The sequence below is a fragment of the Mycobacterium sp. NGS68 genome (assembly GCF_059812195.1).
In genome coordinates this window covers 1-54072 of the sequence record NZ_JCALCE010000021.1, presented here as the reverse complement: position 1 = coordinate 54072, position 54072 = coordinate 1, and the positions used below count along the sequence as shown (strand labels likewise).

64 protein-coding genes and 2 pseudogenes (1 of these 66 only partly in view) are annotated in these 54072 nt (G+C 66.2%); 41 read left to right on the top strand and 25 right to left on the bottom strand.

Features of this window, described 5'->3' with window-relative positions:
* Positions 1 to 662, top strand: the 3' portion of a protein-coding gene (locus AC5Y5V_RS21365) for a polysaccharide deacetylase family protein (protein WP_499939571.1). It extends 214 nt beyond the left edge of the window; 662 of the gene's 876 nt are visible here — the last part of the coding sequence; the start codon falls outside the window, past its left edge; its stop codon occupies positions 660 to 662.
* Between the two features lie 106 nt (positions 663 to 768).
* Entirely contained in the window at positions 769 to 2163 is a 1395-nt protein-coding gene (locus tag AC5Y5V_RS21360) for an adenylate/guanylate cyclase domain-containing protein (protein ID WP_499939704.1), read from the top strand.
* Here the strand turns inward: AC5Y5V_RS21360 and AC5Y5V_RS21355 are convergent.
* The 3 genes from AC5Y5V_RS21355 to glpX all read right to left on the bottom strand — a co-directional run bounded on the left by AC5Y5V_RS21355 (position 2160) and on the right by glpX (position 5822).
* Positions 2160 to 3170 (bottom strand): hypothetical protein, encoded by a 1011-nt coding sequence (locus AC5Y5V_RS21355; protein ID WP_499939569.1) that lies wholly within the window; start codon positions 3168 to 3170, stop codon positions 2160 to 2162. The two genes, AC5Y5V_RS21360 and AC5Y5V_RS21355, sit on opposite strands and share 4 nt — an antisense overlap.
* 134 nt (positions 3171 to 3304) lie before the next feature.
* A complete protein-coding gene (locus tag AC5Y5V_RS21350; protein ID WP_499939567.1) occupies positions 3305 to 4714 on the bottom strand; it encodes a class II fumarate hydratase in 1410 nt (469 codons plus the stop codon).
* Positions 4715 to 4745: 31 nt separating this feature from the next.
* Positions 4746 to 5822: a class II fructose-bisphosphatase gene (glpX, locus tag AC5Y5V_RS21345; RefSeq protein WP_499939565.1), complete on the bottom strand. Its 1077-nt coding sequence runs from the start codon at positions 5820 to 5822 to the stop codon at positions 4746 to 4748.
* A 176-nt stretch (positions 5823 to 5998) separates the two neighbouring features.
* Here glpX and AC5Y5V_RS21340 point away from each other — a divergent pair, with 176 nt between their 5' ends.
* Both AC5Y5V_RS21340 and AC5Y5V_RS21335 read left to right on the top strand, forming a co-directional pair.
* Positions 5999 to 6637: a DUF4245 domain-containing protein gene (locus AC5Y5V_RS21340; RefSeq protein ID WP_499939702.1), complete on the top strand. Its 639-nt coding sequence runs from the start codon at positions 5999 to 6001 to the stop codon at positions 6635 to 6637.
* Positions 6638 to 6647: 10 nt separating this feature from the next.
* Positions 6648 to 7445, top strand: a complete 798-nt coding sequence (locus AC5Y5V_RS21335; RefSeq protein WP_499939563.1) for a dienelactone hydrolase family protein — start codon at positions 6648 to 6650, stop codon at positions 7443 to 7445.
* Here the strand turns inward: AC5Y5V_RS21335 and AC5Y5V_RS21330 are convergent.
* Positions 7426 to 7887 carry a hypothetical protein gene (locus AC5Y5V_RS21330; protein WP_499939561.1) on the bottom strand — a complete coding sequence of 154 codons (462 nt, stop codon included), beginning with the start codon at positions 7885 to 7887 and terminating at the stop codon, positions 7426 to 7428. The two genes, AC5Y5V_RS21335 and AC5Y5V_RS21330, sit on opposite strands and share 20 nt — an antisense overlap.
* Positions 7884 to 8357: pseudogene (locus AC5Y5V_RS21325) on the bottom strand (SRPBCC family protein); the annotation flags it as partial. The pseudogene AC5Y5V_RS21325 and the gene AC5Y5V_RS21330, both read right to left, overlap by 4 nt.
* Here AC5Y5V_RS21325 and AC5Y5V_RS21320 point away from each other — a divergent pair.
* A complete protein-coding gene (locus AC5Y5V_RS21320) occupies positions 8269 to 8649 on the top strand; it encodes a hypothetical protein (RefSeq protein WP_499939559.1) in 381 nt (126 codons plus the stop codon). The pseudogene AC5Y5V_RS21325 and the gene AC5Y5V_RS21320 sit on opposite strands and share 89 nt — an antisense overlap.
* Before the next feature lie 34 nt (positions 8650 to 8683).
* Positions 8684 to 10237 carry a carboxylesterase/lipase family protein gene (locus AC5Y5V_RS21315; protein ID WP_499939557.1) on the top strand — a complete coding sequence of 518 codons (1554 nt, stop codon included), beginning with the start codon at positions 8684 to 8686 and terminating at the stop codon, positions 10235 to 10237.
* A gap of 89 nt (positions 10238 to 10326) precedes the next feature.
* Here the strand turns inward: AC5Y5V_RS21315 and AC5Y5V_RS21310 are convergent, their stop codons facing one another.
* The 7 genes from AC5Y5V_RS21310 to AC5Y5V_RS21280 all read right to left on the bottom strand — a co-directional run bounded on the left by AC5Y5V_RS21310 (position 10327) and on the right by AC5Y5V_RS21280 (position 15434).
* The gene (locus AC5Y5V_RS21310) at positions 10327 to 11448 is read right to left on the bottom strand and encodes an AI-2E family transporter (protein ID WP_499939555.1); all 1122 of its coding nucleotides are present in this window, start codon (positions 11446 to 11448) and stop codon (positions 10327 to 10329) included.
* Positions 11449 to 11467: 19 nt separating this feature from the next.
* On the bottom strand, positions 11468 to 12577 hold the full coding sequence (locus tag AC5Y5V_RS21305) for a 3-beta-hydroxysteroid dehydrogenase (RefSeq protein ID WP_499939553.1): 1110 nt from the start codon (positions 12575 to 12577) through the stop codon (positions 11468 to 11470).
* 88 nt (positions 12578 to 12665) lie between these two features.
* Positions 12666 to 12896 carry an exodeoxyribonuclease VII small subunit gene (locus tag AC5Y5V_RS21300; RefSeq protein WP_499939551.1) on the bottom strand — a complete coding sequence of 77 codons (231 nt, stop codon included), beginning with the start codon at positions 12894 to 12896 and terminating at the stop codon, positions 12666 to 12668.
* Complete coding sequence (gene xseA, locus AC5Y5V_RS21295; protein WP_499939549.1) at positions 12889 to 14121, bottom strand: exodeoxyribonuclease VII large subunit; 1233 nt, start codon at positions 14119 to 14121, stop codon at positions 12889 to 12891. Before xseA ends, AC5Y5V_RS21300 begins: the two co-directional genes overlap by 8 nt.
* Positions 14118 to 14711 carry a lipid droplet-associated protein gene (locus tag AC5Y5V_RS21290; protein WP_499939547.1) on the bottom strand — a complete coding sequence of 198 codons (594 nt, stop codon included), beginning with the start codon at positions 14709 to 14711 and terminating at the stop codon, positions 14118 to 14120. Before AC5Y5V_RS21290 ends, xseA begins: the two co-directional genes overlap by 4 nt.
* Before the next feature lie 76 nt (positions 14712 to 14787).
* Positions 14788 to 15192, bottom strand: a complete 405-nt coding sequence (locus AC5Y5V_RS21285) for a type II toxin-antitoxin system VapC family toxin (RefSeq protein WP_499939545.1) — start codon at positions 15190 to 15192, stop codon at positions 14788 to 14790.
* Positions 15189 to 15434 (bottom strand): AbrB/MazE/SpoVT family DNA-binding domain-containing protein, encoded by a 246-nt coding sequence (locus AC5Y5V_RS21280; RefSeq protein ID WP_499939700.1) that lies wholly within the window; start codon positions 15432 to 15434, stop codon positions 15189 to 15191. The genes AC5Y5V_RS21285 and AC5Y5V_RS21280 overlap by 4 nt, the downstream gene beginning before the upstream one ends.
* Before the next feature lie 71 nt (positions 15435 to 15505).
* On the opposite strand from AC5Y5V_RS21280, the gene AC5Y5V_RS21275 reads away from it, so the two are divergent.
* On the top strand, positions 15506 to 16507 hold the full coding sequence (locus AC5Y5V_RS21275) for a 4-hydroxy-3-methylbut-2-enyl diphosphate reductase (RefSeq protein WP_499939542.1): 1002 nt from the start codon (positions 15506 to 15508) through the stop codon (positions 16505 to 16507).
* Here AC5Y5V_RS21275 and AC5Y5V_RS21270 read toward each other — a convergent pair.
* Entirely contained in the window at positions 16504 to 17676 is a 1173-nt protein-coding gene (locus AC5Y5V_RS21270) for a DUF6542 domain-containing protein (RefSeq protein ID WP_499939539.1), read from the bottom strand. The two genes, AC5Y5V_RS21275 and AC5Y5V_RS21270, sit on opposite strands and share 4 nt — an antisense overlap.
* A gap of 127 nt (positions 17677 to 17803) precedes the next feature.
* Here AC5Y5V_RS21270 and ychF point away from each other — a divergent pair, with 127 nt between their 5' ends.
* Positions 17804 to 18877 carry a redox-regulated ATPase YchF gene (ychF, locus tag AC5Y5V_RS21265; RefSeq protein WP_499939536.1) on the top strand — a complete coding sequence of 358 codons (1074 nt, stop codon included), beginning with the start codon at positions 17804 to 17806 and terminating at the stop codon, positions 18875 to 18877.
* A 20-nt stretch (positions 18878 to 18897) separates the two neighbouring features.
* On the opposite strand, the gene AC5Y5V_RS21260 is transcribed toward ychF, so the two are convergent.
* Together AC5Y5V_RS21260 and AC5Y5V_RS21255 are read right to left on the bottom strand one after the other, a co-directional pair.
* A complete protein-coding gene (locus tag AC5Y5V_RS21260; protein WP_499939534.1) occupies positions 18898 to 20067 on the bottom strand; it encodes a tyrosine-type recombinase/integrase in 1170 nt (389 codons plus the stop codon).
* Positions 20068 to 20160: 93 nt separating this feature from the next.
* Positions 20161 to 20337: a helix-turn-helix transcriptional regulator gene (locus tag AC5Y5V_RS21255; protein WP_499939696.1), complete on the bottom strand. Its 177-nt coding sequence runs from the start codon at positions 20335 to 20337 to the stop codon at positions 20161 to 20163.
* 253 nt (positions 20338 to 20590) lie between these two features.
* Here AC5Y5V_RS21255 and AC5Y5V_RS21250 point away from each other — a divergent pair, with 253 nt between their 5' ends.
* The 12 genes from AC5Y5V_RS21250 (at position 20591) to AC5Y5V_RS21195 (ending at position 28821) form a co-directional block, all read left to right on the top strand.
* Positions 20591 to 20938, top strand: coding sequence for a hypothetical protein (locus tag AC5Y5V_RS21250; protein ID WP_499939532.1), 348 nt, complete (start codon positions 20591 to 20593; stop codon positions 20936 to 20938).
* 461 nt (positions 20939 to 21399) lie between these two features.
* Positions 21400 to 21603: a hypothetical protein gene (locus AC5Y5V_RS21245; protein ID WP_499939693.1), complete on the top strand. Its 204-nt coding sequence runs from the start codon at positions 21400 to 21402 to the stop codon at positions 21601 to 21603.
* Positions 21600 to 21965 carry a hypothetical protein gene (locus AC5Y5V_RS21240; RefSeq protein ID WP_499939530.1) on the top strand — a complete coding sequence of 122 codons (366 nt, stop codon included), beginning with the start codon at positions 21600 to 21602 and terminating at the stop codon, positions 21963 to 21965. The genes AC5Y5V_RS21245 and AC5Y5V_RS21240 overlap by 4 nt, the downstream gene beginning before the upstream one ends.
* Positions 21966 to 22074: 109 nt before the next feature.
* A complete protein-coding gene (locus tag AC5Y5V_RS21235; RefSeq protein ID WP_499939527.1) occupies positions 22075 to 22320 on the top strand; it encodes a hypothetical protein in 246 nt (81 codons plus the stop codon).
* Positions 22317 to 22559 (top strand): hypothetical protein, encoded by a 243-nt coding sequence (locus AC5Y5V_RS21230; RefSeq protein ID WP_499939524.1) that lies wholly within the window; start codon positions 22317 to 22319, stop codon positions 22557 to 22559. Before AC5Y5V_RS21235 ends, AC5Y5V_RS21230 begins: the two co-directional genes overlap by 4 nt.
* A 111-nt stretch (positions 22560 to 22670) precedes the next feature.
* Entirely contained in the window at positions 22671 to 23138 is a 468-nt protein-coding gene (locus AC5Y5V_RS21225) for a hypothetical protein (protein WP_499939521.1), read from the top strand.
* Positions 23135 to 23476, top strand: a complete 342-nt coding sequence (locus tag AC5Y5V_RS21220; protein ID WP_499939519.1) for a hypothetical protein — start codon at positions 23135 to 23137, stop codon at positions 23474 to 23476. Before AC5Y5V_RS21225 ends, AC5Y5V_RS21220 begins: the two co-directional genes overlap by 4 nt.
* Before the next feature lie 879 nt (positions 23477 to 24355).
* Complete coding sequence (locus AC5Y5V_RS21215) at positions 24356 to 25651, top strand: terminase large subunit domain-containing protein (protein ID WP_499939517.1); 1296 nt, start codon at positions 24356 to 24358, stop codon at positions 25649 to 25651.
* A 9-nt stretch (positions 25652 to 25660) separates the two neighbouring features.
* Positions 25661 to 27049 (top strand): phage portal protein, encoded by a 1389-nt coding sequence (locus tag AC5Y5V_RS21210; protein WP_499939514.1) that lies wholly within the window; start codon positions 25661 to 25663, stop codon positions 27047 to 27049.
* 9 nt (positions 27050 to 27058) lie between these two features.
* Positions 27059 to 27517, top strand: coding sequence for a hypothetical protein (locus tag AC5Y5V_RS21205; protein ID WP_499939512.1), 459 nt, complete (start codon positions 27059 to 27061; stop codon positions 27515 to 27517).
* 113 nt (positions 27518 to 27630) lie between these two features.
* On the top strand, positions 27631 to 28506 hold the full coding sequence (locus AC5Y5V_RS21200) for a phage major capsid protein (protein ID WP_499939510.1): 876 nt from the start codon (positions 27631 to 27633) through the stop codon (positions 28504 to 28506).
* Positions 28507 to 28821: a hypothetical protein gene (locus tag AC5Y5V_RS21195; RefSeq protein WP_499939505.1), complete on the top strand. Its 315-nt coding sequence runs from the start codon at positions 28507 to 28509 to the stop codon at positions 28819 to 28821.
* A 191-nt stretch (positions 28822 to 29012) separates the two neighbouring features.
* Here AC5Y5V_RS21195 and AC5Y5V_RS21190 read toward each other — a convergent pair whose 3' ends face one another.
* From AC5Y5V_RS21190 to AC5Y5V_RS21180, 3 genes are all read right to left on the bottom strand, one after another.
* Positions 29013 to 29174, bottom strand: coding sequence for a hypothetical protein (locus tag AC5Y5V_RS21190; protein ID WP_499939500.1), 162 nt, complete (start codon positions 29172 to 29174; stop codon positions 29013 to 29015).
* Positions 29175 to 29249: 75 nt separating this feature from the next.
* A complete protein-coding gene (locus AC5Y5V_RS21185) occupies positions 29250 to 29897 on the bottom strand; it encodes a hypothetical protein (RefSeq protein WP_499939497.1) in 648 nt (215 codons plus the stop codon).
* 509 nt (positions 29898 to 30406) lie between these two features.
* Complete coding sequence (locus tag AC5Y5V_RS21180; RefSeq protein WP_499939495.1) at positions 30407 to 31306, bottom strand: SDR family NAD(P)-dependent oxidoreductase; 900 nt, start codon at positions 31304 to 31306, stop codon at positions 30407 to 30409.
* A gap of 268 nt (positions 31307 to 31574) precedes the next feature.
* On the opposite strand from AC5Y5V_RS21180, the gene AC5Y5V_RS21175 reads away from it, so the two are divergent.
* Complete coding sequence (locus AC5Y5V_RS21175) at positions 31575 to 32807, top strand: PucR family transcriptional regulator (RefSeq protein ID WP_499939493.1); 1233 nt, start codon at positions 31575 to 31577, stop codon at positions 32805 to 32807.
* 119 nt (positions 32808 to 32926) lie between these two features.
* On the opposite strand, the gene AC5Y5V_RS21170 is transcribed toward AC5Y5V_RS21175, so the two are convergent.
* The gene (locus AC5Y5V_RS21170; protein ID WP_499939491.1) at positions 32927 to 33325 is read right to left on the bottom strand and encodes a DUF732 domain-containing protein; all 399 of its coding nucleotides are present in this window, start codon (positions 33323 to 33325) and stop codon (positions 32927 to 32929) included.
* A gap of 135 nt (positions 33326 to 33460) precedes the next feature.
* Here AC5Y5V_RS21170 and AC5Y5V_RS21165 point away from each other — a divergent pair, with 135 nt between their 5' ends.
* From AC5Y5V_RS21165 to AC5Y5V_RS21115, 11 genes are all read left to right on the top strand, one after another.
* Positions 33461 to 33880, top strand: a complete 420-nt coding sequence (locus AC5Y5V_RS21165) for a hypothetical protein (RefSeq protein WP_499939489.1) — start codon at positions 33461 to 33463, stop codon at positions 33878 to 33880.
* 136 nt (positions 33881 to 34016) lie between these two features.
* Positions 34017 to 34400: an Mtp family mycobacterial-type pilin gene (locus tag AC5Y5V_RS21160; protein ID WP_499939487.1), complete on the top strand. Its 384-nt coding sequence runs from the start codon at positions 34017 to 34019 to the stop codon at positions 34398 to 34400.
* A 60-nt stretch (positions 34401 to 34460) separates the two neighbouring features.
* Positions 34461 to 34709, top strand: a complete 249-nt coding sequence (locus AC5Y5V_RS21155) for a hypothetical protein (protein WP_499939485.1) — start codon at positions 34461 to 34463, stop codon at positions 34707 to 34709.
* A gap of 29 nt (positions 34710 to 34738) precedes the next feature.
* Positions 34739 to 35290 carry a VOC family protein gene (locus tag AC5Y5V_RS21150; protein WP_499939483.1) on the top strand — a complete coding sequence of 184 codons (552 nt, stop codon included), beginning with the start codon at positions 34739 to 34741 and terminating at the stop codon, positions 35288 to 35290.
* Positions 35291 to 35416: 126 nt separating this feature from the next.
* Positions 35417 to 35617, top strand: a complete 201-nt coding sequence (locus AC5Y5V_RS21145; protein WP_499939481.1) for a hypothetical protein — start codon at positions 35417 to 35419, stop codon at positions 35615 to 35617.
* Positions 35618 to 35748: 131 nt separating this feature from the next.
* Positions 35749 to 36027 (top strand): hypothetical protein, encoded by a 279-nt coding sequence (locus tag AC5Y5V_RS21140; protein ID WP_499939478.1) that lies wholly within the window; start codon positions 35749 to 35751, stop codon positions 36025 to 36027.
* A 295-nt stretch (positions 36028 to 36322) separates the two neighbouring features.
* Positions 36323 to 36874 carry a peptidoglycan endopeptidase gene (locus AC5Y5V_RS21135; RefSeq protein WP_499939475.1) on the top strand — a complete coding sequence of 184 codons (552 nt, stop codon included), beginning with the start codon at positions 36323 to 36325 and terminating at the stop codon, positions 36872 to 36874.
* Positions 36875 to 37243: 369 nt separating this feature from the next.
* Positions 37244 to 37735, top strand: a complete 492-nt coding sequence (locus AC5Y5V_RS21130) for an OsmC family protein (RefSeq protein ID WP_499939690.1) — start codon at positions 37244 to 37246, stop codon at positions 37733 to 37735.
* 73 nt (positions 37736 to 37808) lie between these two features.
* Complete coding sequence (locus tag AC5Y5V_RS21125) at positions 37809 to 41987, top strand: SpoIIE family protein phosphatase (RefSeq protein WP_499939472.1); 4179 nt, start codon at positions 37809 to 37811, stop codon at positions 41985 to 41987.
* The gene (locus AC5Y5V_RS21120) at positions 41984 to 42304 is read left to right on the top strand and encodes an STAS domain-containing protein (protein ID WP_499939469.1); all 321 of its coding nucleotides are present in this window, start codon (positions 41984 to 41986) and stop codon (positions 42302 to 42304) included. The genes AC5Y5V_RS21125 and AC5Y5V_RS21120 overlap by 4 nt, the downstream gene beginning before the upstream one ends.
* A gap of 20 nt (positions 42305 to 42324) precedes the next feature.
* Positions 42325 to 42648 (top strand): putative quinol monooxygenase, encoded by a 324-nt coding sequence (locus AC5Y5V_RS21115; protein ID WP_499939467.1) that lies wholly within the window; start codon positions 42325 to 42327, stop codon positions 42646 to 42648.
* 50 nt (positions 42649 to 42698) lie between these two features.
* Here the strand turns inward: AC5Y5V_RS21115 and AC5Y5V_RS21110 are convergent, their stop codons facing one another.
* The gene (locus AC5Y5V_RS21110; RefSeq protein ID WP_499939465.1) at positions 42699 to 43382 is read right to left on the bottom strand and encodes a guanylate cyclase; all 684 of its coding nucleotides are present in this window, start codon (positions 43380 to 43382) and stop codon (positions 42699 to 42701) included.
* 274 nt (positions 43383 to 43656) lie between these two features.
* On the opposite strand from AC5Y5V_RS21110, the gene AC5Y5V_RS21105 reads away from it, so the two are divergent.
* Positions 43657 to 43863, top strand: coding sequence for a hypothetical protein (locus AC5Y5V_RS21105; RefSeq protein WP_499939462.1), 207 nt, complete (start codon positions 43657 to 43659; stop codon positions 43861 to 43863).
* Here the strand turns inward: AC5Y5V_RS21105 and AC5Y5V_RS21100 are convergent.
* Complete coding sequence (locus tag AC5Y5V_RS21100; protein WP_499939460.1) at positions 43818 to 44642, bottom strand: adenylate/guanylate cyclase domain-containing protein; 825 nt, start codon at positions 44640 to 44642, stop codon at positions 43818 to 43820. The two genes, AC5Y5V_RS21105 and AC5Y5V_RS21100, sit on opposite strands and share 46 nt — an antisense overlap.
* A 77-nt stretch (positions 44643 to 44719) precedes the next feature.
* On the opposite strand from AC5Y5V_RS21100, the gene gnd reads away from it, so the two are divergent.
* From gnd to AC5Y5V_RS21085, 3 genes are read left to right on the top strand one after another with little or no spacing between them, the layout of a single operon-like run.
* On the top strand, positions 44720 to 45742 hold the full coding sequence (gnd, locus tag AC5Y5V_RS21095; protein ID WP_499939457.1) for a phosphogluconate dehydrogenase (NAD(+)-dependent, decarboxylating): 1023 nt from the start codon (positions 44720 to 44722) through the stop codon (positions 45740 to 45742).
* Positions 45743 to 45800: 58 nt separating this feature from the next.
* The gene (locus AC5Y5V_RS21090; protein WP_499939455.1) at positions 45801 to 46367 is read left to right on the top strand and encodes a TetR/AcrR family transcriptional regulator; all 567 of its coding nucleotides are present in this window, start codon (positions 45801 to 45803) and stop codon (positions 46365 to 46367) included.
* A 48-nt stretch (positions 46368 to 46415) separates the two neighbouring features.
* Positions 46416 to 47387: a quinone oxidoreductase family protein gene (locus AC5Y5V_RS21085; protein ID WP_499939453.1), complete on the top strand. Its 972-nt coding sequence runs from the start codon at positions 46416 to 46418 to the stop codon at positions 47385 to 47387.
* Between the two features lie 45 nt (positions 47388 to 47432).
* Here AC5Y5V_RS21085 and AC5Y5V_RS21080 read toward each other — a convergent pair whose 3' ends face one another.
* Complete coding sequence (locus AC5Y5V_RS21080; protein WP_499939451.1) at positions 47433 to 48305, bottom strand: alpha/beta fold hydrolase; 873 nt, start codon at positions 48303 to 48305, stop codon at positions 47433 to 47435.
* Between the two features lie 152 nt (positions 48306 to 48457).
* Positions 48458 to 48589 (bottom strand): annotated as a pseudogene (locus AC5Y5V_RS21075) (amidohydrolase family protein); the annotation flags it as partial.
* A gap of 105 nt (positions 48590 to 48694) precedes the next feature.
* Here AC5Y5V_RS21075 and AC5Y5V_RS21070 point away from each other — a divergent pair.
* Positions 48695 to 49168: a VOC family protein gene (locus AC5Y5V_RS21070; RefSeq protein WP_499939449.1), complete on the top strand. Its 474-nt coding sequence runs from the start codon at positions 48695 to 48697 to the stop codon at positions 49166 to 49168.
* 31 nt (positions 49169 to 49199) lie between these two features.
* A complete protein-coding gene (locus tag AC5Y5V_RS21065) occupies positions 49200 to 50255 on the top strand; it encodes an alpha/beta hydrolase fold domain-containing protein (protein ID WP_499939447.1) in 1056 nt (351 codons plus the stop codon).
* Here the strand turns inward: AC5Y5V_RS21065 and AC5Y5V_RS21060 are convergent, their stop codons facing one another.
* Both AC5Y5V_RS21060 and AC5Y5V_RS21055 read right to left on the bottom strand, forming a co-directional pair.
* Positions 50256 to 50666: a GNAT family N-acetyltransferase gene (locus AC5Y5V_RS21060; RefSeq protein WP_499939445.1), complete on the bottom strand. Its 411-nt coding sequence runs from the start codon at positions 50664 to 50666 to the stop codon at positions 50256 to 50258. It abuts the gene before it with no gap.
* On the bottom strand, positions 50663 to 51256 hold the full coding sequence (locus AC5Y5V_RS21055) for a TetR/AcrR family transcriptional regulator (protein ID WP_499939442.1): 594 nt from the start codon (positions 51254 to 51256) through the stop codon (positions 50663 to 50665). The genes AC5Y5V_RS21060 and AC5Y5V_RS21055 overlap by 4 nt, the downstream gene beginning before the upstream one ends.
* A gap of 59 nt (positions 51257 to 51315) precedes the next feature.
* Between AC5Y5V_RS21055 and AC5Y5V_RS21050 the strand changes: the two genes are divergently transcribed.
* The 3 genes from AC5Y5V_RS21050 to AC5Y5V_RS21040 are packed head-to-tail and all read left to right on the top strand — an operon-like array spanning position 51316 to position 53985.
* Positions 51316 to 52224 carry an alpha/beta fold hydrolase gene (locus AC5Y5V_RS21050; protein ID WP_499939439.1) on the top strand — a complete coding sequence of 303 codons (909 nt, stop codon included), beginning with the start codon at positions 51316 to 51318 and terminating at the stop codon, positions 52222 to 52224.
* Positions 52225 to 52241: 17 nt separating this feature from the next.
* Positions 52242 to 53465, top strand: coding sequence for a WS/DGAT domain-containing protein (locus tag AC5Y5V_RS21045; protein WP_499939435.1), 1224 nt, complete (start codon positions 52242 to 52244; stop codon positions 53463 to 53465).
* A 10-nt stretch (positions 53466 to 53475) separates the two neighbouring features.
* A complete protein-coding gene (locus AC5Y5V_RS21040) occupies positions 53476 to 53985 on the top strand; it encodes a DoxX family protein (protein ID WP_499939433.1) in 510 nt (169 codons plus the stop codon).
* Positions 53986 to 54072: the final 87 nt, after the last annotated feature.

The window sequence follows — 54072 nt, the reverse complement described above, 5'->3', positions numbered from 1 at the left end:
ACGCCAAGGCCACGTTCTTCCTGATCGGCAACAAGGTGGCGGCCAACCCGTCGGGAGCCCGGCGCATCGCGGATGCGGGGATGGAGATCGGCAGTCACACCTGGGAACACCCCAACATGACGACCATCCCGCCCGAAGCCATCGCCGCGCAGTTCAGTAGGGCCAACGACGCGATCACCGCCGCGACCGGCCGCACCCCGAACCTCTACCGGCCCGCCGGCGGACTGTCCAACGCGACGGTACGGCAGACCGCCGCCCGCTTCGGGTTGGCCGAAATACTTTGGGACGTCATCCCTTTCGACTGGGCGAACGACTCGAACACGCCGGCGACGCGGACGGTGTTGATGCAGCAGATCAAGCCGGGCTCGGTGGTGCTGTTCCACGACACCTACTCGAGCACCGTCGACCTGGTCTACCAGTTCATCCCGGTGCTCAAGGCCAACGGCTACCACCTGGTGACGGTCAGCGAAATGGTGGGCCCGCGCGCGCCGGGCAGCAGCTACGGCAGCCGCGAAAACGGCCCGCCCGTCAACGAACTGCACGACATCCCGCCCGGTGACATCCCGGCGCTGCCCAACACGCCGTCGCCCAAGCCGATGCCGAACTTCCCGATCAGCGACATCCCCAACCAGAACTCCGGCGGCCCGAACAACGGTGGCTGAGCGCCGGCTCGAGGAACATCCGAAGACGCCCCGCCGGTTGTCGTTGCAATATGCGGCGGACCTCGCGCTGGCCTACGTCTTCGCGGTCACGGGAGCGGCCGCGATCATGGTTCCGTTGCGGGGCCACGCCGTCGGCGCGGCGAATGCCGACTTCGCCCGCAACAACACCGCGCTGGTAGTGGTGCTGGTGACGCTGGGAATCATCATCGTCGCGGTAACCGGCGCGCGGATCCTGGCGCCCACCCTGCGCTGGTATGTCGCCGGGGAACAGCCCGACGAGACCCAGCGGGCCAGAGCGATCAAGCTCGCCGCCCGCCAGTCGAGGCTGCTGGTGGGCGTCTGGTCCGCATGCGGCGGGGTCCTGATGCTGGTCAACTACCGCGCCGGGGCCTCGCTGCTGCTGCCGATCCTGCTCGGCATCGTCCTCGGCGGGATAGCGGCCGCCGGCACGGGGCTGTTGCTGGCCCAACGCACGCTGCGCCCCATCATGGTCGCCGCCACCCGGGGCAGCGAGCCGCACCTGACGACCCCGGGCGTGTTGGCGCGGCTGGTGCTGATGTGGTTCTTGTGCAGTGCGCTCCCTGTCGTGATCATCGCGATTTTCATCGTGCTGCGGTCCAACGGCTGGATGATCCCCAAGGGAACCTCGGTGGACGTGCCCGTCCTGGTGGTGGTGATGGCGGCGGTGGTACTGGGTCTACCGACCATGATCCTGACCTCCCGATCCATCTCGGATCCGGTCGGCGAGGTCGTCGACGCGATGGCGGAGGTCGAGCACGGCAACATCGAGACCTACGTCGGCGCGTACGAACGCTCCCAGATCGGGCGTCTGCAAACGGGTTTCAACCGGATGGTGGCCGGGCTGGCCGAACGGGACAGGCTGCGTGACCTTTTCGGCCGTCACGTCGGCGCGGACGTCGCCCAGCGCGCCCTCGAGGAGGGCGCCTCGCTGTCGGGGGACGTGGTCGAGGCGGCCGTCCTGTTCATCGACCTGGTCGGTTCGACGAAGCTGGCGGAAAGCCGTCCGCCGCAAGAGGTTGCCGAGGTGCTCAACGATTTCTTCCGGATCGTCGTGGACGCCGTCGACGACCACAACGGGCTGATCAACAAATTCGAGGGCGACGCCGCGCTGGCCATCTTCGGCGCACCGCTCAAGATGGCCGGCCCGGCGTCGGCGGCGTTGGCGACAGCGCGCACCCTGGGCACCGAGCTGCGCCGGCTGGAGGTGGTCGACTTCGGCATCGGGGTCTCGGCGGGCCGCGTCTTCGCGGGCAATATCGGAGCCGAAAACCGTTACGAGTACACGGTGATCGGCGATCCGGTCAACGAGGCCGCGCGGCTCGCCGACCTCGCCAAGACCGCCGACCGGCGAATCCTGTGCTCGGCCGCGGCCATCGAGCGCGCCGACGACGAGCGCGACCGATGGGCCCAGTGCTACTCAACCGTGCTGCGCGGCCGCTCCGAAGCCACCGACGTCTGGGCACCGGCGGGCCGGCACTAGCTCTTGACGACCTTGAGCGCCGCGATGACCCCGTTGATCACGCCCTGCGACGCCGGGTCGCCGATCGGTGATGCCCCGAGGAAGATGGTCACCGGCTTGGTGTTGACCGCGATGATGACGACGGTGTCGCCCTTCACGTTGCGGGTGGTGTCGCCGATCGTGACATCCGCGTCCACCCGGGCGGCGTTGACCCCGTCCACCTTGATCGACGACGTCTTCTTCGGGCCCAGGCTCGGCGATGCGTTCGCGTAGCCGGGTCCGGCGACGACGCAGTCCAGCAACTTCGATGCCTGCGCCGCGACGTCCATGCTGGAGACGAAGTTGGTGACGGCGACCTCGGCCTGCATCATCCACTGGCTGGCACCCGGCACCTCCGTGCCGACGCCGACCCCGCCGATCAGGTTCGGGTTCTGGTCGTCGGAGTAGGGCTGCCACCCCGGCGCCGCGCTGGCCGGGAAGGAGAGCTTGCCGGCGCTGATGATGTCGCCGGCCGGCTTCTCGCCGGGCGACACGTTGGACGTGCAGTCCGTCGCGGTCTGCTCGGTGTTGTTCGGCTGCGACGTCGCGGCGGACGACGACGCCGACGTGGCGGTGCTCGACTTTTTGTCGTTTCCGCCGGCGATCACCAGGATCACCACCAGGGCGATGATGCCTACCAACGCGATGCCGGCGACGATCAGCCACGGCGCCTTGGAGCCACCGGGGCCCTTCGGCGGCGGGCCGGGCGGGTACGGTCCGGGCGCCCAGCCCTGGCCGGGCGGAACCTGCTGGCCGGGCTGCGGGTACTGCTGGGGGGCGTAGGCGGTGGCCCCCTGCTGCGTGCCGTACGCGGTGGGGTCCGGCTGGTACTGCGGGTATTGCGAATACTGCCCGCCCTGCTGGTACGGGTCGACCGGCGGGTACGGCTGACCCCCACCCTGCGGCTGACCGGCCCAATACGGGTCTTGCCCATGCGGATTGGTTCCGTAGGGATCCTGACCGTAGGGGCCGCCCGGGGGAGTCGTCATCGCTGAACCACCATTACTCGCCCTTACTCTTCAAGACCACCCTCGTGAGGTGGCCACACAACCGCGTCACGGCAATTATGTGCGTAACTTCGATGTCGCGCCTTTTGGCCAGGTTGGGGCCGGTTCCGTCGGCGCTAGTCCTGGGCAACCTTGGCCATCGCCAACACGTCGAGTCGGCGGTCCAGCTCCTCTTCGGACAACTTGTCGCCGATCAGGCCGCGGTCGATGACGGTCTGGCGGATGGTCTTGCGCTCCTTGAGCGCCTGCTTGGCCACCGCCGCGGCCTCCTCGTAGCCGATCGCGGAGTTCAGCGGCGTCACGATGGACGGCGAGGATTCCGCCAACTCGCGCAGATGCTCGACGTTGGCCTTCAACCCCACGATGCAGCGCTCCGCGAACAGCCGGGACACGTTGGTCAGTAGCTTGAACGACTCCAGGATGTTGCGGGCCATCATCGGGATGTAGACGTTGAGCTCGAAGGCGCCCGACAGGCCGCCGACGGCCACCGCCGCGTCGTTACCGATCACCTGCGCGGCCACCTGCGTAACCGCTTCCGGCAGTACCGGATTCACCTTGCCGGGCATGATCGAGCTACCCGGCTGCAGGTCCGGCAGCTGGATCTCGGCCAGGCCGGTCAGCGGACCGGATCCCATCCAGCGGATGTCATTGGCGATCTTGGTCAACGACACCGCGATGGTGCGCAGCGCGCCGGACGCCTCCACCAGCCCGTCTCGCGCCGCCTGGGCTTCGAAAGAGTTTGCCGCCGTACGCAGTTCGGTCAGACCCGTCTCGGCGACCAGCGTCTCGACCACCTTGGCGCCGAAGCCGTCGGGGGCGTTGAGGCCGGTGCCCACCGCCGTGCCGCCGATCGCGAGTTCGCCGAGCCGGGGCAGCGTGGCCCGCACTCTTTCTATCCCGGCCTCGATCTGGCGGGCGTAGCCGCCGAACTCCTGGCCGAGCGTCACGGGCACCGCGTCCATCAGGTGGGTGCGGCCCGACTTGACCACCGTCTGCCACTCGCCGGCCTTGCCCGCCAGCGCCTCGTGGAGCTCCCCGAGCGCCGGAATCAGGTGCCGCACGGCGGCTTCGGTGGCCGCGATGTGGGTGGCGGTCGGGAACGTGTCGTTCGACGACTGCGACATGTTGACGTCGTCGTTGGGGTGCACCGTGACGCCGTTGGCGGCCGCGATCGACGCGATCACCTCGTTGGTGTTCATGTTGGAGCTGGTGCCCGAGCCGGTCTGGAACACGTCGATGGGGAACTGGTCGTCGTGCTTGCCGTCGGCGATCTCGGCGGCCGCGGCGATGATCGCGTCGGCCTTCTCCGGCGCCAGCAGCCCGAGCTCCTTGTTGACCTGCGCGCAGGCGCCCTTCAGCAGACCCAACGCCCGGATTTGCGTGCGTTCCAGGCCCCGCCCGGAGATCGGGAAGTTCTCCACCGCGCGCTGGGTCTGTGCGCGCCACAACGCTTTTGCCGGTACCCGGACCTCGCCCATGGTGTCGTGCTCGATGCGGTACTCGGCGTCGTGTGCGTCCGGGGCCATGAAATGAATCCTGTTCGTCGGCGGTGGGAGGTTACGGCAGGGGGTAGGCGGCGGTGCTGTCGCCGGTGAAGTCGATCGCGGAGTACTCGTTGAGCTTCGAAAGCCGGTGGTAGGCCTCGATCATCCGGACGGTGCCCGACTTCGAGCGCATGACGATCGACTGGGTGGTGCAGCCGCCGGGGTAGTAGCGCACGCCCTTGAGCAGGTCGCCGTCGGTGACGCCGGTGGCGCAGAAGAACACGTTCTCACCGGAGACCAGGTCCTCGGTGGTCAGCACCTGGTCCAGGTCGTAGCCGGCGTCCAGGGCCTTGCGGCGCTCCGCCTCGTCCTTGGGCGCCAGCTGCGCCTGGATCGCCCCGCCCATGCAGCGGATGGCCGCCGCGGCGATGATGCCCTCCGGTGTGCCGCCGATGCCGGCCAGCATGTTGGTGCCCGAGTCCGGCCGGCAGGCCGAGATCGCGCCGGCCACGTCGCCGTCGGTGATCAGCCGGATCCGCGCGCCGGTGGCGCGGGCGTCATCGATCAGCTGCGCATGCCGCGGGCGGTCCAGAATGCACACCGTCATGTCCCGCACGGACAGGCCCTTGACCCTGGCGACGGCCTTGATGTTGTCGGCGATCGGGGCGGTGATGTCCAGCACGTGCGCCGCGTCGGGCCCGACGGCGATCTTGTTCATGTAGAACACCGCCGACGGGTCGAACATCGCGCCGCGGTCGGCCACCGCGAGCACCGAGATGGCGTTGGGCATGCCCTTGCTCATCAGCGTGGTGCCGTCGACGGGGTCCACCGCGAAGTCGCACTCCGGGCCGTCACCGTTGCCGACCTGTTCGCCGTTGTAGAGCATCGGCGCCTCGTCTTTTTCACCCTCGCCGATCACTACCACGCCGCGCATCGAGACCGAATTCACCAGTTCGCGGATCGCGTCGACGGCCGCGCCGTCGCCGCCCTCCTTGTCTCCACGTCCCACCCAGCGGCCCGCGGCCATGGCCCCGGCCTCGGTGACCCGGACCAGCTCCATGGCCAGGTTGCGATCGGGGGCTTCGCCGCGGCCGCGCGGCTGCGCGACGCCCGCCACGGCGGTCGGCGACGGACCAGGTCCAGCTGTCATGGTTGCTGATTCTCCCAGAGGCAGATCGGCCGGCTGGAGCTGGGCTGGGCGCCGGGTGGGGACTGTCACCGCGGGCTGGGATACTCGGGGGCGTGACCGTGGACCCAACGCCGAGCGACCCGCACGCCGGTGGCGCCGACGAGTCGGCGTCGGCGCCGGGACCCGTTTCGCGGCCGGTGCACGGCCCGGTGGCCCGGCCGGCCAAGCCGCGGCTGCTCCAGGACGGCCGCGACATGTTCTGGTCGCTCGCGCCGCTGGTGATCGGCTGCATCCTGCTGGCAGGCCTGGTCGGCATGTGTTCGTTTCAGGCCGGTCGCAACACCGAGGGGCGGATCCCGTCTTACGACGCGGCGGGGGCGCTGCGGGCCGACGCCGCCGCGCTGGGCTTCCCGATTCGCCTGCCACAGCTGCCGGACGGCTGGCGATCCAACTCCGGCTCCCGCGGCGGCATCGAGAACGGGCGCACCGACCCGTCGACGGGTCAGCGGGTGCGGGCGACGACGTCGACCGTCGGCTACATCACCCCGACCGGAAAATATGTGAGCCTGACGCAGAGCAACGCCGACGAGGACAAGCTCGTCGGCTCGATCCATCGGTCGGCGTACCCGAGCGGCGCGGTGGACGTCGCCGGCGTCAGCTGGGTGGTCTATCAGGGCAGCGGGCAGGGGGCGGACGCCGAGCCGGTGTGGACCACCGCGCTCAGCGGCCCGGGCGGGCGCGCCCAGCTCGCGATCACCGGCGCGGGCAGCGCCGATCAGTTCCGTACGCTTGCAGCCGCAACGCAATCGCAGCCGCCCTTGCCCGCCCGACACTAAGGAACACCGCGTGAGCGCACCTGAAGCAGACCTGTCCGGATGGTCGGCGGCGCCGTTCACCGGCGGCGGCTTCACCCACGACGTCTACCGCAAGGGCAGCGGCCCCGGAGTGCTGCTGATTCCGGAGATTCCGGGCATTCACCCCGGTGTGCTGGGCCTGGGCAATCATCTGGTGGACAACGGCTTCACCGTCGCGATCCCGTCGCTGTTCGGCAAGCCGGGGAAGTCGAAGACGGCGGGCTACATCGTCTCGACCATCGCGCGGGCCTGCGTGGCCCGGGAATTCGCGGCCCTGGCGCTGAACAAGCAGCGGCCGGTGGCGTCGTTCCTGCGCGCGCTGGCCCGTGACCTCAACGCCTCGACTCCGGGCAAGGGGGTCGGGGTCATCGGACAGTGCTTCACCGGGGGGTTCGCGCTGGCCGCGGCGGTCGACGACAGCGTGCTGGCCCCGGTGCTCAGCCAGCCGTCCGTGCCGTTTCCGCTCACCGCCGCGCAGCGCCGCGACGCCGGGATGAGCGAGGCCGAGCTGACGACGGTGGCCGACCGCTGCGCCAACGACGGCCTGTGCGCCATGGGCCTGCGGTTCAGCGAGGACAAGATGGCACCCGGCGAACGGTTCACCACCCTCAAGCAGCGGCTCGGTGACGCGTTCGAGGTGATCGAGATCGACTCCGGCCCGGGCAACCAGCACGGATTCACCAAGATGGCGCACTCGGTGCTGACCGACGAGGTCCGCGAGGTCGACGGCCAGCCCGCCTACGAGGCGCGCAAGCGGGTGGTCGAGTTCCTCACCGAGCGGTTGACATAGCCGGCGGACCGCTGGGCCACGCCATCTGCAGATACAGGTCGATGCGGACGATTTTGCCCGCATCGTCGAACTGGTAAACCGAAAGCGAATCGACCACGCTGGCGAAATCGCCGACGGCGCTGCGTTCTTCGAGCTCCAGAAAAACAACGTCCGCCGTTTCGGTGAGGCGTTTGAAGGAGCATTCCCACTCCGAGGAGACCGCCCACGTCGTCAGGAACTCGACGTACTGCGGCCACGTCATCACTTCGCGGAACGCGCCGACCCGGACGAACTCGTCGATGGCGACCAGTTCGGCCAGCGGCCCCCAGCTCTCGGCGGAGAACCCGGGCTTCTTCGCCTCGTCGACCATGCGCTTGACGACCGTGCAGTATCGCAGCACCGCCAGCGCGCGACCGGTGTACTCGCCGATGACGTCCTCGATGTTCCGCGCTTCCGGATTCACGCGCCGCTGGCCATGTAGCGGTCGACGACTGAGTGATAGTGGCCGATGACGACTTCCTCGTCGACCAGCGACATGTGGTCGAGGCGGTTGTTGCGCAGACCCAGCTGTTGGCACGGCATCTGCTCGTAATCCTGTTGCAGGGCCTCGAAATACTTGTAACTCCCGGGTTCGGAGACTTCGGTCAGACCGACCCGGAACGCGTCGCGGTGTTCGGCAGGCAGATACATGTAGCTGCTGACGTGCCACATGCAGCGATTGGGATCGCCGTCCGGATGCGGCGCGGCCATGATCACGTGGCATTCGCCGGCGCGGATCGTCATGAAGTAGTTCGGGAACAACACCCAGCCCTGGTTGTCGCTCATCTGCTCGTCGGTCAGGTCGGTGACGTCCAGCCCCATGCCGGTCAAGGTGTCGCGGGTGGCCCGCTGCAGCAGCCGGCGGGCCGTGACGCCCTCGGGAAACTCGACTGACCGCGCGGCGTTGGGCTACGAATTCGCCCTGTTCCTGTTGCGGAATCCCGAACCACGCGAGCGACTCGCCGAGCAGAGGCTGGATACCATCCGATCGTTGGGCCAGTTCATCAGCGAAAACGTGGCCAGGCTCGGCGCCACCCTGACGATGCCGGCCGAAACCCTCGCCCGGGTGATTCTCGCCGTCAACGACGGGATCACCCTGGGCAGTCACCTCGACGGCGAGGACCTCTACGAACCCTATTTGCAGCTGGTGGTCTCGAGTATCAGCGCGCCGGCTACCGGTCGGTAACCTGAGGTTTGCAGCTGAAGGGAGTGGTAGGCGTATGGCGATGGACAACTGTGTGGCAGAAACCGGCTATGGCCCGGTCCGCGGCAGCCGCGAAGGCTCAGACGGCCGGGTCACGGCATGGAAAGGCATCCGGTACGCCGCGCCACCGCTGGGTGACCTGCGATTCCGGGCCCCTCAGCCGCCCGAGCCGTGGACCGAGGTGGCCGACGCCACCTCCTTCGGGCCGGCGTGCCCGCAGCCGGAGATTCCCAACGTCCCCCTCGACCTGGGCGCGCCCAAGGGCGAGGACTGCCTGAGCCTGAACGTCTGGGCGCCGTCGGGCGCCGGGCCCGGTGACCGTAGGCCGGTGCTGGTCTGGCTGCACGGCGGCGCGTATGTCCTGGGCGCGGGCAGCCAGCCGCTCTATGACGGCCGCCGGTTGGCCGCGTCCGGCCCCGACGGCGGCGTCGTCGTGGTGACCGTCAACTACCGGATCGGCGCCTTCGGCTTCCTCGACCTGTCGTCGGTGGATCCGCGCTTCGACTCGAACATCGGGCTGCGCGACGTGCTGGCGGCGCTGCATTGGGTGCGCGACAACATCGCGGCGTTCGGCGGCGATCCCGATCGGGTCACGCTGTTCGGCGAATCCGCCGGGGCCGGGTTGGTCACGACCCTGCTCGCCGTCCCGGCGGCCGAAGGCCTGTTCGCCGGCGCGATCGCGCAGAGCTCGCCCGCGACGTCGGTGTATGACCGCAGCAGGGCCGAGCGGGTCGCGGTGACCGTGCTGGAGAAGCTCGGCATGGACCGGTCGGACGTTTCGCGGCTGCGCGACGTGCCGGCGGACGCGCTGGTAACCGCGGCGAGCGAGGTGTTCAACGAGGTGCCGGTGAGCAACCCCGGCACGCTGGCGTTCGTCCCGCTCGTCGACGGCGAACTGCTGCACGACTATCCGGTGAAGATGGCGCAGGAGGGGCGCACGCATCCCGTGCCGTTGATCATCGGCACCAACAGGCACGAGGCCGCGCTGTTTCGCTTGATGAAGTCGCCGCTGATGCCGATCACGCCGAGCGCGATCACGTCGATGTTCACCCAGATCGCCGCCGAACAGCCCGACTTGCAGCTGCCGACGGAGCGGGAGATCGTGTCGGCCTACCCGCGGCGGCACGGCAAGGCGCGGGGCATGAGCATCGCCACCGACGTCGGGTTCCGGATGCCGTCGGTGTGGCTGGCCGAGGGGCACGGCCGCGTGGCACCGGTGTACCTGTACCGCTTCGACTACTCGACGCCGCTGCTGAAGCTGTTCCTGGTGGGGGCCGCGCACGCGACCGAATTGCCTTATGTCTGGGGCAATCTCGGCGGTCCCAAGGACCCCACCCTGAAGCTCGGCGGCGCCAAGACCGCCAAGGCGATCTCGCACAGGGTGCGCACCCGGTGGATCAACTTCGCCGCGCAGGGCAAGCCGCAGGGCCCGTCCGGCGAGCCCGAGTGGACGCCCTACCAGGACACCGATCGCGCCTGCCTGGTCATTGGCAAGCACGACGCCGTTGTGTCCGACCTGGACGCGAACATCCGGGCCGCCTGGGGCACCGAGATGGTGGGCTTCCGGTAGCGGGTCCTCTCGGCGTAACGCGCGAACCCGAGGGCCGTCCCTTTCGCCAACGTGCTCTGGCGGCGAGGAATTGGCGGGTTTGTTGGCCCTCAGGACACGTTGGGCGCTCGCCGGTCAGCAGATGTGGGCGGCTCGTCGTCGTCGCGTTGCGGCTCGACGCCCTTATACACCGCGAGGTAGACGTCGACGGTCGTGACGATCACGATCATCAGCACCGGACCGATGATGATGCCCCACGGGCCGAACATGCCGATCCCGGCGAACACCGACATCAACATCAGCGCCGGATTCAGCCGGGCGTCGCGCGGAACCAGGATGGGCCGCAGAAAGTTGTCGACGTTGGTGACGACCACCAGATGCCACAGCACCACGAACGCGCCGCCGATGATGTTGCCGAAGAACATCATTCCGATGCCGAACGGAATGGTGACGATGCCGCCGCCCAGCGGAATGATCGACAGCGCGGTCAGCAGAATCGCGAAAATGAAGAAGCCGTGGTGGAATCCGGCGATATAGATGGACGCGGCACCGGCGACGCCCTGGAAAGCGGCTATGACGAACTGGCCGTTGACGGTGCCGCGCACCATCGAGCCCATCTTGTGCAGATACAGGTCCGTGACTTCCTCGCCCAACGGGTTGAGCTGGCCGATCATCGTCCGCAGCTTGTCGCGGTTCACCAACAGCGCGATGAACACGTAGAGGAAGATGATCGCCGACGTGACGGCGCCGGCCACGCTGCCGGCCGCGTTCTGCAGCACGTGCAGCAGCCACTGCCCGACGTTCTGCGCCACCGAGATCATCGCCTTGCGCAGCATCTCGGGCGTTACGGTGGTGTGCAGGAACGGGACTCGGGACAGCACGTCGTTGACCAGGTGCAGCGCCCGCTCGCCCAACGTGTTGGGATCGGTCGCTCTCACCCACTCGGCGACGTGGTCGATCATGCGGGCGATCTGAGCGACGGCCAGCGCCGCGACGGCCGCGACGGGCACGATCACCACGGCCAGCGCCGCCAACAGCGTGAGCGCGGCCGACAGTCCCGCGCTCATCCGCTTGCTGAACCAATTGAACAGTGGCGTAAACAGATACGCGCCGACGGCGGCGACCACGATGAGGACGAAGTAGTCGCGCAGGAAGTACGCACCGAAGAGCAGGGCCACGATCGTGAAGATCGTCAGGGCGCGTTTCTGCGTGGGTGTGAACTCGGTGTTCATGTGCGTCCCCCGGGGCAGGCTACTCCGGCGGGGGTGCGGTGACGACGGACGCCAGGTGCGGCTTGGCCGCCGCCTTGACCTGCTCGAAAAGGTCGCAGTAGTAGGGCAGGCACTCTTCCATGGCCTGCTTGGTGGTGAACAGCGGACGGTAGCCCAGATCGCGCTCCGCCTTGGCGATGGAGAAGTAGTTGTCCAGGTAGAGCCGTTCCACCGCAAGGGGTTCCAGCATGGGCTTGGGGAACTTCAACTTGAAGTGCAGCCATTGCCACAACAACATCACGTCGCGCACCAGCCGGCCCGACACCCGGATCTTCGGCCACGGCTGGCCGCATGCGGTGACCACCGGCCGCGCGAACTCGAACATGTTGATCGGCTCGCCGTCGTTGATGAAGTATGCCTGCCCGGGCGCGGTCCCACCTTCCACCAGGTGCTCGCCGGCCAGGATGAAGCCGTGGATCAGGTTGTCCACGTAAGAGTTGTCCAGCTTGGCGTTCTTGTCGCCGATCAGGAACTTGACGTGGCCGGCCACCACGCTTTCGAACATCTTGCGGAACATCGTCTGGTCACCGCGGCCCCAGATGCCGCTGGGCCGGATGGAACAGGTCAGCAGGCCGTCCACGCCGTTTTGCGACAGCACGTACTTTTCGGCGACCACCTTGGTCTCGGTGTACAGGTCGGCGAAGCGCTCGGTGTAGGGCAGCGTCTCGTCGCCGCCCGAGATGGGTTGTCCGCCCATCACCACGCTGTTGGACGCCGTGTAGACGAATCGTTTGACGCCGGCCTTCTGGCCCGCGTGGATCAGGTTCTTGGTGCCGCCGACGTTCACCGAGTAGCTGCGGTTGCGGTATTCCTCGGTCACCTGCGAGCCGCCCATCAGCTCGATGACGGCCGCGGTGTGGATGATCGTGTCGATGCCCTCCACCGCCGCCGCGCAGACGGCTTCGTCGGTGATGTCGCCCTGCAGTACCTCCAGCTTGGGATGCTGGGGCAGCGGCGACGGCACGCGGTCGAAGGACCGTACCCGGTGCCCGCGGTCGAGCAGCGCGGTCACGAGGTTGGCGCCGACGAAGCCGGAGCCGCCGGTCACGAGGACATTGCCGAGTTCGGTTGTCAGCGATGCATCACCCATAGTGTGCGAAGCATAGTCGAGAAAAACTGAAACGTGTTCCAGTTTGGATTGGAACTTTTCATCGGGCCGACGCCGGTCGCTGCGCGGGTCAGTCCTCTTCTGCCTGGCCACCGGCGAGCGCATCCGCAACCCGCTGACGCGCCCCGGCTAAATGTTCCTCGCACCTTTTCGCGAGTTGTTCGCCACGTTCCCACAGTTTCAGCGAAGCGTCGAGATCGAGCCCGCCCTGCTCGAGCTGGCGGACGACTTCGATCAGTTCGTCACGGCAAGCTTCGTAGCCAAGCTGACTAATGGGCGTAACCTCGCCAGCTTCACTCATCGGTTTGTCCCTCACTCACGGCCGACACCGCGCCGTCGGCGACCCGCACCCGCAACCGGGTGCCCGCGGGCGCGTCGTCGACCGAACGCAGGACCCGCATGGCCGGCACCGTCTGCACCACCGCGTAGCCGCGGGCCAGTGTGGCGGCGGGGCCCAGGGTGGCCAGCCGCGCGCCCAGATGGCCCACCCGCTCGGTCTCGGCGGTGACCAACCGGGTGATGTCGCGGCGGATTGCCGAGCGTGCGCGGTGGATCTCGTCGGCGCGCGCCGTCAGCGCCGTCAGCGGCGCCGCCAGCACCGGGCGGCTGCGCAGCTGGGTCAGCGCGCGTTGCTCGCGTGCCACCCAGTTGCGCAGGGCCTGGGCGCTGCGCCGGCGCAGGTCGTCGACGAGGCGCTGTTCGGCGGCGGTGTCCGGGACCACCTTCTTGGCGGCGTCGGTCGGGGTGGCGGCGCGCAGGTCGGCGACCAGGTCGCACAGCGGGTTGTCGGGCTCGTGGCCGACCGCGCTGATCACCGGGGTGTGGCAGGCCGCGATGGCGCGGCACAGCGTCTCGTCGGAAAACGGCAGCAGGTCCTCCACGCTGCCGCCGCCGCGGGCGATCACGATCACGTCGACGTGGGGGTCCGCGTCGAGTTCGCGCAGCGCGTCCACGATCTGCGGGACGGCGTTGACGCCCTGCACGGCGGCGTGGCGGATCGCGAAACGCACCGCCGGCCAGCGGGCGGCGGCCACCGAGGTCACGTCGTGCTCGGCGTGGCTGGCGCGGCTGGTGATCAGTCCAATCGTGTTGGGCAGAAACGGAATCGGCCGTTTGAGGCGCGCGTCGAACAGGCCCTCGGCATCGAGCAGCCGGCGTAGCCGGTCGATGCGGGCCAGCAGCTCTCCCACGCCGACGGCGCGAATCTCGCTGACCCGCAACGAAAACGTGCCGCGTGCCGTGTAGAACGACGGCTTGCCACACACCACGACCTGAGTGCCCTCGCTCAGCTTCACCGGCGCGCTCTGCACCAGGGCGCGTGAGCATGTCACGGTCAGCGACATATCGGCCGCCGGGTCGCGCAGCACCATGAACACCGTATTGGTGTTGGGCCGCATGCTGATCTGGGCCAACTGCCCCTCAACCCAGACGGTGCCGAGCTTGTCGATCCAGCCCGCGACGCGGACGGCCACCGCGCGAACCGGGAACGGGTTCTCGGGCGAATTCGCCTCGGCGGCTCGGGTCACTTCGCGGTCGCGCGGGTGATCCTGTTGGCGAGCAGCGTCTGGAACGGGGCGCGGGCCTTGGTGGCCTGTTCGTAGGCCAGCAGGGCTTCGAGTTCGTCGACATGCAGCGACTGCAGCCTGGCCCGCAACTGGGCCAGCGTCAGCGACTCGTAGCCGAGTTCGGTCGCCACGGCGGGCTCCGGAACCGACGGCTTGGCCGTGGACTTCTTCGACTGCTTGTTTATCGGCTGCGTCGGCTCGTCACCGGCGGGCGCATCGGATACCGAGTACAGGGCAAACCGCCCCTCGGCGCGGCGCTCCCCGTCGCCGACCTCCGGCAACGCAGACAGGCCCTCGCCGGCGGGCAGGTCCTCGTCGAACGTCGCCCACTCCGGCTGCTCGTCCTTCGGCGGGAAAATCGACTCCAGGGTGCTGTCGCCCTTGATCACCAGCTCGGCCAGGTTTTGCTGAAAACGCATCACCAAATGCGCTGCCTGGCTGGCCAATGTCATCGGATACATGAGGATGGTTTTCGGCAGCTTGATCGTCTCCTCGACGGCGACTGTCGCCGCGCCGACCAGTAGCCGAACCCCGTACGGTGCAGAAGCCATGGCCCCCAGCCTGCCCTAAGCGGCGGATAACTCCAAGCCGACCTGCGGATAGACCGCGACGTCCGTGGCTCGGGCGTCAGGTCACCAGTTCGTATTCGACCTGCAGCAGCTCGTAGGTTCGGACGGCCCGCAGGTCGTGGGTGAGCAGCGTCGTCCCGAGGGTTTTTGCGGTGAATCCGACCAGCGCGTCGTAGGTGACACCGCCGGTCACATTGTGCGCGGCGAGGTAGTCGATCAGGCTGCGATGCGATCGCGGGTCCAGCGTCAGGTATTCGGCGGATGTGACGTCGGCCAGGTATGCGTGAACGACGGCAGCCGCTACGCGATGCGGTGGTGGCAGGCGCGTCAGCACGGAATAGGTTTCCACCGCGGTGTGTGCGATCAGGTGAACGCCCCGGTTGAGGGCGCGTACCGCGGACGGGTGCGCTTCGTGCCAAGTCGCGAAGCCGGCAACGAGAACGCTGGTGTCGGGCGCGATCACCGCCGGATGCGGTCTAGCGTGTCGCGAACGATTTCGTCGGTCAACGGGGGCAGCGGCCTGTCCGGCCGCGCAACCAGGATCGACCCTTCCCGAACCAACTCGACGTCCGTCGGCACTGGTTCGATCTCGATTCGCCCGTCTCGCTCTGTGATTTCAACCTGTTCGTTCGCGCGTAAACCGAGGCGATCACGAATCCGCTTCGGGATCACCAACCGCCCTGCCGCGTCGATGGTTGTTTTGATGGTAGAAAAAATACCATCGGCGGCCGACGCAACGTCGGTAACGCGCGCCACTAGTAAGTACGCTGGACGTCATGCCCACCACTGTCGACATCGGTTTCCCCGGCACCACGGGTTCGGTCGACGGCCCAATCCGCAAGCGGGTGCTGCTGGCGGAGCCGCGTGGCTACTGCGCGGGCGTGGATCGGGCCGTCGAGACGGTCGAGCGCGCGCTGGAGAAGTACGGCCCGCCCGTCTACGTGCGCCACGAGATCGTGCACAACCGCCACGTGGTGGACACCCTGGCCAAGGCCGGTGCGGTGTTCGTCGACGAAACCGACCAGGTCCCCGAGGGTGCCATCGTCGTGTTCTCCGCCCACGGCGTCGCGCCGACGGTCTACGCCGCCGCCGCCGAACGCAACCTGCAGACCATCGACGCCACCTGCCCGCTGGTCACCAAGGTGCACAACGAGGCCAGGCGCTTCGCCCGCGACGACTACGACATCCTGCTGATCGGCCACGAAGGCCACGAGGAAGTGGTGGGCACCGCCGGGGAGGCGCCCGACCACGTGCAGCTCGTCGACGGCGTCGAGGCCGTGGACCGGGTGACGGTGCGCGACGAGGACAAGGTGGTCTGGTTGTCGCAGACCACGCTGTCGGTCGACGAGACCATGGAGATCGTCGAGGGCCTGCGCCGGCGATTCCCGAAGCTGCAGGACCCGCCCAGCGACGACATTTGCTACGCCACCCAGAACCGGCAGGTCGCGGTCAAGGCGATGGCACCCGAATGCGAGCTGGTGATCGTCGTCGGCTCACGTAACTCGTCGAACTCGGTGCGGCTGGTGGAGGTGGCGCTGGGTGCCGGATCGCGCACCGCCCACCTGGTCGACTGGGCCGACGACATCGACCCGACATGGCTAGAGGGGGTCACCACCGTGGGTGTCACCTCGGGCGCGTCAGTCCCGGAGGTGCTGGTCAGCGGCGTGCTCGAGCGGCTGGCCGACTGCGGTTTCGACGTGGTGCAGCCGGTGACGACGGCAAACGAGACGTTGGTGTTCGCGCTGCCCCGGGAGATCCGGAAAGCGCGCAAGGCTTAGACGTCGTATTCCCAGGACTCGGCCTGGGGTCGCCGCGGCGTGCGCGGACGTGCCCGGCGTTCGCCGCGAGGCTCTTCCCGACGGTCCTCGCGTGCCGCGGACCCGCGGTAGCGGACCTGGGAGATCGGGTGGTGCGGCGGGTTGGCGCTGGGGCCGCCGGAGCGTCGCCGGGGCGGGTCGTAGCGCTCGTAGGGCTTCTCGTATCGGTCGAACGGCTCGGCCGACGGCTCGTAGGCCTCGTACGGCTCGAAGCGGCTGCCGCGCCCTGCCGGCCGTTCGCGCTCGTAGGAGCTGCTGCGGCGCCCGTACGGCTCGCGACGGCTCTCTCGGGGTGGCTGGGTGCGCGGATCCGGTTCCCCCTGCGGCCGCGGCCGGCGGGACCGCCGGGGTGGGTCGGCGGGGTCGAAATCGCGGGCCGGCGGCGGATTCCTGCGGCGCCGGCGCTCGGCCGTCGGGTCACCCTCGTCGGGCTCGGCCGTCCGCGAATGCCGGGAACGGGTCCGCGTCGAACGCTCCGACGGTCGGGCGCCGCGCGCCGTACGACCCGACTTCGCGCCGGTCCTGGCCGTCCGGCCCACCGTGTGGCTCGCGGGTGCGTCGGCCGAGGAAGCCGCGTCGGCCTGGTCTTCGTCGTCGTCATCGGGGCCGCTGAGCAGTGACGACAGCTTCGCTCCGAGGCCGCTGAGGAAGGACTTCGACTCGGAGCGCGATGCCGTCTCTGCCGTCTCGCCGGCCATATCGTGCGACATCCCGAAATACCACCGGATCAGGCCGATCAGCAGCACGACACCGGCGGTGCCCAGCATCAGCGGGAAGCGCTCGATCAGCGGATAGCCGCAGTTGATGAGGAGGTCCTTGATCTTCGTGGTCTTGCCGCCGTGGAACAACCAATAGGCGCCCGGCACCGCGCAGAACAGGATCAGCGGCGGCTGGATGACCGCGGTGAACACGCCCGACTGCCGCACCGCCAGCACCGCGAGCACACAACCGGCGATGTAGCAGACCGCGAAGACGTGGGTCAGTTCCTTGTGGCCAGCGTCGATGGCGTACCCGAGGATCGTCGCGGACGTCGCGATGAGCAAAGCCGCCCACCACGGCACACCTAGAACGTTGGGGAGGATCGAGCGGTGGGCAGCCTCTACTGCCGACCTGTCCCGCTGCGCTGACACAGTAGAACCGTACCGGCAATGGGCCCAAAGACTCGTAAATACCTTGTCAAGGCGAGGGCGTGGCATGTATGCGCCCCGCCCATCCGTATCGGCCGGCCCGGCCGGCGAGCCTTAGACTTGGTTCCCCGTGAGCCTGAGCCTGGGAATCGTTGGTCTGCCCAACGTCGGAAAGTCGACGTTGTTCAACGCGCTGACCCGCAACAACGTGCTGGCGGCCAACTACCCGTTCGCCACGATCGAGCCCAACGAGGGCGTCGTTTCGCTGCCCGATCCGCGGCTGGACAAGCTTGCGGAGCTGTTCGGCTCGGCGCGCGTCGTCCCGGCGCCGGTGACGTTCGTCGACATCGCCGGCCTGGTCCAGGGCGCGTCCGAGGGGGCCGGCCTGGGCAACAAGTTCCTGGCCCACATCCGCGAATGCGACGCCATCTGCCAGGTGGTTCGGGTGTTCTCGGACGACGATGTGACGCATGTCTCGGGGCGGGTCGACCCGCAAGCCGACATCGAGGTGGTGCACACCGAGCTGATCCTGGCCGATCTGCAGACCCTGGAGCGCGCCCTGCCCCGGCTGGAGAAGGAAGCCCGTACCAACAAGGAGCGCAAGCCGCTCTACGACGCGGCGCTGTCCGCGCAACAGTTGCTGGACGGCGGGACGACGCTGTTCGCCGCCGGGATCGACACTTCGCTTCTGCGTGAGCTGAACCTGTTGACCACCAAGCCGTTTCTCTATGTCTTCAACGCCGACGAGGCGGTGCTGACTGACGCCGCCCGCATCGCCGAGCTGCGCGCGCTGATCGCGCCGGCGGACGCGGTGTTCCTGGACGCCGCCATCGAATCCGAGCTGATCGAGCTTGACGACGAGTCCGCAGCTGAGCTGTTGGAGTCCATCGGACAGACCGAACGGGGCCTGGATGCGTTGGCACGCGCGGGATTTCACACGCTGAAGCTGCAGACGTATTTGACGGCCGGCCCAAAAGAGGCACGGGCGTGGACAATTCACCAGGGCGACACCGCACCCAAGGCCGCCGGAGTGATTCACACCGACTTCGAAAAGGGCTTCATCAAGGCCGAGATCGTTTCCTACGACGATCTGATCGCTGCCGGATCGATGGCCGCCGCCAAGGCGGCCGGAAAGGTCCGGATGGAAGGCAAGGACTATGTGATGGCCGACGGCGACGTGGTCGAGTTCCGGTTCAACGTCTAAAGGTGCAGGTCAGCCCTGGTCTACCGGTTCTCGGTCCGCAGTTGGTCCGCAGCGCTGGCCGTCGCGTCGGCAAACATGCCCGCCGCCGCCTTGCGGGTCCGGTCCTCGGCCTTCGGCCACCTATGCGAGTACGTGTTGAGCGTGACCGTGGCTGACTTGTGGCCCATGGCGCGCTGCACGGTCACCACGTCGCACCCGGCCGCGATCAATCCAGAGGCGTAGAAGTGGCGCAAGTCGTGAAGCCGGTAGTCCACACCGGCCTTCGCCTTCGCCTTCGCCCAGAGGTAGCCCACAGAGTTTTGGTGCAAGGGATGCTCACCCTCGCCGGGGAACATCCACCTGTTCGGATCATCGCCGGGTACGTGGACACGGACGTGTTCGGCGAGAAGTTGAATGAGTTCCTCAGGCGCATAGATGGTGCGATTGGAGCCGTACTTCGGTGGGCGGATCTCCACTTGCTTCCCGTTGGCCCGCTGCACCTGCCGGTCCACGCGGATCTCCTTGCGGATGAAATCAACGTCCGAGACTTTGAGCGCGGCAGCCTCACCGAGGCGCAGACCGGCGAAGGCGCATAAGCCGATGAACGCCGCGAACTTGTCGTGAGCGTCCCGCAGAAGTGCACCAACTTCGCCAGCTTCGGGGATGATGAGTCCATCATCGTCGGCACCTTCGGGCCGATTTACGCGGGGAAGCCGAACGTTCAGCGTCACGTCGAACGGGATGGCGCGGTCTGCCAGCGCGGCGCGGATGACGGTGCGGACGTTGTTGAACCGGGTACGGATAGTGCTTGGCTCTAAACCTTTGTCCTGCATGGCCTTCACCCAAGATTGGATATGGGATGGGCGAATGCGCTCCAATTCGGTGTTGCCGAAGGTGACTGATCCGGCGGCGAGGTTCATCGCCTTGACGGTGCCGCCCGCCCATGGCTGATCGGCGGACCATTGTTTGTAGAACTCGCTGAATAGCGTGTGGCCGTTGCGGTTTGCGTACTCACCGCGCGCCACGCTTTTCAGGTGGGCCTTAGCCGCGCGTTCGCTGGCGAAGCTGGCCGAGCGTTCCTGGCCGTCGTCGTCCACCCAACGGGCGCGGTACTGCCTGCCCTGCCCGTTGCGGGGTTTGGGCTGGCCGTCGCGGTCATACCAGCGGTTTTCCACGTATCCGATGGCGCTTGGCAGGCGTTTAGTGCTCATAGCGGCGGATAGTACGCCCGGCCGCAGGGCCGGGGATGGCGGTTTGGCCGCTGGCTGGCCCGTAGGCGGCTCCGGGGCGTGCTCGGGTATTGCCTATTCACCCCGAACAGTTCCGGCCCGCTGCGCCGCAATCCAGCCGTCCACATCAGAACGGGCATAAACGACGCGGCGACCCAATCGGTACGATTTCGGTCCTTTGTTTTCGTGACGCCACCAACGCAGCGTTGCGACTGGTGTACGGATGTAGGCGGAAACTTCCGCTGTGTTCATCTGATCGTTCATCTTGCTTTTCCCCAATGCGGGGGCGGCGACATTGCTGATCGGCCCCGCCCCATTCAGCCAATCCTATCCGCCGGTGTCCGCCACCCACCAGGGGACACGCCAAGAGAAGCATAGATACACTAACTAGTGTGGGCTATTACAACTTAATAAACACCTGAGAGATTTGCAGACCGGGAACATAGTTCCACCCGCGCGGCGTTGGAAATGCCGAAGATCAATCGCCAATACAAGAAAGACCCGTATGAACACTGCCCTTACCCCTGTCCAACTCAGAGAACTTGCCAGACTGCTTAGCGCCGAGAATCTGACCGAAGCTGAGACGCTAGAGATGGTCAAGTTAACCAAATTGGCGTATGACGCGAAAGTGCCCGTCAACCAGCTAAGCGCAATGGCGACTCCGGAGGGTGGATTCTTTGGGATTCACCGCGAACACTTAGAACGGCCCGACGCCGTGAAGGTGTTTAAGGACGATAACGGCTGGAGTGTGTTCGTACGGATCGACGGACCGTTCCCGGTTCGGGAGTTAGCGAACGGGTCGTCTAAACTGGTCGCCGCCGATTTGGCTGATGTGGCGACAGCGAGAAGTTGATATGGAACTGCAGGCCGGGCATACACTTTGTCCCGGCCTACCTTTCCGCTTCGCGTCCACGCCGAAGGCGTGCAATCACACCGTCGTTCAGCAACATTCGGGTTATTTCCCGTATTTTGGACAGACCTCGCTTAAGGGGAGGTACCGCATCAGTTCAACGCCGCGCCAACATCCCAAGTGTGGAATATATGGTTATCTCGCTCACCCTTCGGGTACCGCGACCATGTTGGTCGCGCTTCCGTTTTTGGTGGCTTGGGGGAAACGCGCGGAGGCATCCACTGACCCTCTATCCATAGCGTAACACGTAAAACCTTTGCCGATGACTTTCACCAAAACTCTTTCTGGCGCAGAACAGGGCTTAAGCTGGATTTAGAAAGAGCAGTTTGTGTTTGAGATGGGTGAAATAAATGCACACATGTCCGACCTGCGGACGCACCGGCACGCTGTCCGGTGACGTGTTGATGTTCGTGCGCCACAACGGCCCGGTGCGCGCCGATCAGGTCGCAGAACAGTTCGGTGTTCCGAAGTGGCAGGCCGCACGTACGCTCTGCCATCTGGCCGACCGTGGATTCATCGGCCGCCTGCGCCGTGGCGTCTATTCGGGTGACCTTGAATTGCGCCGCCGGGTGTTACTTGAGCAGCTCGAAAGGTTGACCCCGGCGTGAGTGCATCCGTGGCGGTTGACGCATTTCGTACGGAATGGCAGGCGGCAGCCAAACGGCGCGGCATCAGCGCGCCGCTCCCGACAAACTGGCAGAACACCCTGCACGGGTGGATCGGCAAGGGTATGCCGACGTTCGACTTGGTAGACCTCATCCCGGCCGCGATGAACAGACACGTTGCAAATCCGTGGCGCTATTTCTGCGGCGTGGTGGACAACCGCATACGGGTGCGTCGCGGCTTCCGGGAGTTTGAGCGGAACCGCAGATTGGTGCTAGCCGGTGAAACCTACCGCTCGCACCGCCAGTCCGATTGGCGCAGGCGTGGCCGGGATGGTACCTACGTTGATTCGGGTCGGCACCTATGACCGGCGTCTGTGTCGAGTGCGGTGCCGCCGTGGCGTGGTTGGCGACTCTCTGCCCCCGGTGCCAGGCAGCGAGAAGAACAGAAACAACTCCGCGACTGGATTAACGACAATGGCTAGGGTCACCTTCAGCGACGGCACCGCGCTGGACGCCGAAGATGTCCGCGTAAATGCCGACGGGTCGGTGGCGGTCACCACCGACAAGCGCATCGGAATCTTTGAGCAGAACACCGTGGTGTTCGTGTACCAGTACGCGCCCGACTGTTTCGATAACCCGTACGTTGTCAAGAAAATCAAGCGGTGCCACGGCGCTGACGTGGACGCCTATGTTGAACGACATAAGGCGGCGAACAAGTGATTGACGCCGCCAACCTGTTGCAGCCCGACCCCAACAGCATCGTTGTCAGCTATCACCCCCGCCACGGTGGAGACGATGCAGTCAGTGTGCAGTTCGATGACCCCGAACTTGGTCGGCATGTGGTGGTGTTCACCCCGAAGGTCGCCAAGCATTTGGCGACGCTGTTGCAGACCGCCGTCACATCACCGCGTATCGGTGCGGTGGCCGATCAAATCCGGTCAGCCCAACGGGACGCGTGACAGTGACACAACGGATTTGGGCCTTGACGGCCACGCTGAGACACGTTTCCGCGTGGCGCGGTAGAACATACCGGCCAGCACATTTCAGCCCATCAGAAGGCCGCTGAGACGATGACGTTCGGATGGCGGTTCTGGCGCGTGACGCACGGCGGTGAACTTGTCTCACCAGTTCGGCGAGCCGTCCTGCCCGCCGATGGCGTGCTTGTCGCTGAATGCGGCGACGGCCACGAACCGCCCGAGATCGGTTGTGACTGCGGCATCGGCTACTGGCCCACACAGAGGGACGCGGAACTCGCGGTCGATCTGCTCGAACTATTTCCGCAGGGACGGACATCGGACGCGGCAATCACCATCGGCACCACCGAAGGCCGGATACTCCCCGATGAGTTCCCGCGACGGTGGGCACTCCGATATGTCGGCGGATTTGTAGGCGGCAACGTGAATCTTGCCCCGGCAATGCGGTGCAACACCTACCGGGTGCAAGCCATCCTCACCCCTTGGCCCCACCGACTCCGGTATGCGGTGCCCGTCATCCGTGGCACAGAACTAGCGAAACTTCAGGAAGCAATACAGAAGTGAATATCGTTGACGGCGTTACTGTCTCGGTGTACCGAGGCCCGAGAGATCGCGTCGGAGACAAGACAGACACCCTCATCGGCACAATCGAACAGTGCGTACTCGACCATAAAGTGAGCGTCGGGCAATACACCGACGGCGGCCGGTTCGCGGAAACCGCTGTGCTGGAAACGATTCTATGGGCACCAACCACCGCTGCCCTGAAACTCGAAAACCGCGACAGAGTGACCTTCGACGGTGATACGTACCGCGTTGTGGGGAAACGGATTTGGGACAACGCTCACCCGGCCACCGGAATGCGCTACTCGCACTATGCCGTACAAGTCGAGTCGGTGATGTGATGGCGAAGTCCTGTATCCGGTGCGGACAACTCGGCGAATCACCATGCGCCACATGCAAACCCAAAACACGCTACCGGCCCACCAAATCCGCCAGGGAACGCGGATACGACTACGAACACCAGAAGCTATCCAAGCGGGCCAGAGCATTGCAGCCCTTCTGCCTACTCTGCGGTGCAACCGAGGATTTGCAACTGCATCACACGCCGGAAGCGTGGAAGCTACATGAACAGGGCACGCGGCTCACGATGAAACACGTTGAGGCCGGCCTACTTTCAGTAGTCTGTCGACTGCATAATGCCCACCTTGGGCCGGCGCGACAGCTCAGCCGAAACATGCTGGCAAACAACAGATTTCAGCATATCAACGAGCCTGATGGGTATAAGGCAGGTTGATACGGAGGCTAGCAAACGAGTTTGCTGGAAACAACGGCGGGTCCAACCCGGCAAAAATGCCCCTGACCTGCATGTTTAGGGCAGGCAAGCCCGTCAAGGGTGGGGAGATGACCTGCCAGCAAACAGAACCCAACTCGCGAGCGAGGCGACTTGAAGAATAGATAGTTACTTTAATTAGAGGCGCTAACTACTGAAATACGTTGTGGCAAAACGCATTTTGGCCAAATCATGCGCCTTGCTGTCCGCAGAATCCGCCGACTTGCGCGCACACTGCAGACCCGAATAACTAAGTAGCACAACAGGTTTAACGAAAATCAGAGCAGGACCGAAACCGCGAGTAGATGACTCGCCAATTCCCTTTAATCCCAGGGGCTTACCGTCCCGGCAGTTCGAAGCATTCTGCCGGGAATTTCTGGTTGTGCCCAAGGGCCACGGCTCCCAGCAAACTTTCGTTTTGAGGCCCTGGCAGCGGGATTTAGTGGCGTCCGTGCTGGACAAACCCCAGCAGCCACGTCTCGCCGGGTGGATGATGCCACGCGGGAACGGCAAATCTACCCTGCTAGCGGCTTGGGCGGTCTGGCATCTATTCGTCGCGGGGCAGGGTGCCACGGTGGTGATCGTAGCCGTTAGCCGTGAGCAAGCCGGGATTTTGTACCGGGCGGCGCGCCGCATGGTGGAGCTATCGCCGGCCCTGGCGTCCCGGTGCCAGATAGGCCGGGAGAAGCTGTATATCCCCCGCACCGACGCAACACTTGAGTGTTTACCGGCAGAGCCGAAAGCACTTGAGGGGCTCGATTATTCGCTTGCGCTATTGGATGAGGCCGGAGTTGTTGACCGGGCATCGTATGAAGTGCTGGCGCTGGCGCAGGGCAAGCGGGAAGTGTCCACCCTGATCGCCATTGGTACCCCCGGCCCCGACCCCAGCAATTCGGTGTTGACCGATTTGCGGAATATGGCGGCCGAACTTGGCGACGACTACGTGGTCTGGCGCGAATTTTCCGCCAACGATTTCCAGCACCACCCGGTGGACTGCCGTCACTGCTGGAAACTCGCCAACCCGGCCCTTGGAGATTTCCTGGCCGAGGACGCCATGGTCACGCTCGTTAAATCCACGCGGGAGAACACTTTTCGTAGGGCAAGACTCTGCCAATTGGTGAATGACACCACCGGCATGTTTCTACCCGCCGGGATTTGGGACGGCTTGGATACCGGCCGAGGCATCCCCAAGGACTCCGAAGTGATTGTAGCCCTTGATGGCTCATTCAGTGACGACAGTACGGCCTTGGTTATCGGCACCGTAGCCAAAGAACCGCACTTCGATCTGCTGGGTATCTGGCAGAAGCCGCCCGATGATGACGGCTACCGGGTGCCCATCGCCGAAGTAGAGGACCGCATACGCCAAGCGTGCAAAGACTTCAAAGTGGTTGAGCTGGTTGCTGATCCGTGGGGTTGGTCGCGGACTCTGCAAATCCTTGAGGCGGAAGGCTTGACGGTGGCCGAGTTCCCGCAGTCCCCGACCAGGATGGTGGCGGCAACTACAGACTTATACAACGCGGCCACCAACGGGACGATGAGCCATTCCGGCAACCCGGTATTGGCCCAGCACATAGGCAACGCAATAGCTATCGCTGATGGGCGTGGTGTGCGCATTGCTAAAGCGTCCCGGTCAGTGCACGCCCGCAAGGTGGACGCGGCAGTCGCGCTGGTGATGTGTCATTCCCGGTCAACGTGGCACGCCACAAAACGCAAACCCCCTAAACGCTATGCCTCATTTGCGAATTGAACAGAATAGATGAACCAAGACTTACTAGTTTCGCTACTTCAAGCCCTTGACGCTCCGCAGTACCGCTACTGCCAGTTGGAGAGCTACTACACCGGGACACAACCGCTTTCATTCCTGAGTCCCGAAGCCAAGACGGCACTGGGCACCCGGTTTGCCCGCATGGCGTCGAATATCCCCCGACTGGCGGTCACCAGCTTGGCCGAACGCCTGCGGATTACCGGCTTCGCCGGTGCCGATGTGTGGGCCGATTGGTTGCGGTTGGACTTGGACCAGTTGTCGGCCGCCGCACACCGCGAGGCCCTGCTGTTTGGGCAGTCCTTTGTCATTGTGTGGGCCGACTCCACCGGCAAACCGTTGGTGACAGTGGAGTCTCCCAAGCAAGTCGCTGTGATCTGCGACCCTGGCACGCGGGTAGTCACGGCGGCGGTGAAACGGTGGCGCACCCAAACGACAACCGAAGCCGTCGTCTATCTCCCCGATGAAATCATTCGTCTGCGGGCAGATACACCGGGCGCGGCAACTGCGGGCTTCTACGTGGTCGAGACGCTGGATAACCCGCTGGGCGTTGTTCCCGTGGTGCCGCTGCGCAACACCGATCTGATTTCGGTGTGGCGTCCCGACGCGAACGGCGCCACCGACACCGGGCACTCGGAGATTTTCGACCTTCAGCCATTGGTGGACGGCTTGAACAAGGTGCTGGCCGACATGATGGTCAGCTCCGAATACGTCGGCAGACCGAGGCGTTGGGCTACCGGAATTGAACTGGTTGAGAAGCCGGTGACCGACGATGACGGCAACCCGGTCTTGGACGACGACAGCAATCCGGTGATTGAAACCGTGTCTCCGATTCCCGAGGGGGATCGGCTGATGGTGGCCGAGGAAGCCACGGCCAAGTTCGGCCAGTTGGACGCCGCCGACCTACGCGGCTACTCCAACGCCGTCAACGTGCTGCTCACTCAAATCATGGCGGTGTCTGCTCTCCCGGCCCATTACGTCGGGGTGATGACTCAGGCCCCGACTAGTGCCGATTCGATCCGCGCCAGCGAGGCATCGTTGACCGCTAGGGCCGAAGCGCGACAGCAGACGTTCGGGCGGGCTTGGGAACAGGTGGCACGGCTTCTGGTGGCGGTGCGTGACGGTGTTGATCCGGCGACGGTAGAGGTTCGGGTGCAGTGGGCCGACGCCAGTACCCGCAGCGTCGCCGCCGAGGCCGATGCCACCGTGAAGTTGTTTCAGGCGCAGTTGCTTCCCCGCTCGTATGCGCTGGCGAAGCTGGGCTACTCCGCCGACGAGATAGCAGCGATCAGGACGGCTGTAGCGGCCGACGCGGCGGCCGTGACCAATCACACCAACCAACCCGAGATCGGCCCGCAGATCGCGAATCAGGGCCACAACTAAGGCACAACCATGGACACCGACACGACCAACACCGAGATAACCACCTTTACCGCCGACACTGCACCCGATACGGCTGATGAGACGGTGGAGACGGTGGAAACCACCAACGCCGGGGACACCGGAGACGCCGACACGGCCGACGCCGACACATTCAGCCGCGTCTACGTCGAGAAGCTCCGTGAGGAGAATGCGAAGCTACGGGTGCGCGCCCAACACACGGACGAACTTGCCCACCGGTTGCACCGGGCGTTGGTGGAGCAGACCGGCCTTTTGGCCGACCCGTCAGACTTGGACTTCGACCCCGAACACCTAGACGATGGCGGCAAGCTGACGGCCGCGATTGATACGCTGCTTTCGACTAAGCCTCATCTGCGGTCACGAACACCTAAAGGTGATGTGGGGCAAGGCAATCGGGGCACCTCGGAATCGCCGGCCAATTTAATGACGATCCTCAAATCGTTTGTGTAGCAAGGTAAAATCAAGGTAGGTAGTAGCGCCGGGTGCGCTCCCTGCTCTGACAGTCGTCCGGGTGACGAAACGTCAATCACCTGTTGATATTTCGTTTCCTTTAGGACGCATTCATGTCTATTGAAGTTACGTCTGGTAACTCCACTCTTTTGCAGTCGCAGGTAGCGCAGCTACTTGTCCAGCCTCTTGAACAGGCTTCGACTTTCCTGGCCGCTGGCCCGGTCATCATCGACTCGAACGACAGTGTTCGTGTTCCGCGTATCGCCAGCGGTGTGACCGCCGGATTTGTGGCCGAAGGCTCCCAGATCAGTGACGGTGATGTTGCCTTTGACGAGGTGACCTTACTGCCGTCCACCCTCAAGAGCCTTAAGGTTCTGGTTAGGGTGAGCAATGAGCTCATTCGTCAGAGCGTTGTCGGGCTGGAAGTTGTGCTTCAACAGCGGCTTATCACCGATGTTGCCAATGCTCTGGACGCCGCATTGTGGGATGGCGCGGGCACGTCGAACACCATTAAGGGCATTCTGCGGGCCAGCTCTATTGCCACCGGCACACTGGATTTGACCGACGCCGACAGCCTGATCGACGCTATCGCCGCCGCGCAGGGCAACAAGGTCAACCCAACCCACTGGGTGATGACTTCGGGCAGCTTCGCCGCGCTTCGCAAGCTCAAGATTGCCAACCCCGGCGAAACATCGGATCAGGACTTCCGACAGTATCTATTCGACCCCAACACTATCCAGAACGGCACCGCGTTCCAGTTGTTCGGCCTGCCGGTCATCATCACCGACAACATCCCCGCAGTCTCCACAAAGAAGCGGGTTGCCCTGGTGGACATGTCCAAGGTGGTTGTCGCGCGTGACGTTGACTCGGAAGTCAAAATCCTTGACCAGACTTGGGGTGATTACGATTCGGTGGGTATCCGCGTGGTCACCCGCTTCGACGTTGCCCTGTTGCAGGCAAAGGCTGTCACACTGCTGACTGAGGCGTAAATGGCGCTGGCCGACAACGTAACCGATCTGTTGGGCACTTCCCCCGACGCGGGACAAGTGACCCAAGCACTCGCGGTCATCACCAGCATGGCGAAGGCATACACCAGATCGGTGGGCTTCGACTCCGATGGGGCACCCAACGATGAGATTGCCGCCGTGATCTGCGCCGCCACATGCAGGCTATTACGGAATCCCGGCCAGTTGAGTGTTCGCGAGGAAATGGGCACTCTGGTAACAGATTTCCGCGGCGGCTTCACCGGGTGGAGTATCCCGGAGTTGGCGGTGTTGAACCGCTACCGGGTCACCGCAACATAACTCGATTCTTCCCCGGCCTGTTGGCTTTCATTTCGCTCACCAACGGGCCGGGGGCACAGCTTGGCCGCGCCATAGTCGGTCAGGACACCGCCCAGTGATGGGCGGGTTTCCATGATCCACCGCCCCCTGAGGCGGGGAACTTGTAAGTCGGGCACCGCCCCTCTTGGTTATCCCAAGGGGGGCGGTGTTTTTCATGGGTCTAGTTCGTCGTCCCACACTGCAAGGTCAAGCCGGTCTAGGAACGCCCGAATGTCGTCATCGGCGGGTTTCCTGCCGTCCAGCACTGCGCGGGGTATCCACGCCAGTTCGTCGGGCAGGTGGTCGGCTAGGTATGCGAGCGCGGCAAGTTCCATGTGGGCATCGTCACCCCGCGAAATTCGGCTGTCAAGCACGTTATCGTGGGCTATTACCGAGAGCTGCAACAAATTTCATGCTGGAGGCGGGATGTCCTCATTTTTGCACGGTTGGTCATCGTCACCCTTCTTTCCAATCCTAGAAATAGTAGTTGTTACCTTCAGCCACAAGGTTTTAACGGATTTGTTGCCCCAGCGGAAGTAACTAGGGATGCCATCGAACAACCAGCGGAAGAATCTATCTCCCGCGTACTGCACCAACGTCACCGGCAGGGCCAATTCAGGTGAGAGCCGCTCCTCCGCGAGATATGCACGTACCACGGCGGTACGCTCGCGGTGGCCGATGCGGCTAATGAGCGTTGCCCACAAGAACGCAACCACCACAAGAAGCGCCAGTCTCCCCAACGGGTAGTGATGCGCGATGGCAACAGCCGTGCCAACACCGCCGAGACCCGAAACTATGAATGAGGTCCAAGCACCGATAAACGCGGACTTCATGCGGTATTCGATTGGCAACATCGCGGCCCGGTTCCCCGCGTAACGCAACAAGACGGCCTTCGCCTCCGACGTGTCGGGCAGCTTCTCCGCAATCTCAAGGTCTTGGAGAATTTGCACCCGCACATTTCTTCGCGCCAGGGCGTTAGCGATGTACGCGGCGGCCACGGTCGCCGTTCCCGCGATGAGCGCCGCGCCGATGGGAACAACCCACTGCGTCACGCTCATCGGTCGAGTCTAGGTTTTAGGCCGCTGAGAGGGCCGCAGGGACACGAACATGCCGGGGTTGCGCCGGTCCGCACCCGGTCCGCAGTTGGTCACGTATGGGCCGCCTGGGTGGATTTGGGTAAGCCCTGGTCAAGGCTATGTTTCCGGGGTTTCCACAGAACCGCCAACGTCAACAAACGCCCAGTTGGAAGTTCCGGTTCAACGTCTGATCGAAGAGCAAGGCGAAGTAGAGGTTTGGCTCAACGCGGACAGGGACTTCATTGTCTCGGCGGGCATACTTCGGCAGGGCCTGTTCATCACCGCAAGGGTGTTCGGATGAGAGCGATCGCGGAGATACCACGCGTCGGCCGAAACTGTTGCGGCGAAGGCGGTGAACGCCTTCTAGCGAGAATGGGCCCGTGGAAACGAACGCCACGGCGACGATCGTCTGAGCAGTCAAGAAGAGATCGGCGAGGTATCTGTCCGAGCACCGCAGTAACTCCGCGCGCACGACGAGTGGCGCCCGCCGCTCAGGCCAGCGGGAAGACAATTCCCGTCAGCTCTTCAGAGATCGCCCACAACCGGCGTTGGGCCGCGACATCGTGCGACGACGCGCTTGAGGCCACCACCTTGGGATAGCCGCGCTGTTCGGCGAAACCGCCGGGGCCGTAGTACTGCCCGCCGATCACGCCCGGATCGGTTGCTGCGCGCAATGTCGGTAGGGCGCCCATTGCAGCGCTCTGGAAGAACGGCCGCATGAGGCGCACCAGGGGCGGTGAGTTGCTCACGATCTCGGTCTTGGAGCCTCCGGGATGCGCGGCAACGGCGATGGTGTTCGTGCCCTGCAGGCGTCGCTGCAGCTCGTAGGTAAACATCAGATTGGCGAGTTTGGACTGGCCGTACGCGTCCAGGGGTCTGTAGTTGCGGTCCCATTGCAGGTCGTTGAAGCGGATGCCGCTGCGGGGGAAGCGATGGCCTGGGCTGCTGACGGTCACGATCCGCGAGCCTGGGGCCTTAACGATCCGGTCCACCAGCAGGCCGGTGAATGCGAAGTGGCCTAGATGATTGGTGCCAAACTGTAGTTCGAAGCCGTCCCTGGTCGTGGACTTCGATCGTGTCATCACGCCCGCGTTGTTGATCAGCAGGTCGATGGTGTCGAGCTTGGACTTCAACTCGTCGGCCGCTGCGCGCACAGAGTCCAACGAGGCCAGGTCAAGCTCTTGGATCGCCACGTTGGCACCGGGGTGAGTCTCCGCGATTAAGTCGGCGGCAGCCTTGCCCTTGCGAAGATTACGGACGGCGAGCACCACTTGTGCGCCTCTCGTCACGAGGGCCGTGGCCGTCTCGTAACCCACCCCAGCGTTGGCGCCGGTGACAACGGCCGTGCGGCCTGTCTGGTCGGGTATGTCGGCGACGGTCCACTTGCCCATGACTCACTCCTACGACGTTTCGAACCGGAAGGGCGCTCCGTTCGATTGGCCCCCAGACCGGCGCGCGGCGCCGATTCCGGAGATACCAACCCTGGCGATCAGGACCTCCGGATGCCTGAAGGGCGGTGTGGTCACGGCGAATTCTCCTCGGAGGCGAACGGCCTTGCTGACCATGGTCCCGTCGGCGGGCACCCGTTACCAATGGCACTACTGCTCAACATCGACCTATGGATGGTGCACAATGCACCACCAGCTGTACGGTGGCGGTGTGCCGTGGCCGCTGCCGTCCGCTCGCGTGGGGGACTTGATACGCCGGGGCGCCGAGATCGTGCTCAACGCTCCAACCGCGTGGCTGGAGGAGTTGGATCGAGCAACGCTGGCGGCCAACCCGCAGATGGCCGAAGACCCCGAGCTGGCCGCCGCAGCCAGTCGCACCAATCGCGCCAACCTGCTGGTGTGGGCGTCGGCCAATCTCCGCGACCCCGGCGCGCCTGTGCCCGCCAATCTCGGCTCCGAACCGCTGGCCATTGCCCGCGACCTGGTGCGACGCGGTCTGGATCAGTACGCACTCGACGGCTACCGGGTCGGGCAGAACATCGCCTGGCGGCGATGGATGCAGATCGCGTTCACCCTGACCGACGACCCCACCGAGTTGGCCGAGCTACTGGACGTCACCGCCCAATCGATCGCTGGCTTCATCAACGACACCATCGCCGGCATCAACGCTCAAATGCACAGCGAACGCGCCGAACTCACTGGTGGCTCGCAAGCCGACCGCCGTGAAGTGGTTGCCCTAATCCTCGACGGCGCCCCCATCGGCCAACAACGCGCCGAGCAGCGACTGGGCTACCGGCTCACCGGTACGCATACCGCCGCCGTCGTATGGACCGAACAACCCGAAGTCGACGCCCGCCGACTCGACCGTGTCGCCGAAGCGATCGGGCGCGCGGCCAACACCCGGCCCTTGAGCATTCTGGCCAGCACCGCCACCCGCTGGGTCTGGGTCAACGCGACAAACTTGGGCACCATCGACGAACTGCGGGAACTGGTCAAAGCCTTTCCTGACGTCCGCGCCGCCATCGGTCCGCCTGGCGCCGGAATGGAGGGCTTCCGCCGCAGCCACCTCGACGCACTCACCACCCAACGGATGCTCGCTCGACTGCACTCCACCCAGCAGGTGGCTGCGTTCGAAGACGTCGAACTCGTTGCCCTGCTGACTAACGACCCTGACGCCGTCGACGCGTTCATCCGCCGCACGCTCGGCGGACTTGCCTCTGCCAACGCTGAGTTACGAGCCACCGTAGCCACCTTCATCGCCGAACAACACAACGCGTCCGCGGCTGCTGAACGCCTTCACCTGCACCGCAACACCCTCATGCGCAGGATTGCGCGTGCCGAAGAGCTTCTACCAAACCCATTGCGCGACAACGGTACTCACGTAGCCGTGGCCTTGGAAATCCTGCACTATCAGAACCGTAGCCTCGCAGAGCTGATCCGATAACCCGCCTCGGTGCCGGTCTTACCGATCGAGGGTTCAGGTTCCGGGGAGGGCCGGGGTCGGGGCGGGGTTCAGTTCTCCCGCCAGCGCGATGCGCCAGTCGCGTGACCTGACCCGGCGGCTCAGCCGTTGGCCGCAGGTTGAACCGACGGCTTGGGGGAGCTCGACGGCGGCGCGCTGGGGCCGGGCGGGACCTTGCCCGGGACCGGAGGGGCGGTGAGGGAGCCGTATTGGGGGCAGTAGGCCTGGATCGCGGCCCCCGTGAAGTAGGCGGCGTTGAGCGCCGGCCAGTTGGTGGCGTTGGTGACCTTGGCGATCAGATCCGCGTTGCTGGTGTGGGGGTTCTCCTTGAGGCTGCCGCAGACCACAGTTTTCGCGACCTGGATTGCCTTGTCGGGTGGGCCGTAGTCCATGCCCGAGGTGCCGAGATTGGTGATGAATGCGTCGTCGGTGGCGTCCGCTAGAGCCGGTGCTGCAAGCCCGACGGCAAGGACTATCAATGCGATGACCCTCACCAGCATGGCGATATCCTCCCGGTGAATTCAGCGGCGTTCGGTGACCAGCCTGGGAAGTCACCACGAGATGCCACGCCATTTTAACGAGCAGCCCGAGCTTGCGCCTGCCGCCGCGGGAGCCCACGGCGTTAGGGTTGAGCAGTGGTCACCGAGGGCGGTGCCGGAGTCGACCCGCGAGCCGCCGAGTTCGACAGGCGCGCTCGGGCAATCTCGCGGCGCGAAGATGAGCTCTCGAGACGAGAGCGCGTCGCTGATGAACGAGACCAGGTCGCCGATGAGCGGGACCGAATCGCGGACGATCGCGAGCAGTCCGCGGACGACCGCGAAATTAGTGCGGACATCCGCGAGGGTGCCAGTGAGCAGCGCGAGCGCGAACGACTGCAACGGGTCGACGACCGGAAGCTGCGCGGGGAAGCCGCCGCCATGCGGGAGACGGCTGAAATCAGGCGGGCCGTGGCGGAAACCCGGCGAAGTCTCGAAGAAGTCCCGTCGTCGCCGGATGAGGGGGCGGCGTCCGGCAACCTGCCTGCGAATCCGCCACCAGGTCCGACACCGTCGTAGGAGCCGCGGGAAACGGACCGGCCAGGCGCTAGAGGCCGGGGCCGATCGATCCGCATTTCACGTCGTCGCCGCCCACGCCGCGCTGAGGTTGGAATTGCCACTTGCCTGAAACCGGTCGGGGGGAAATTCTTGGCAGATGGCGACTGCAAGGCAAACGAAACCGTGGCTGCAGCGGTCTGCGCGCGTGTTGGTGGGCGGCGGGTTGGCATTGTGCGCGCTTGGACTGGCCGGTGGACCGCCGGTTCAGGCGGCCCCGGCGCCCGGCAATCACTGGTGTCCGGGCGATCCATGGAACCCAGGCTGGGGCACCGTCTACGACTGGGACTGGAATCGCTGCCATGACTGGCAGGGCCCGCCGGGTCGAAGCGGTCCGGCGGGGTGGGGACCGTGGGGTCCGCCGCCGGGGTGGGCCCCGCCTGCCCCGCCGCCAGCGCCCTGGGCGCCGGGGGCGCAGCTGATGTGGAATCCGACGGCCCAGAATTGGGGATTCTGGAATAACGCGATATGGACTCCGATCTAGCCCAAACGCCGTCGGGAAACGACGTGGCTGTGGCCGGCGTGGTAATTCAAAATTGAGCTCATGGACAGTCGTGAGCGCGCGTCGGTGACGATTGATCTCTCCGCCGACGAGGCGGTCGTGCTCTTCGATTGGCTCGCACGGACGACGGACGCGGGCGAGCCGGTGCCATTCGCCGATCAAGCGGAGCAGCGGGTGCTCTGGGATTTGGAATGCATGCTCGAACGGGTGCTGGTCGAGCCGTTGTCCGCCCGCTACACATCCTTGCTGGAGGCGGCCCGCCGTGCCGTTCGTGACGAGGTGACCGAGTAACGTCGTGCGTGTTGCGGGGAGGGGGCACCATGCGGTGGCGGGGCGTCAGCCACCTGGAGTTGGCGGTGCTGGACTACGGCGACTCCATCGCGTTCTACGACGCGTTGTTCGGCTGGCTCGGATACAGCAGCTTCTCGTCGCTGAACATGGAGTACCAGTCGATCTACTACATGACGCGATATGCCAACCCGCACAGCTACATTGGCATTCAGCCGGCCCGCACCGGGGGCAGGCTGACGCACGGCGACCAGGCCGTCGGGATCAATCACGTTGCGCTGTGGGCGCGTAGCCGAAAAGAGGTCGACCGCTTTCATCGTGAATTCTTGATCGCGTGCGACATTCCCGTCACCGACGAACCCAAGGAATACCCGCAGTACTGGCCGGGCTACTACGCGGTCTTCTTCGATGACCCCGTCAACGGGATCCACTGGGAATTGGCGTGGGTGCCGAAAGTCCCTACGCCCCGGCAAGTTTGGTCGTTCTATCGCGCACTGAGAGGTTTCGCTCGAAGCAGGGCGGATCTGGCTGACACGGTCGTCGGCGTCACCTGGCAGGCGCGGCGAACTCTGCCGCGCCGTTGAGCGGCAGCACCGGCCTGATCGGCATAAAGAAATCGACAAGGATGCCCCAAGAAAGCATTTAGGCGCCTATCGGACTCTGGTGTCACGGGAAACACCCCAAACACCTACAGACAGAAGGAGTCCCAAATGTTCAACGACCGCTTCCGCAAGTTCGCCGTCACCGCTGCGGCCGCCGCCACCCTCGGCTTGGCCGGCCTGGCCGCCGCTTCCACCGCCTCGGCCGACCCCAACTACGGCGGCGGCGTCGTCGGCGGCCCCAATGGCGGGCACGGCACGGTGCACTGGAACGGCACCCACCCGGGTCACGCCACCGTCAACTGGCACTGACATCACCGCCAGCGCCGGTGGCCGTTCGCGAGATCGGACGGCCACCGGCGTTTTCGCGTGCCCGACGGCCGCCGGCGACTTCCGCCCGATGTGACACCGTGCGGTCAGCAATCGTGGAAAACTCGCTTGCCGTGAGCACAGAACCTCGTTGGTCAGAAACCCAGAGAACCGCCACCCTCGCGGCGATCGACATCGTCAAGACGTTTTTCAAAGCGGACAGCGGGGCCGCGGGCGCCAAGATCAACGAGCACCTGAAGCAGATCGGCACCGAGGGCGTCATCTCCGGCTACAACGCCTTGTGCGGGATGCTCGTCAAGCACGTCGCCGAGGTGACGGGCGAGGATCCGCTGGTCGTGATTTATAAAGCCGAAGAGGCCGCGCGCAACGTGAAGTCCGATCGAGACGGCTAGTCGGTCCCACTTTGCGCTGATGGCCGCCGGCAAAGGCGATATGCGCAGCTAGGCGCACAAGTTGCGCAATTGTGCTGTTTGCTCTTCTGAATCGAAACAGCTTCCGACGCCGAGTATCGATAGAGGTAAAGCGCATAAATCAAGTGCGTAGGAATACTTCAGGTAGTTTGCTAGTCACTTCTGTTTCACTAATTACATTCTGCCGTGATAAGTTTGCTGTAATGGCGCTCGGCCAATAGTGATTAGTGCCACAAACTTTGATTCGCTATGGATATAGTTGGTAGCGTTCCGGCTCATGATTCTCGCAACGCTGTTGGCGCTTGTTAATCAAGTGTCTGGCACCCCTTATATTCCGGGCGGCGATACTCCCGCCGGAACTGACTGTTCAGGGCTGGCTTCGTGGGTTTCGAATGCGGCAACTGACCGGCCGGTTTTCGGAAGCCGTTTCAACACCGGAAACGAAGAGTCCGCACTCCTGGCGCGCGGCTTTCAATATGGGACCGCCCCCAACGCCCTGGTGATCGGCTGGAACGGCCGCCACACCGCGGTCACCCTGCCGGACGGCACCCCGGTGTCCAGCGGTGAGGGCGGTGGCGTCCATATCGGTGGCGCAGGTGCCTACCAGGCCGGATTCAACCACCACATGTTCCTGCCGGCGGACGAGGTCGAAGGCTTTGCGCCGCCGCCTCCGCCCGACGCGCCGCCTCCGCCCGACGCGCCTCCGCCGCCGGTGCTGGTCGATGCCGCGATGCCGGCTCCCGACGCGCCTCCGCCGCCGGACGCTCCGCCGCCTCCTCCGCCTGCGGATCCGGCGCCGGCCGGTGACCCGGGAATGGCGAACGCGTAGACAAAACCGTCACGGATGTGGTGATTCGCGCAACCCATTCCAATTGCGATCTGGATCACATTCGTCCGTCTTAGTTACAGAATTAGGCCGCAGCCGCCGCGTGTGGGGAATGTCACTCAATTTCCCACAGCGGCGGCTTCAGCGGTTCTTAATCCGATTCAAAAAGTTCCGCGCAAGTCGGGGCTATTTGCTCCGGAGATACATGGTCGTTTTCCGGCAAGCGCGGCCGAATCTGCGGCGGCGCCCCGAGCGCCATATGCGCGCCCTGGCCGCCGTCTCGGCGGAAACAAGCCGACGACGGGAACGCCTTATCATCGCCAGGACACTAAGGAGCCCGCCGTGACAACCTCGACCAACCACCAGGCGCACCTGGGCAAACTCATTGCCGCCACCCAAGGCGCGGTCGCCGCGGACACGTCCAAGGCCCAGGTCGTCTTCCGGGCCTCGGCGACCGCCCACGACGCAGTGGCCAGCACCGTCACGCTCGGCGAGTACCGGGTCGAGGTCGACGAGCCGCCCGTCCTCGGCGGGGAAGGCAAGGCGCCCAATCCCGTCGAGTACTACCTGGCCTCCCTGCTTTCCTGCCAGGTTGTGACCTGGCGCTTCTGGGCGGAGAAGCTCGGAATCGCGATCGACGAGATCACCGCTCACGCCGAGGGTGACCTCGATGTGCAGGGCTTCTTCGGTTTCGACGAATCCATCCGCGCCGGCTTTCAGGAGGTGCGCGTCGTCGTCGAGGTGACCGGACCCGAAACCGCGGAGCGGTACCGCGAGCTGCAGGACGCGGTCGACGCGCACTGCCCCGTCCTGGATCTGACCCGCAACGCAACCCCGGTAATCACCCGCGTTGAGATCGCCTGATCGCGTAGCGTCGCGAATCAGCTGTCGGAAAATGCGGCAGCGCGTTTTGGCGCGGTGACGATGGGGCAATTGGTTGGATGTGACGGGTGCCGAGCGCGGAGACGACACCGCGGCGCAGTACTCGATCTTCGGCGCCGACGACGAGATCGGGGCCGACCTGGCCGCCGTCGACTGGGCGGCGACGCCGCTCGGACCCCCGGCCGAGTGGCCGCAGAGCCTGCAGACCGCGGTCCGCATACTGCTGTCCTCGCGCTTCTCCATGTGGCTGGCGTGGGGGCCCGAGCTCACGTTCTTCTGCAACGCCGCCTACCGGCGCGACACCCTGGGCCGTAAATACCCCTGGGCGTTAGGCCGGCCGGCGAACGAGGTGTGGGCGGAGATCTGGCCGGACGTCAGCCCACGCATCGACCAGGTGCTGTCGACCGGGAAGGCCACCTGGGACGAGGCGTTGCGGCTGTTCGTCGAGCGGTCGGGTTATTCCGAGGAGTCATACCACACGTTCTCCTACAGCCCGCTGCACGACGACGCCGGCGCGGTGGTCGGGATGCTGTGCGTGGTCCGCGAGGACACCGACCGGGTGATCGCCGATCGGCGGATGGAGACGCTGCGGCTCCTGGGCTCCGATCCCAGCTCGGCCCGCACCGAGCAGCAGACGTTGGCCTTCACCGGGGACCGGCTGAGCCGCAACCTGCGCGACCTTCCGTTTACCCTGACCTACCTGTTCGACGACGACGGCGCCGCGCGTCTGGCCGCCACCAGCGGCATCACCGCGGGACACCCGGCGGCGCCGGAGGTGATCGAGCCGGGCGACGCCTCGATATGGCCCGCGGCCGAGCTGCTCAGCGGCGAGTCGGTGCTGGTGGACCTTGCCGATCGCGGCGATCTACCCACCGGCGACTGGCACATGCCGCCCACCCAAGCGTTGGTGGTGCCGCTGGTGCAGGCGGGCGCCACGCCCTATGGCTTCCTGGTCGCCGCGCTCAACCGCTATCGGGCGCTGGACAACGATTACCGTGGGTTCACCGAGTTGGTGGCCGGACACGTTTCGTCGGCGATCGGCCTCGCCCGCAGCTACCAGGCCCAGCAGCGCCGCGCCGAGGAACTCGCCGAGCTGGACAAGGCCAAGACGACGTTCTTCTCCAACATCAGTCATGAATTCCGCACCCCGCTGTCGCTCATCCTGGGACCGGTCGCCGAATTGCGTAGCGGCGCCGGCGAACAGGCGAGCGAAGAACTCGATCTCATACACCGAAACGCGTTGCGACTCAACAAACTTGTCAACACGCTGCTCGACTTCTCCCGCATCGAGGCGGGGCGCATGCAGGCGCATTTCGAGCCGGTCGAACTCGGTACCAGCACCGCCGAGCTGGCCAGCGTCTTCCGTTCGGCGATCGAACGCGCGGGCCTGACGTTCACGGTCGATTGCCCACCGCTGGACGAACCGGTCTACCTGGACCGCGACATGTGGGAGAAGGTGGTCCTCAATCTGCTGTCCAACGCGTTGAAGTTCACCTTCGAGGGCTCGATCACGGTGCGGCTACGACGCGACGGCGCCCACGCGGTCGTGACGATCACCGACACCGGCGTGGGGATGCCGGACACCGAGATGCCCCGGTTGTTCGAGCGGTTCCACCGCGTGGAGACCACGCTCGCCCGGTCGAACGAGGGCAGCGGGATCGGGCTTGCGCTGGTGAAGGAGCTCGTCGGGCTGCACAGCGGCGACATCACAGCCGAGAGCAAGCTCGGCGCGGGCACCACCTTCACGATCCGGCTCCCGTTCGGTACCGCGCACCTGCATGGCTACGGCGACGGCTCCCCCGAGCACACCCGGACGTTCGCAAGTGCCGCCGACCCGTATGTGGAGGAGGCATTGCGCTGGCTGCCGCCCGACGCCGCCCCGGCGAGGTACGAGGACGCCGCGCCGTTGATGTCGCGGGCTGTAGGAGTCCTGGTCGCCCCGACCCTGGGCGGCGGGGTGCCGGCCCGGGTACTGGTTGCCGACGACAACGCCGACATGCGCGACTACCTGACTCGCCTGCTGCGTACCGCCGGCTACACGGTCGACGCTGTCACTGACGGCGAGCAGGCACTGCGCGCCGTTCGCGCGGACCCGCCGTCGCTCGTGGTCAGCGACGTGATGATGCAACGGATGGACGGCCTGCAGCTGGTCGCCGCGCTGCGCCAGGACCCACGTACCGCCCCGATACCGGTGCTGTTGTTGTCCGCGCGCGCCGGCCAGGAGGCCTCCATCGAAGGCCTGCAGGCGGGCGCCGACGACTATCTGGTCAAGCCGTTCGCGGCCGCGGAACTGCTGGCCCGGGCCCGGGCCACCATCGAGCTGGCGAGTATGCGCAACCACCACGCGCGCTGGCGCACGGCCCTGGTCGACTCGCTGCAGGAAGCATTCTTCGTCTGCGACGAACACGGCTCGGTCATCGAGATCAACTCCGCCTTCGCCGACGCCCTCGGCTACGGGCCCGAAGGCCTGCCCTATCCACCGATCGCCCCGTGGTTTCCCGACGCCGACACCGACGCCGACGCCCACCGCCAGGTCCTCGAGGCATTCGACACCTTGGTCGATGGCAGCCGGAGCAACTTCACCATTCCGCTGACCCACCGCGACGGGCACCGGTTGTGGGTTGCCGTCAACTTCAACCACGTGGACGACCCGGATACCGGCCGTCACGTCATCGTCGGCGCCTTCCGCGACGTCACCGCCGAGCACTACACGGTGCAGAGCCAGATGGCGTTGGCCGCGCTCAACCAGCAGCTCGGTCAGGCCGATACGGTCGACGACGCGGTGCAGGCCGCGGCCGAGGAACTGCTGCGGCTGTGGCAGGCGCGCCGCGTGCTGGCCGTCACCTTCGCCTACCCGGCGTCCTCGTCCGCGACGCCGGACGTCGTGTGCCTCGGCGAGTCGGCGGCGTGGGCGGACCTGACCGACGCGGCACGATCCGCGATCGGCGCGCTGTCCGGCGGTGACCTGCTTACCGTCGACATGCGGGAACCCGGGACGGCCGGCATCGCGCTCGAGCACCCGCACGGGGTGCTGGTCATCTGGATCGAGTTGGCCGAACGCCGGCCGTTCAGCGCAGAGGACCAAACGCTGCTGACCGCGCTGGCCAGCCGCCTCAGCCACGGCTTGCGGCGCGTGCAACAGCTTGACCAGCAGCGGGAGACGGCGCTGGCGCTGCAGCACGCGATCCTCGGCCCGTCGCAATTGCCCCACGGATTCGCGGTCCGCTACCAGCCCGCGACCCGGCCCCTGCAAGTCGGCGGCGACTGGTATGACGTGCTCGCCCTCGACGACGGGCGCATCGCGTTGATCGTCGGCGACTGCGTGGGCCATGGCCTGGCCGCCGCGACCGTGATGGGCCAGTTGCGCAGCGCCTGCCGTGCGCTACTGCTCGAGCACCCCAGCCCCAGCGCCGCGCTGGCGAGCGTGGACCGGTTCGCTCAGCGTCTACCCGACGCCCCGTGCACCACCGCGTTCTGCGCGGTGCTCGACCCTTCGACCGGCGAGCTGCTCTACTCCAGCGCCGGGCACACGCCGCCCGTCGTCGTCGAGGCCGACGGCACCAAGCACACCCTCGACGGCGGGCGTTCCATACCGCTGGGCATACGGGTGGACCGGCCGCGCCCGGAGGCGCGGATGACGTTGCCGCCGCGGGCGACGCTGCTGCTGTACACGGATGGGCTGGTGGAGCGCCGCCGGCAGCCCCTGGAACACGGCATCGCCCGCGCCGCCGACGTCGTCCGAAAGGGCGGCGCCGCGCCGCTGGAGAATCTGGCGACCGACCTCATGTCCGAACTCGCGCCCAGTGGTGGCTACCAGGATGACGTCGCACTGTTGCTGTACCGTCAGCCCGCCCCGCTGGACGTCAGCGTTCCCGCCCACGTCGGCGAGCTCGCGGGCACCCGCGCCGCGCTGCGCGACTGGCTGCGCCGGGCCGCTGTGGGCCCGGCGCAGATCCAGGACATTCTCGTCGCCGCGGGTGAAGCCGTGGCCAACGCCATCGAGCACGGGCACCGGGACAGTCCCGGAGGCACCGTGAGCCTGCGCGCGACCGCGTTGGTCGACCAGGTGTGGTTGACAGTCACCGACACGGGTTCCTGGAAGGCGCCGGCGCCTGACCCGGGCGCCCGCCGCGGCCGCGGTGTCGCCCTGATGCGGGGCATGATGCAGCACGTCGACATCCATCCCGGGGCCACCGGCACAACCGTTCACCTACACGCGAGGATCGCACAGTGACCACACCGCTGGATGTCAGCACCAACCGTCGCGATGACGGCACATTCGTGCTGTGCGCGGCCGGAGAACTCGACCTGAGCAATGTGGCGACATTTACCCAAGCCCTCAACGACGCGATCGACGCCGCAGCCCGCGTCGCGGAGGTCGTTACAGTCGACTTCAGCGATATCGAGTACATGGACAGCAGCGGCATCAACGTGCTGTTCACCCACGCCGGTCAGATTCGAGGCCTCATCATCAACCCCCTGCTGAGTTCGGTCGTCACCTTCAGCGGCCTTGACGAATTGGTGCCGGTCGAACCCCCTGCCCGACGTTAGCCAGCCAGCGAGGACCAGCCATGATCTTCATCGTCGTCAAGTTCGAGACCAAACCCGAATGGACCGAGCGCTGGCCGGAGCTGGTCGCGCCGTTCACCGCGGCCACGCGCGCCGAGGCCGGCAATCTGTGGTTCGAGTGGTCGCGCAGCCTGGACAACCCGGCCGAATACGTTCTGGTGGAAGCCTTTCGCGACGGCGACGCGGGCGGTGTGCACGTCAACAGCGAGCACTTCAAGCACGCGATGGCGGAGCTGCCGCAGGCCCTGGCGTCCACGCCCAAGATCATCAGCCAGACCGTCGACGCGACCGGGTGGTCGGAGATGGGGGAGATGACGGTCGACTAACTCGCCCGCCCCCCGGGTGTCCGCGTGCTCAACCCGACACTCGGTGCGGTCTAGCCGCCGACGATCTCGATTTCGCTGCCCAGCTGGTAACCCGGCGCCAGCGGCAGCGTGTCACCGCTCCAGAACTTGCCCGGGTCGAACCAGTTCGCGTCCTTGTCCGTGACCAGCAATCCCATTTCCTCATAGGTGATCGCGACCGTCTCCGCGCAGTACGCCGTCGCCAGACCCAGCTTGCGCTGACTTTCCTTGCGGCGCTGCGTCTGCTCGCGAACCCTGCGGTCCACCAACGGAATTCCGCGTAGCCAGTCGTTGATGGTCGGCAGCCGGCCGCGCAGCCAACGGCCCGTCAACCGTGCGGTGGTGGGGAACGCGGTGCCGTTCATCCGCGCGATGACCCGCAACAGTTCGTTCTCCTGTTTGCGGGTGGCGTACGGAGTCAGCTGCCGCAGCCACGCCCGCTGGTGGTACCGGCCCGTCCACTGCTCGAAGACCTGGCGGGCGTCGTTGAGCTGAACGCCGCGGTGGTGGGTGCCGGTCCACATGTCGACCAGCTTGTCGCCCAGTTCGGCATGCCAGATCAGCGGCGGCAGATCATCGATGGCGACCGTCATGCCGACGTGGTTCACCGGTGCATTCGTCAGCGTCTGGATTGCGCGGTCGGGCCGGGAGCCGCCGCGGAACAGCCAGAGGTCACCGGTGCGGGTCTCTTCGAGCGCCTGGTTGAGGGTCAGCATCTGATGGCCGCCGTCAGGTGGTAGATCACTTCTTCGATCTCCTTGTGGGTCAATCCGTCATTCTGCGCGAACTGGTAGTGGGTGTGCAGCGGACTCGTCAAATCTTCTGGGCTGCAAGGAAGTAACTCTCCGAACATCTGCAGGCTTTCGGCGCCCGCGCCGGCCGGCCAGCCCAGCGCCCAACACCGCTGCCCGCGCCGACGACGACGGCGGTCCTGCCGCGAAGGGTCTCCACCGTCCTAGCGGTACCCGGGCGCGGAATAGCCTGTCAACCATGCGCAGCATTTGGAAATGGATCGGGCTGGCCGGTGTCGCGGGCGTCGTCGCCGGCGGCGCGCTGGTTGTGCGCGATCAACGCAAGCGACGTGCCTACACGCCCGACGAGGTGCGGTCCCGGCTGCATCAGCGGCTCGCCGAATCCGAGGCGGAAAGCTTTCAGTCCAAGTCGGGGTCGGGTTCCGCTTCGACCGCGAACAACTGATAGCTGCCGGAGAACCCCTTCAACTCGACTTCGCGGCCGTCGTCGAAGCGGATGTCGTCGTACTTGCTGACGGCGTCTCGCACCGGCTTGCTCACCAGGATCTCGCCGCCGACGGCCTCCGCGGCGACGCGAGCCGCCATGGCCACGTTGCGCCCGAACAGGTCGTCGCCGCGGCGCACCGAGCGGCCCATGTGGATGCCGATCCGTACCCGAATGTCCTCGTGCCGCTTGCGCTTTGCGCTCTTGTGCAACGCCTGCTGGACGTCGATGCCACACCGCACCGCCTGCTCGGCGCGGGCGAAGGCGACCATGAATCCGTCGCCCTGGCTCTTCACGACGTGCCCGCTCCACTCCTCCACGAGTCCCTGCACCAGCTTGTCGTGTGCGCCGATCAGCTTGACCCACGCGCGGTCGCCGATCCGCTCGTTGAGCGCGGTCGACTCCTCGATGTCGGAGAACAGAATCACCACCCGACCGTCGGGCGTGATCCGGGCCAGGTCGGGCCGTTCCACCTCGGCCCAGTCGGCGAGGTCCTCGATCGAGCTGCGAACGACGGCCCCGAAGCCCTCGGTGCGCATCAGGTTGGCGCTCTTCCACACCGTTTTGACGGCCTCGCGTCCGCCGGAAAGCAACCAGTTGCGTGCCTCGGAGCGGTGCCGCAGCTCCTCGACCTCCTGCCGACTGCGGGTGAGCAGCCGCCACAGCACGACGAGCCCGCCGGCCTCGACCAGGGCAACGGCGGCCAGGACGTAGACCGCAACCTGCAGCGCATCGCCCATGTCACGTAATCCTTCCAGGGCCTATACCCTCGGGCGTAGGCGGCGTCGACGTGACCCATGTGAGGAGACGAAAGAGCATGCAGCTAGGGATGATCGGACTGGGCCGGATGGGCGCGAACATTGTGCGCCGCCTGACCGACGCCGGACATGAATGCGTGGTGTACGACCACAATCCGGACGCCATCAAGGCTATGGCCGGCGAGGAAAACACCACCGGCGCGTTCTCGCTGTCCGAGCTGCGCGACAAGCTCGCCGCGCCGCGCGTGGTCTGGGTGATGGTGCCCGCCGGTGACATCGTCACCGGGGTGATCGAGGAGCTGGCCGACATCCTCGATTCCGACGACATCGTGATCGACGGCGGCAACTCCTACTACCGCGACGACCTCAAGCACGCAAAGCTGCTGTCGGAAAAGGGCATTCACCTCATGGACTGCGGCACCAGCGGCGGCGTGTGGGGCCGTGACCGCGGCTACTGCCTGATGATCGGCGGCGACCAGTATGCCTTCGACCACGCGGAGCCGATCTTCGCCACCGTGGCACCGGGCGTCGACGCCGCGCCCCGCACCCCCGGCCGGGACGGGAAGATCGCCCAGGCCGAAAAGGGCTACCTGCACTGCGGCCCGACGGGCGCGGGGCACTTCGTCAAGATGGTGCACAACGGGATCGAGTACGGGATGATGGCCTCCCTCGCCGAGGGGCTGAACATCCTGCGCAACGCCGACATCGGCACCCGCATCGAGAAGGGCGATGCCGAAACGGCTCCGCTGTCCAACCCGGAGTGCTATCGCTATGAATTCGACATCCCCGATGTCGCCGAGGTGTGGCGGCGCGGCAGCGTCATCGGTTCGTGGCTGCTGGACCTGACGGCGATCGCGCTGCACGAATCGCCCGACCTGCACGAGTTCTCCGGGCGGGTCTCCGACTCCGGCGAGGGCCGGTGGACCGCGATCGCGGCGATCGACGAAGGGGTGCCGGCGCCAGTGCTGACGACAGCGCTGCAGTCCCGGTTCGCCTCACGCAGCCTGGACGACTTCGCCAACCAGGCGCTGTCGGCGATGCGCAAGCAGTTCGGCGGACACGCGGAGAAGCCGGCGGGCTAGAGAGGCGCCGCACGCCTAATTTTTGACTGATCGTTCTTTAATCGGTACGGTGTGGTTCATGGCCAGGCCGAAAGAGTTCGACGTCAACACCGCGCTGGACGCTGCCATCGGCGTCTTCCGTGAGCACGGGTTCGAGGGCAGCTCGGCGCAGCAGCTCGTGGAGGCGATGGGCATCGGCCGGCAGAGCCTCTACGCCACCTTCGGTGACAAGTGGCAGCTGTACCGCTCGGCCGTGCGGCGCTACGGCATGGGTGAGTGCGCGGCGCACCTCGATGCCCTCCGCCAAGGCGCGCGCGCCATCGACGGCATCGCCGCAATGCTGCGTCGAGTCGTTGAAACCGCTGGTAATCCGTGCCTTGGCGTCGGCTCGATCTGTGAGTTCGGCGCGTCGCGGACCGATCTGACGGAGATCAACGAACTGCTGGCCGCCGGCTTACGCGCGGCCCTGGCGGCGCGGGTTCGTGACGCGCAGCGGGAGGGCGACGTCGACGTCGACCTTGATCCCGATGACACGGCCGACTTCTTGATCGCGAGCATCTCCGGCATCCGTGTCACGGGGCGCGGCGGCGCCGACAGCGCGACCCTGAGCCGCCTGGCTGACATGGCCTTGCGCGCCATGAGATAGACCGGCTACCGCATAATTGCAGAACAATCATTCTGGAAAGGGCCGCTGATGAAGGCGATCGTGATGAACGGTGACCGCGCGACGCTCGAGTACGTCGAGCACCCCGATCCCGTGGCGGGGCCGGGCGAGGTGGTGGTCGAGGTCGCCTACGCCGGCGTGAACTTCATGGACATCGGTGTGCGTCAGGGCGCGGCGTGGAGCGAAGTCCCCAACCCCAAGATCCTCGGCGTAGAGGGCGCCGGTCGTGTCCTGACCGTGGGTGAGGGCCTCGCCGGGGTGGACGGGATCACACCCGGCCAACGGGTGGCTTGGGTCTATGCGCCCGGCAGCTACGCGGAGCGCATCGCGATCCCCGCCACGTCGCTGGTACGGATTCCGGACGGCATCGAGGATCGCGTGGCCGCGTCGGTGATGATGCAGGGCCTGACTGCGAGCCATTTCGCGACCGACTTCTACCCCGTGCAGACCGGCGATATCGCCTTCGTCCATGCGGCCGCCGGCGGCCTGGGACTGCTGTTGACCCAGATCATCAAGCTGCGCGGTGGTCACGTGATCGGACGCGTTTCCGCGGAGGCCAAGGTTGCCGCGGCGAAGGAAGCCGGCGCGGACCACGTGATCGTCGATGCCGAAGGCCGGTTCGCCGAGGACGTGCTACGACTCACCGACGGCCAAGGTGTGCACGTGGTTTACGACGGTTCCGGGCCGACGACCTTCCAAGGATCACTGGACATACTGCGGCGCTCCGGCACATTTTGCTGGTTCGGCCCAGTGCTCGGCGGACCCGGCCCGATCGACGTCATGGACCTGCCGAAGAGCATCAAGCTCGGCTACGCCGTCTTCTCCGACCACATCCACACACCCGAGTTGCTTCGCACGCACGCGGCCCAGCTCTTCGACTGGATCGCCGAAGGGAAGCTCGAGGTCCGCATCGGCGAAGAATATCCGCTGTCGGACGCAGCGCGGGCCCACGCCGACATGGAGAGCCGTCAGACCGTTGGCAAGTTGTTGCTGGTGCCGTGAGCGCCGGCATGCCACATCAACTGGGTCCGGAATTCCGATCGCCGATCAGGCGGGCGCGACGCGCCGGACGAAATCCACCACGACGTCGCTGAAGGCGTCGTTGTCGTCGCCCGCGGCGGTGTGCCCGGCGTTGGACAGTTCGACGAACTCGGCGCGGGGCACGGTGGCCAAGAAATGCTCGACGCCCTCGAGGCTGACCACGTCGGAGAGCTTGCCGCGGATCAGCAGGGTTGGGATTTGCAGGCCGGCGGCGGCCTCTTCGAAGCCCTCGGTCCGCAGCTCAGGGTCGTCGCCGGGCGCGGTCATGAACGCCGGATCCCAGTGCCAGAACCACCGCCCGTCGCGCAGTCGCAGGTTCTTCTTCAGTCCTTCGGGACTGCGCGGCTTCTCGCGGTGCGGCAGGTAGGCAGCGACGGCGTCCGCGGCATCTTCGAGGGTGGCGAAACCGTCGATATTGGTCATCATGAAGTCCCGGATCCGCGCGCTGCCCGTCTTCTCGTAGCGCGGCACCACGTCGACCAGGACCAGGCCGGCCACCCGGTCGGGGCCGGCGGCGTCGGCGACCAGAATGCCGGTGAGCCCGCCCATGCTCGCCCCGATCAGCACCACTGGGCGGCCGATGGCGTCCAACACGCGCAGCACGTCGGCCATCAGCGTCTCGACGGCGTAGTCCGCGTCCGGCGCGCGGTCGCTGTCGCCGTGCCCGCGGCTGTCGAGCGCCACAACGTGGTATCCCTGATCGGCCAGGATCTGGCCGGTGCTCTTCCAGGAGAAGCGATTCTGCCCGCCGCCGTGCAGCATCAGGATCGTCGGCTGGTCCGAATCCGCGACGGAATCACGGTTCCACTCGTCGCCGACCAGGGTGATCCCGCTGTCGCCGAAAAACTCGACCGTCTGGGAAGTGCTCACGGCAACCATGGTTTGACGTTACATAGGCCGTATAAGCATTAGCTGCCCGGGGGTGGCGGCGCGTCGGGGAACAGCTCGGCGAAGCTGCCGACGAGGATGCGGTCGCGGGTCTTAGCGTCGACGCCGTCGAACAGCTCGTGCAGCGTGGCCTGGGTGTGCCCGAAGGTGCCGTCGGGATCCTTCTCGCTGCGCGGCGCCAACTCGGCCAGCCGCTTGGGTAGTCGGGTCTGCCACAGGTCCGCGGGTTCGATGAAGTGCGCGTCGCCGGAATTGGCCCACAGCTTCGTCGCCATGCTGCGATATTAGAATGACGTTCTAAAACCGTCAATGATCCTGGCGATGAGTTTCGGGCGGCGGCGGGGTCAATAAGACCAAGACCGACGACAAGGAGACTGGATATGCCGGCGATCACGCCCTCGCTGTGGTTCGACAACGACTTGGAGGAGGCGGCGAAGTTCTACACCTCGGTGTTCCCCAACTCGCACATCGAGGACCTGAACAAGACCACCGATGCGGGACCGGGCGAACCGGGCACGGTGTTGAGCGGCACCTTCGTGCTGGACGGCCTGCGATTCATCGGCATCAACGGCGGTCCGCATTTCCAGTTCACCGAGGCGGTGTCCTTCACCATCCACTGCAAAGACCAGGACGAGGTCGACCACTACTGGGACCGGCTCACCGACGGCGGCGAGGAATCGCAATGCGGCTGGCTGAAAGACCGCTACGGGCTCAGCTGGCAGGTCGTTCCGGACCGGCTCTACGAGTTGATCGGCGACCCGGACCGCGCCCGCGCGGCGGCCGCGACCCAGGCGATGTACGGCATGCGCAAGATCGTCATCGCCGACCTGGAGCGGGCGGCGGATTCCCGCTGAATGACGGCCCGCGGGATCTACGCTTTGCGTTATGCCCGACGGCCGACTCGCCAATCCCGATTGCTCACTCGGTACCGATCCCCGCGCCGACCCCAGGATGGTGGCGGCTTTCGCGGTGATAGGCATGGACGCGTTGCTGCCCGCGCTGCCCGTGACCGTTGACTCGCCGCTCGACGAACGGTTGGCCTTCATCGCCGAGGCCGAAGCGGCCAGTAGCGCGGTCTTCGAGTCGTTCACCCAAGGTATGGCGCCCGCCGACGGCGTGACAACCACGACGGTCACCATCCCCGGCGGCGACGGCCAGGACCTGACGTTGTACGTCAGCCGACCGGACACCGCGGTGGCCCTGCCGGGCGTCGTGCATCTGCACGGTGGCGGCATGGCCATGCTCGCCGCAGCGGACACCGCGATCGCGCGTGGACGCGAAAACCTTGCCGCGACAGGCCTTGTCGTGGTCGGTGTCGAATTCCGCAACTCGGCGGGCAAGTTGGGTGCGCACCCCTATCCGGCCGGGCTGAACGATTGCGCCGCCGCGGTGCGCTGGGCCTTCGCGAACCGTGAGCAACTCGGCATCACGCACCTGATCGTTTCCGGTGAATCGGCTGGCGGCAACCTGACGCTGACGGTCACGCACAAGGCCAAGCGGGAGGGCTGGCTGTCCGAGATCGCCGGGGCGTACGCGCAGTGTCCCTACGTCTCGAACCGGTGGGTCGAAAAGCCGGACGAGTATCCCTCGATGCGGGAAAACGACGGCTACTTCGTCAGCTGTGAGCAGCTGGCGATATTCGCGTCGGTCTACGACCCGCAGCACGAGCACGGCGACGACCCCACCTGCTGGGCGGGCGTCGCGACGGAGGAGGACCTGAGCGGCATGCCGCCGCACGTCGTCTCCGTCAACGAACTCGATCCGCTGCGCGACGAGGGGCTGGACTACTACCGCCGCCTACTGCGCGCGGGCGTCCCGACGATCGGCCGCATGGTCGCCGGCACGTGTCACGCCGGCGACCTGCTGTTCCCCGGCGCCATGCCGGACGTCTTCGCGGCGAGCATGCGCGACGTCAGCGGATTCGCCAAGTCGTTGCGCTGACTACCGCAACCCGCGGATGAGGAAGACGGCACCGGGCACCTTGTAGCCGAGGTGGTAGTAGAACGCGGTGGACGTGAGCCAGGAGTCGGTGATGATGCCGGCCGCCCCGAGTTCACGCGCGCGTTCGACGAGCGCCTCGTGCAGCATTTTTCCGGCGCCGCTGCGCTGACGCTGGGCGACGACGGCGATGTGGCTGAGGAAGACGTGAAACCCGTTGAACACGGCCAGCGCCGCGCCGACGCAGTCGTCGCCGTCGGCGATCACCAGGCACGTTTCGGGGGAGCGCTCGATGCAGTGCGAGATCTTGGCCGCCAGCCCGTCCGGCCGGCACAGGTCGACAGCGACGAACACCTCGGCGATCCGGTCGATGTCCGCGGGCACGGCCGGGCGGACGCGCAGGCCGGCCGTCACCCGATCAGCCTGTCGATGCAGTCGATCGCCGCGTCGGTGATCGCCGGCACGTCGTTGGGGTTTTCGCATTCGGTGACCATCAGCGACGACTCCGCCATGGTCGCCACCAGCACCCGGCTCAGCAGCCGGCCGCGGACGGATCTGTCCAGTTGCAGGACCGCCATCCAGCTGCGGAACGCGGCCTGCATGCGGTCGCGACGGGCCACCTCGAAGCCTGGCGGCGTGTCGCCCGACGACAGCACCCGGGCCAGGCGCCGGTTCTCCCACATCGCCTCGAGGTAGGCCCGCACGTGCAGCTCGAACACCCGCCGCCGGTCCTGCGCGGCCGCGGGTCCGGCCTGTTCGAGCGCCGTGTCGATGCGACGGTCGACGGCGTCGGCCATCTGCTCGAAGATCGCCAGGAACAACTCGCTCTTGCCGCCGAAGTGGTGGTAGATGCTGCCGACGCTGGCGCCGGAGGCGGCCACCAAGTCGGCCATCGTGGCGGCGGTGAATCCCCGGGTTGCGAATACCTCGGTCGCCGCGTCGAGGATCCGACGCTGCGTGGCGTCGGTCTTGGCCCAGCGCCGAGCCTGCGCCGAGGTGGTCATATCTAGACGTTAACGGGCGGGTCTGGCGGATGCGGGCCACGGTCAGCAAGATGGGACGGGTGACCGAGCCGCGTTGGATCGACGTCCCGGGTCCCGAGGGGGATTTGAAGGCCCTGACCTGGGGGCCGCCCGACGGCCCAATCGCGTTGTGCCTGCACGGTTTCCCCGACACCGCCTACGGTTGGCGCAAGGTCGCTCCCCGGCTCGTGGAGGCGGGCTGGCGGGTGGTCGCACCGTTCATGCGGGGGTACGCGCCGTCGGCGATTCCTGCCGACGGCTGCTTTCATGTCGGCGCGCTGATCGACGACGCCCTGCGCGTGCGGGAGGCGGCCGGCGGGACCGACCGCGACGTGGTGATCGGCCACGACTGGGGCGCGATCGCCGCGACCGGCCTGGCCGCGATGCCGAACAGCCCGTTCGTCAAGGCGGTGATCATGTCGGTCCCGCCGTCGGCGGCGTTCCGGGCGCCGGCGCGGGCGGGCGACCGCGGCCGGCAAGCGCTGCAGGTGTCGCGTCAACTGCTGCGCAGCTGGTACATCTTCTACTTCCAATTGCCTTGGCTGCCTGAGCGTTCCGCCTCCTGGATCCTGCCGCTGCTGTGGCGGCGCTGGTCGCCGGGCTACCGGGGTGCGGTCGAGGACCTGCGCCACGTCGACGCCGCGATCGGGACGCCGGAGAGCTGGCGGGCGGCGCTGGGACCGTACCGGGCCACCATCCGCAGGCCCCGGCCGCCCGCGGAGTACGCCGAATTCAACCGGCTGTGGCTGCTGCCGCCCATCCTGCCCACCTTGTACCTGCATGGTCGCGACGACGGTTGCATGACATCGGCTTTCGCGAATTGGGCGGAACGCGTGCTGCCCGCGGGCAGCGAGGCGGACATCGTCGAACACGCCGGGCATTTCCTGCAGCTCGAACAGCCGGAGAAGGTCGCCAAGCTGATTCTCGCGTTCATCGGCTCGCCCGGCTGAGCGCCGTGGCGCAGCGGATGGCGGCCGTCGACGCGCAGTTCTACTGGACGTCGGCCAAGATCCCCAACGACCAGTTCCTGCTGTACGCGTTCGCCGGCGTGCCGGACGACCTGGACGGGGCTTTGGACGGCGTGCGGGAGCGCGCCCGGGCCTGCCCGGGGTTGTGCATCCGGCTCGACGACGGATTCAGTTTCACCTACCCGCGGTGGGTCCCGATGGCCGTCGGTGCCGGGCAGGTGGGCGTCCACGAGCTGGTCGACGACGGTTGGCCGGGCCTGCTGGCGGCTGTCGTCGGACTTGCCGATCAGCAGCTCGACGTGCGCCGGATGCCTTGGCGGTTACACGTTTTCGCGTCGGTGCGGGGCATACCGGGGGTCAGCGGTCCGGGCGCCGTCGCGGTGCTACAGGTGCCGCACGCGCTGGCCGACGGCGCGCGCGCGTCGGCGATGGCGGCGTGGCTGTTCGGCCGTGCCGCCGCCGTGCCGGAGGTGACGCCGCTGTCCGCGGGCATCCTGCCCTGGCGGGCCGCCGAGGCCGCGCGCGCCCACCGGCAGTTGGTCCGCGATACCCGTGCGGGGCTGCTGGCGCCGGGGGTGGGGTCGCGTCCGCCGCTGGCCACCAACGCGCGCCCGGCCGGTGCGCGGTCCGTGCGCACGCTGGTGCGGCGCCGCACCGAGCTGCCTGGTCCGACGGTGACGGTCGGCGTGCTGGCCGCGATGTCCGGTGCGCTGTCCGAGCTGCTCGGCGGCGCTGACTGCCTGGGCGCCGAGGTGCCGATGGCCAAACCCGGTGTGCCGAAAGCGCATAACCACTTCGGCAACGTCGTCGTGGGGCTCTATCCGGCGCTCGACCCGGTCGTGCGCGCGGAGCGGATCGCGACCGATCTGGCCAACGGCCGCCGTCGCTTCGAGCACCCTGCCACTCGCAGCGCGGACCGGGCGTTCGCCTCGGTGCCGGCGGCGCTGCTGCGCTGGGGCGTGTCGAAGCTCGACCCCGATGTGCGGCCGACGCAGGTGGCCGGCAATACCGTCGTATCCAGCGTGCACCGCGGCGCGGCCGACCTGAGCTTCGGCGGCGCCCCGGTGGTGCTGACGGCCGGATATCCCGCGCTGTCGCCGTCGATGGGGCTGACGCACGGCGTGCATGGCATCGGCGACACCGTCGCGATCAGCGTCCACGCGGCCGAGTCGGCCGTGCCCAACGTCGACGCCTACCTGCGACTGCTGGATGCCGCGTTGTAGTTTTGCACCCATGACTCCCCAAGATGTCGGACTACTGATCCTGCGGCTGGTGCTGGGTTTGACGCTGGCCGCGCACGGCCTGAACAAGTTCTTCGGCGGCGGCCGGATACCGGGTACCGCGCGCTGGTTCGAGAGCATCGGGATGAAGCCCGGAAAGTTCCACGCCACGATCGCCGCCAGCACCGAGACGGCCGCCGGCCTGGGTTTGGCGGCTGGGCTGCTGACGCCGATCCCGGCGGCGGGTTTCGTGTCGCTGATGATCGTCGCGGCCTGGACCGTGCACCGCGCCAACGGCTTCTTCATCGTCAAGGAGGGCTGGGAGTACAACCTGGTGCTGGCGGTCAGTGCCGTGGTGGTCGCGACCCTCGGCGCCGGACGGCTCAGCCTGGATTGGGCGATCTTCGGAAAGAACTGGTTCGACGGCTGGCAAGGTTTGGCGATCTCGCTCGGCCTCGGTCTTGCCGGCGCCATCGGTCAGCTGCTGATCTTCTACCGGCCGCCGATCAACCAGGCGGGGTAGTCGCCGCCGACCACCTCTGCCGGCGCCCTCGTCGGCGCTACGGGACGTCGTCGTCTTCGTGTGGTGCGGTGAGCTTTTCGGGGTGGT

Bases quoted from the DNA above. Each gene is read 5' to 3' on its own strand.
- AC5Y5V_RS21360 (WP_499939704.1), top strand. From the start codon at position 769: ATGGTTCCGTTGCGGGGCCACGCCGTCGGCGCGGCGAATGCCGACTTC.
- AC5Y5V_RS21355 (WP_499939569.1), bottom strand. From the start codon at position 3,170: ATGACGACTCCCCCGGGCGGCCCCTACGGTCAGGATCCCTACGGAACC.
- AC5Y5V_RS21350 (WP_499939567.1), bottom strand. From the start codon at position 4,714: ATGGCCCCGGACGCACACGACGCCGAGTACCGCATCGAGCACGACACC.
- glpX (WP_499939565.1), bottom strand. From the start codon at position 5,822: ATGACAGCTGGACCTGGTCCGTCGCCGACCGCCGTGGCGGGCGTCGCG.
- AC5Y5V_RS21315 (WP_499939557.1), top strand. From the start codon at position 8,684: ATGGCGATGGACAACTGTGTGGCAGAAACCGGCTATGGCCCGGTCCGC.
- AC5Y5V_RS21310 (WP_499939555.1), bottom strand. From the start codon at position 11,448: ATGAACACCGAGTTCACACCCACGCAGAAACGCGCCCTGACGATCTTC.
- AC5Y5V_RS21305 (WP_499939553.1), bottom strand. From the start codon at position 12,577: ATGGGTGATGCATCGCTGACAACCGAACTCGGCAATGTCCTCGTGACC.
- AC5Y5V_RS21300 (WP_499939551.1), bottom strand. From the start codon at position 12,896: ATGAGTGAAGCTGGCGAGGTTACGCCCATTAGTCAGCTTGGCTACGAA.
- AC5Y5V_RS21290 (WP_499939547.1), bottom strand. From the start codon at position 14,711: ATGGCTTCTGCACCGTACGGGGTTCGGCTACTGGTCGGCGCGGCGACA.
- AC5Y5V_RS21275 (WP_499939542.1), top strand. From the start codon at position 15,506: ATGCCCACCACTGTCGACATCGGTTTCCCCGGCACCACGGGTTCGGTC.
- AC5Y5V_RS21260 (WP_499939534.1), bottom strand. From the start codon at position 20,067: ATGAGCACTAAACGCCTGCCAAGCGCCATCGGATACGTGGAAAACCGC.
- AC5Y5V_RS21255 (WP_499939696.1), bottom strand. From the start codon at position 20,337: ATGAACACAGCGGAAGTTTCCGCCTACATCCGTACACCAGTCGCAACG.
- AC5Y5V_RS21250 (WP_499939532.1), top strand. From the start codon at position 20,591: ATGAACACTGCCCTTACCCCTGTCCAACTCAGAGAACTTGCCAGACTG.
- AC5Y5V_RS21245 (WP_499939693.1), top strand. From the start codon at position 21,400: ATGTTCGTGCGCCACAACGGCCCGGTGCGCGCCGATCAGGTCGCAGAA.
- AC5Y5V_RS21235 (WP_499939527.1), top strand. From the start codon at position 22,075: ATGGCTAGGGTCACCTTCAGCGACGGCACCGCGCTGGACGCCGAAGAT.
- AC5Y5V_RS21225 (WP_499939521.1), top strand. From the start codon at position 22,671: ATGACGTTCGGATGGCGGTTCTGGCGCGTGACGCACGGCGGTGAACTT.
- AC5Y5V_RS21210 (WP_499939514.1), top strand. From the start codon at position 25,661: ATGAACCAAGACTTACTAGTTTCGCTACTTCAAGCCCTTGACGCTCCG.
- AC5Y5V_RS21205 (WP_499939512.1), top strand. From the start codon at position 27,059: ATGGACACCGACACGACCAACACCGAGATAACCACCTTTACCGCCGAC.
- AC5Y5V_RS21200 (WP_499939510.1), top strand. From the start codon at position 27,631: ATGTCTATTGAAGTTACGTCTGGTAACTCCACTCTTTTGCAGTCGCAG.
- AC5Y5V_RS21195 (WP_499939505.1), top strand. From the start codon at position 28,507: ATGGCGCTGGCCGACAACGTAACCGATCTGTTGGGCACTTCCCCCGAC.
- AC5Y5V_RS21190 (WP_499939500.1), bottom strand. From the start codon at position 29,174: ATGGAACTTGCCGCGCTCGCATACCTAGCCGACCACCTGCCCGACGAA.
- AC5Y5V_RS21185 (WP_499939497.1), bottom strand. From the start codon at position 29,897: ATGAGCGTGACGCAGTGGGTTGTTCCCATCGGCGCGGCGCTCATCGCG.
- AC5Y5V_RS21180 (WP_499939495.1), bottom strand. From the start codon at position 31,306: ATGGGCAAGTGGACCGTCGCCGACATACCCGACCAGACAGGCCGCACG.
- AC5Y5V_RS21170 (WP_499939491.1), bottom strand. From the start codon at position 33,325: ATGCTGGTGAGGGTCATCGCATTGATAGTCCTTGCCGTCGGGCTTGCA.
- AC5Y5V_RS21160 (WP_499939487.1), top strand. From the start codon at position 34,017: ATGGCGACTGCAAGGCAAACGAAACCGTGGCTGCAGCGGTCTGCGCGC.
- AC5Y5V_RS21155 (WP_499939485.1), top strand. From the start codon at position 34,461: ATGGACAGTCGTGAGCGCGCGTCGGTGACGATTGATCTCTCCGCCGAC.
- AC5Y5V_RS21150 (WP_499939483.1), top strand. From the start codon at position 34,739: ATGCGGTGGCGGGGCGTCAGCCACCTGGAGTTGGCGGTGCTGGACTAC.
- AC5Y5V_RS21145 (WP_499939481.1), top strand. From the start codon at position 35,417: ATGTTCAACGACCGCTTCCGCAAGTTCGCCGTCACCGCTGCGGCCGCC.
- AC5Y5V_RS21135 (WP_499939475.1), top strand. From the start codon at position 36,323: ATGATTCTCGCAACGCTGTTGGCGCTTGTTAATCAAGTGTCTGGCACC.
- AC5Y5V_RS21115 (WP_499939467.1), top strand. From the start codon at position 42,325: ATGATCTTCATCGTCGTCAAGTTCGAGACCAAACCCGAATGGACCGAG.
- AC5Y5V_RS21110 (WP_499939465.1), bottom strand. From the start codon at position 43,382: ATGCTGACCCTCAACCAGGCGCTCGAAGAGACCCGCACCGGTGACCTC.
- AC5Y5V_RS21105 (WP_499939462.1), top strand. From the start codon at position 43,657: ATGCGCAGCATTTGGAAATGGATCGGGCTGGCCGGTGTCGCGGGCGTC.
- AC5Y5V_RS21100 (WP_499939460.1), bottom strand. From the start codon at position 44,642: ATGGGCGATGCGCTGCAGGTTGCGGTCTACGTCCTGGCCGCCGTTGCC.
- gnd (WP_499939457.1), top strand. From the start codon at position 44,720: ATGCAGCTAGGGATGATCGGACTGGGCCGGATGGGCGCGAACATTGTG.
- AC5Y5V_RS21090 (WP_499939455.1), top strand. From the start codon at position 45,801: ATGGCCAGGCCGAAAGAGTTCGACGTCAACACCGCGCTGGACGCTGCC.
- AC5Y5V_RS21085 (WP_499939453.1), top strand. From the start codon at position 46,416: ATGAAGGCGATCGTGATGAACGGTGACCGCGCGACGCTCGAGTACGTC.
- AC5Y5V_RS21080 (WP_499939451.1), bottom strand. From the start codon at position 48,305: ATGGTTGCCGTGAGCACTTCCCAGACGGTCGAGTTTTTCGGCGACAGC.
- AC5Y5V_RS21070 (WP_499939449.1), top strand. From the start codon at position 48,695: ATGCCGGCGATCACGCCCTCGCTGTGGTTCGACAACGACTTGGAGGAG.
- AC5Y5V_RS21065 (WP_499939447.1), top strand. From the start codon at position 49,200: ATGCCCGACGGCCGACTCGCCAATCCCGATTGCTCACTCGGTACCGAT.
- AC5Y5V_RS21055 (WP_499939442.1), bottom strand. From the start codon at position 51,256: ATGACCACCTCGGCGCAGGCTCGGCGCTGGGCCAAGACCGACGCCACG.
- AC5Y5V_RS21045 (WP_499939435.1), top strand. From the start codon at position 52,242: ATGGCGGCCGTCGACGCGCAGTTCTACTGGACGTCGGCCAAGATCCCC.
- AC5Y5V_RS21040 (WP_499939433.1), top strand. From the start codon at position 53,476: ATGACTCCCCAAGATGTCGGACTACTGATCCTGCGGCTGGTGCTGGGT.